Annotated in this window: 36 protein-coding genes; 10 read left to right on the top strand and 26 right to left on the bottom strand. The window is 60.5% G+C overall.

The features are described 5' to 3' along the window. On the bottom strand, nt 1-423 hold a 423-nt coding region (locus JQ845_RS22450), incomplete at its 3' end, for an electron transfer flavoprotein subunit beta/FixA family protein (RefSeq protein ID WP_203009481.1). A gap of 85 nt (nt 424-508) precedes the next feature. Continuing rightward, the gene (locus tag JQ845_RS22445; RefSeq protein ID WP_165439689.1) at nt 509-1,213 is read right to left on the bottom strand and encodes a YoaK family protein; all 705 of its coding nucleotides are present in this window, start codon (nt 1,211-1,213) and stop codon (nt 509-511) included. Nucleotides 1,214-1,420: 207 nt separating this feature from the next. On the opposite strand from JQ845_RS22445, the gene JQ845_RS22440 reads away from it, so the two are divergent. From JQ845_RS22440 to JQ845_RS22420, 5 genes are all read left to right on the top strand, one after another. Next, complete coding sequence (locus JQ845_RS22440; protein ID WP_003446489.1) at nt 1,421-2,095, top strand: histidine phosphatase family protein; 675 nt, start codon at nt 1,421-1,423, stop codon at nt 2,093-2,095. Nucleotides 2,096-2,381: 286 nt separating this feature from the next. After that, entirely contained in the window at nt 2,382-2,603 is a 222-nt protein-coding gene (locus tag JQ845_RS22435; protein ID WP_161719726.1) for a YgdI/YgdR family lipoprotein, read from the top strand. 100 nt (nt 2,604-2,703) lie between these two features. Then, nucleotides 2,704-3,759: a permease gene (locus JQ845_RS22430; protein WP_203009480.1), complete on the top strand. Its 1,056-nt coding sequence runs from the start codon at nt 2,704-2,706 to the stop codon at nt 3,757-3,759. Nucleotides 3,760-4,027: 268 nt separating this feature from the next. Next, a complete protein-coding gene (locus JQ845_RS22425) occupies nt 4,028-4,756 on the top strand; it encodes a carbonic anhydrase (RefSeq protein WP_127196762.1) in 729 nt (242 codons plus the stop codon). Between the two features lie 73 nt (nt 4,757-4,829). Next, on the top strand, nt 4,830-6,353 hold the full coding sequence (locus JQ845_RS22420; protein WP_003446481.1) for a SulP family inorganic anion transporter: 1,524 nt from the start codon (nt 4,830-4,832) through the stop codon (nt 6,351-6,353). 97 nt (nt 6,354-6,450) lie between these two features. Here the strand turns inward: JQ845_RS22420 and JQ845_RS22415 are convergent, their stop codons facing one another. From JQ845_RS22415 to JQ845_RS22335, 17 genes are all read right to left on the bottom strand, one after another. Further along, nucleotides 6,451-7,479, bottom strand: coding sequence for an AraC family transcriptional regulator (locus JQ845_RS22415; protein WP_127196671.1), 1,029 nt, complete (start codon nt 7,477-7,479; stop codon nt 6,451-6,453). A 75-nt stretch (nt 7,480-7,554) separates the two neighbouring features. Next, nucleotides 7,555-8,730 carry an MFS transporter gene (locus tag JQ845_RS22410; protein WP_203009479.1) on the bottom strand — a complete coding sequence of 392 codons (1,176 nt, stop codon included), beginning with the start codon at nt 8,728-8,730 and terminating at the stop codon, nt 7,555-7,557. Between the two features lie 28 nt (nt 8,731-8,758). Further along, nucleotides 8,759-9,796, bottom strand: coding sequence for a Rieske 2Fe-2S domain-containing protein (locus JQ845_RS22405; protein WP_003446476.1), 1,038 nt, complete (start codon nt 9,794-9,796; stop codon nt 8,759-8,761). A gap of 244 nt (nt 9,797-10,040) precedes the next feature. Next, nucleotides 10,041-10,874 (bottom strand): SDR family NAD(P)-dependent oxidoreductase, encoded by an 834-nt coding sequence (locus tag JQ845_RS22400; protein ID WP_010657366.1) that lies wholly within the window; start codon nt 10,872-10,874, stop codon nt 10,041-10,043. Nucleotides 10,875-10,890: 16 nt separating this feature from the next. After that, nucleotides 10,891-11,658: an SDR family oxidoreductase gene (locus tag JQ845_RS22395; protein ID WP_003446472.1), complete on the bottom strand. Its 768-nt coding sequence runs from the start codon at nt 11,656-11,658 to the stop codon at nt 10,891-10,893. A 52-nt stretch (nt 11,659-11,710) separates the two neighbouring features. Beyond that, nucleotides 11,711-12,955: a helix-turn-helix transcriptional regulator gene (locus JQ845_RS22390; RefSeq protein WP_369826381.1), complete on the bottom strand. Its 1,245-nt coding sequence runs from the start codon at nt 12,953-12,955 to the stop codon at nt 11,711-11,713. Nucleotides 12,956-13,121: 166 nt separating this feature from the next. Next, a complete protein-coding gene (locus JQ845_RS22385; protein WP_003446467.1) occupies nt 13,122-15,554 on the bottom strand; it encodes an efflux RND transporter permease subunit in 2,433 nt (810 codons plus the stop codon). Continuing rightward, a complete protein-coding gene (locus JQ845_RS22380) occupies nt 15,551-16,531 on the bottom strand; it encodes a WD40/YVTN/BNR-like repeat-containing protein (protein ID WP_161719719.1) in 981 nt (326 codons plus the stop codon). The genes JQ845_RS22385 and JQ845_RS22380 overlap by 4 nt, the downstream gene beginning before the upstream one ends. A 284-nt stretch (nt 16,532-16,815) precedes the next feature. Then, nucleotides 16,816-18,171, bottom strand: coding sequence for an MATE family efflux transporter (locus JQ845_RS22375; protein ID WP_003446464.1), 1,356 nt, complete (start codon nt 18,169-18,171; stop codon nt 16,816-16,818). Nucleotides 18,172-18,364: 193 nt separating this feature from the next. Then, on the bottom strand, nt 18,365-19,573 hold the full coding sequence (locus JQ845_RS22370) for an acetyl-CoA C-acyltransferase (protein ID WP_003446462.1): 1,209 nt from the start codon (nt 19,571-19,573) through the stop codon (nt 18,365-18,367). Between the two features lie 9 nt (nt 19,574-19,582). After that, entirely contained in the window at nt 19,583-20,053 is a 471-nt protein-coding gene (locus JQ845_RS22365; protein ID WP_203009478.1) for a MaoC family dehydratase, read from the bottom strand. Nucleotides 20,054-20,062: 9 nt separating this feature from the next. Beyond that, nucleotides 20,063-20,848, bottom strand: coding sequence for an SDR family oxidoreductase (locus tag JQ845_RS22360; RefSeq protein WP_003446457.1), 786 nt, complete (start codon nt 20,846-20,848; stop codon nt 20,063-20,065). 82 nt (nt 20,849-20,930) lie between these two features. After that, nucleotides 20,931-21,809 (bottom strand): SDR family oxidoreductase, encoded by an 879-nt coding sequence (locus tag JQ845_RS22355; RefSeq protein ID WP_003446455.1) that lies wholly within the window; start codon nt 21,807-21,809, stop codon nt 20,931-20,933. A gap of 10 nt (nt 21,810-21,819) precedes the next feature. Continuing rightward, nucleotides 21,820-22,971, bottom strand: coding sequence for an acetyl-CoA C-acetyltransferase (locus JQ845_RS22350; protein ID WP_161719715.1), 1,152 nt, complete (start codon nt 22,969-22,971; stop codon nt 21,820-21,822). Between the two features lie 3 nt (nt 22,972-22,974). Then, nucleotides 22,975-24,033: an acyl-CoA dehydrogenase family protein gene (locus JQ845_RS22345; RefSeq protein ID WP_203009477.1), complete on the bottom strand. Its 1,059-nt coding sequence runs from the start codon at nt 24,031-24,033 to the stop codon at nt 22,975-22,977. Nucleotides 24,034-24,041: 8 nt separating this feature from the next. Further along, nucleotides 24,042-25,196, bottom strand: a complete 1,155-nt coding sequence (locus JQ845_RS22340) for an acyl-CoA dehydrogenase family protein (RefSeq protein WP_010657371.1) — start codon at nt 25,194-25,196, stop codon at nt 24,042-24,044. A gap of 10 nt (nt 25,197-25,206) precedes the next feature. After that, on the bottom strand, nt 25,207-25,983 hold the full coding sequence (locus tag JQ845_RS22335; protein WP_203009476.1) for an enoyl-CoA hydratase family protein: 777 nt from the start codon (nt 25,981-25,983) through the stop codon (nt 25,207-25,209). A 198-nt stretch (nt 25,984-26,181) separates the two neighbouring features. Here JQ845_RS22335 and JQ845_RS22330 point away from each other — a divergent pair, with 198 nt between their 5' ends. From JQ845_RS22330 to JQ845_RS22320, 3 genes are all read left to right on the top strand, one after another. Next, the gene (locus JQ845_RS22330) at nt 26,182-27,354 is read left to right on the top strand and encodes an acyl-CoA dehydrogenase family protein (protein ID WP_127196676.1); all 1,173 of its coding nucleotides are present in this window, start codon (nt 26,182-26,184) and stop codon (nt 27,352-27,354) included. Then, the gene (locus tag JQ845_RS22325; protein ID WP_010657372.1) at nt 27,351-28,535 is read left to right on the top strand and encodes an acyl-CoA dehydrogenase family protein; all 1,185 of its coding nucleotides are present in this window, start codon (nt 27,351-27,353) and stop codon (nt 28,533-28,535) included. The genes JQ845_RS22330 and JQ845_RS22325 overlap by 4 nt, the downstream gene beginning before the upstream one ends. 551 nt (nt 28,536-29,086) lie before the next feature. Next, nucleotides 29,087-29,545: an REP-associated tyrosine transposase gene (locus tag JQ845_RS22320; RefSeq protein ID WP_003446441.1), complete on the top strand. Its 459-nt coding sequence runs from the start codon at nt 29,087-29,089 to the stop codon at nt 29,543-29,545. 710 nt (nt 29,546-30,255) lie between these two features. Here JQ845_RS22320 and JQ845_RS22315 read toward each other — a convergent pair. From JQ845_RS22315 to JQ845_RS22300, 4 genes are all read right to left on the bottom strand, one after another. After that, entirely contained in the window at nt 30,256-31,869 is a 1,614-nt protein-coding gene (locus JQ845_RS22315; RefSeq protein WP_003446423.1) for a DUF1302 domain-containing protein, read from the bottom strand. Nucleotides 31,870-31,962: 93 nt separating this feature from the next. Next, entirely contained in the window at nt 31,963-33,345 is a 1,383-nt protein-coding gene (locus JQ845_RS22310) for a DUF1329 domain-containing protein (RefSeq protein WP_003446421.1), read from the bottom strand. A 119-nt stretch (nt 33,346-33,464) separates the two neighbouring features. After that, a complete protein-coding gene (locus JQ845_RS22305) occupies nt 33,465-35,843 on the bottom strand; it encodes an efflux RND transporter permease subunit (RefSeq protein WP_203009475.1) in 2,379 nt (792 codons plus the stop codon). 422 nt (nt 35,844-36,265) lie between these two features. Continuing rightward, complete coding sequence (locus JQ845_RS22300) at nt 36,266-36,736, bottom strand: hypothetical protein (RefSeq protein WP_029612994.1); 471 nt, start codon at nt 36,734-36,736, stop codon at nt 36,266-36,268. A 453-nt stretch (nt 36,737-37,189) separates the two neighbouring features. Between JQ845_RS22300 and JQ845_RS22295 the strand changes: the two genes are divergently transcribed. Then, nucleotides 37,190-37,420 (top strand): hypothetical protein, encoded by a 231-nt coding sequence (locus JQ845_RS22295; RefSeq protein ID WP_003446415.1) that lies wholly within the window; start codon nt 37,190-37,192, stop codon nt 37,418-37,420. Nucleotides 37,421-37,439: 19 nt separating this feature from the next. Here JQ845_RS22295 and JQ845_RS22290 read toward each other — a convergent pair whose 3' ends face one another. The 3 genes from JQ845_RS22290 to JQ845_RS22280 all read right to left on the bottom strand — a co-directional run bounded on the left by JQ845_RS22290 (nt 37,440) and on the right by JQ845_RS22280 (nt 39,719). Further along, on the bottom strand, nt 37,440-37,658 hold the full coding sequence (locus tag JQ845_RS22290; RefSeq protein WP_003446414.1) for a hypothetical protein: 219 nt from the start codon (nt 37,656-37,658) through the stop codon (nt 37,440-37,442). Between the two features lie 125 nt (nt 37,659-37,783). Continuing rightward, on the bottom strand, nt 37,784-39,127 hold the full coding sequence (locus JQ845_RS22285) for a phospholipase effector Tle1 domain-containing protein (RefSeq protein ID WP_003446413.1): 1,344 nt from the start codon (nt 39,125-39,127) through the stop codon (nt 37,784-37,786). Between the two features lie 187 nt (nt 39,128-39,314). Continuing rightward, the gene (locus JQ845_RS22280) at nt 39,315-39,719 is read right to left on the bottom strand and encodes a TraR/DksA family transcriptional regulator (RefSeq protein ID WP_003446412.1); all 405 of its coding nucleotides are present in this window, start codon (nt 39,717-39,719) and stop codon (nt 39,315-39,317) included. Nucleotides 39,720-40,097: 378 nt separating this feature from the next. Between JQ845_RS22280 and JQ845_RS22275 the strand changes: the two genes are divergently transcribed. Further along, the coding region (locus JQ845_RS22275; RefSeq protein ID WP_203009474.1) for an RHS repeat domain-containing protein at nt 40,098-43,425 on the top strand (3,328 nt) is incomplete at its 3' end.

Below are 43,425 nucleotides of genomic sequence, written 5' to 3'. Positions count from 1 at the left end.
GGTGCCCTGACCGTAGCCGGTCAACGCAGCCAGCATCTGGCCGGTCTGGTTGTTGTCGCTGTCGATGGCCTGTTTGCCCAGGATCACCAGTTGCGGCTGTTCCTTGTCGACCACGGCCTTGAGCAACCTGGCCACGGCCAACGAGGTCAGGTCTTCGGCAGATTCGACGAGGATGGCGCGATCGGCACCCAGAGCCAGCGCGGTACGCAGCTGTTCCTGAGCCGTGGTCGGGCCGATGGAGACGACGACGATTTCAGTCGCAACACCTTTCTCTTTCAGGCGCACGGCTTCTTCCACAGCGATTTCGCAGAAGGGGTTCATCGACATCTTGACGTTGGCGAGGTCAACGCCGGAGTTGTCCGCTTTGACGCGAACCTTGACGTTGTAATCGACCACTCGCTTGATACAGGCCAGCACCTTCATTATTTCTCCCCCGATGGCTATTGGTGCCCCAGCTTATCCTGCAGGCACTGACCCGCGTATCGACCATTCGGGTTAGACAAGCCGCCTAGCGCGGCATGTAATCTCGCTGCCAGCGCCGCGGAATCTTCAGCGACACCAGCCCCAGTACGGTGGCAAAACCGGCACTGAACAGCATGGCCCGAAGCCCGAAGTGCGCCTCCAGCAATGCCCCCAGTACAGCTCCCAGCAACATCCCGGTCCAGGGCACCAGTTGCACCCGCCAGCCGCTGTGCCGTTCCCCCAGCATCCAGCGCCCCAGCCCCCGGCCAAAACGCGACAACGCGCCGGTCACATACGTCAGCCCCACCGGCAGGCCGTTAACCTGCTCCACAGCGGCATTGAGCATGCCCATGGCCACAATTGCCGCCAGCAATGCCGGAACCCGGGTATCGAACGGCAACAGCGCCGCCGTGCACAACAGACCGGCAATCACCAGCATCAAGGGTAACGCCCGGCGACCGCTCAAACGCCCCAGCAAAACACCCACGGCGTTGCCCGTAATAAACGCCAGCACGGCAAAGATCAGGCGTAGCGCCATGGACCCATCACCCTCGCCAATCGCCACTGCCATTCGGGTCGTGTTACCACTCATGAACGAGACGAAATCGCCGGTGGCCAGAAAGCCGATGGCATCGGTCATGCCCGCCAGTACCGACAAACTTGCGACCAACCCCAGCCCCACCCGGCCGCGCCAGGCACGCACACGCTGATGAAGGGGGTTGCTGGACCTTCTAAGTGGCACAGGAAGCATCGATCGGGCCCTCAGGCTTAAATTGTAAGAAAATCCCCATATTGCACAGGTATAACCGAACCAATATCGAAAAAGGCGTCTAATAGACACTTTGACTCAAGGAGGAGAATCATAGGACGTTTACACACGACAGGGATCAACGCCCGAGAACCCCCACTCGCCGCGTCCAGGCAGGTCAGCCTTAATGGACCTAACCAGAAGAGCCCCATGACCAAAGCTGTTTGGAACACCCCCCGACTCAAGCCTTATCTGCTCGGCGTCATCCCCGCGCTACTCGTCGCCGGTGCGATCACGCTGGCAGTGCATGCCGATAAAGTTTTTGCCCAACCCATAGACGGTGTGCAGACACTGGTTTTCATGCGCCATGCGGAAAAACCTGCCGACGGTCTTGGACAACTCAATTGCCAGGGACTGAACCGTGCCATAGATTTGGCGACCCTGCTGCCACAACGCTATGGCAAGGCCGATTACGTATTTGCCGCCGACCCTTCGCGCCAGGTTGAAGAAGGCGCCGACGATGACGCCTACAGTTATGTCCGGCCGCTGATGACCATCAATCCCAGCGCCATCAAACTGGGTTTGCCGATCAATCTGGAGTACTCGGCCAACGATACCCGGGCCCTGGCCAACGAGTTGACTGACGACAAGTATCACAATGCAACCATCTACACCGCATGGTCCCATGGCTATCTGCCCGAGTTGATCAACGGCGTCGCCAGCAAAGCCCTGGGCAAAAAGACCACGCTGACTGACGACTGGTCCGGCGGTGACTTTGATTCCCTGTATGTGCTGACCCTGACCTGGAAAGACGGCAAGGCCAGCCTCCTTAGCCGGGTGGACAAGCAGGGCCTGAACAATGGCGCCAAAGGTTGCCCGACCTGACGGATCTGCTCCTGATCGAGCCCGGGGCCATGCTCGCCGCCGCCCTGCAATCGCTGTAAAACCAGTGACGTACCACAGTTTCTGGCTTTTCCCGGGCCTGCTGGCGTTTAATACGGCCCACGCTGCGGGCCCGGTCGCGATGCACCGGCCGTTTAAAATTTATCTCTGCCCATGACGCACTCCCGACGTAAAAAGCGGTCACATGCGGCAACCACTTTCAACGCTGGCCATTGCATCAGGCCCGGCACGACCAACTGCTTATTTGCGAACGAACCAAGGTACTTGCATGAAGATCAACGTTATCGGTTTGCCTTTACTCCTGGCTGCTGTCTTGGGCCTGGCGGGCTGTGCAGCACCTACGGTCGTGACCCTGCAAAACGGCACGCAATACCTGACCAAAGACCAGCCAAAAACCACCGGCAAGGATGGCTTTTACGAATTCGTCGACATTGCCGGCAAGCACATCAAAATCAAGGCCGCTGACGTCGCCACCGTTAAATCGGACTGACCCCCGGTCACTGGCAAGTTGCTCCTGGGCAAGCAGCCACCCCCCGGACTGTGCGCTCAGGTATGATGCCGCGCTATTTCCCAGCGTTCGGTAATTCTTTATGTCCAGTCTCTCCTCACCCAGACCCGCCCGGGGCTGGTCATTCTGGTGGAAGCCTTTGCTGTTCCTGCTGGTCGCGGGGATCGGTCTGTACTACGTCAAATGGTCGCCCTACTACTTCAAGGCGTTTGTCGCCGCCGATAACCACAGCATCGGTGCGTCGATCCTCAACGACAATCAGGGCGAACCCGTTGCCGCTGCACTGGCCTATGCCAAGGTGTATTTCCTGGCGATCTGGAAAGCAGCCGTCCTGGCGGTCATTCTCGGCTCACTGATTCAGGTCCTGATTCCCCGCGACTGGCTACTGCGCCTGTTTGGCAAGGCCGGGCTGGGTTCGACCCTGCGCGGCGGCCTGTTCGCCCTGCCTGGCATGATGTGCACCTGCTGCGCCGCACCTGTGGCCGCCGGCATGCGCCGGCAAAAAGTCTCGGTCGGTGCGGCACTGGCATTCTGGATCGCCAACCCGGTCCTCAACCCGGCCACCCTGGTGTTCATGGGCTTTGTACTGGGCTGGGGCTTTACCGCGCTGCGTCTGGTCGCAGGGGTGATACTGGTGATCGGCGTGTCCCTGATTGCGCAGCGCATCTCGCGTCCCGAGAGCATCCCTGAAGCAGCCCTGGATGCCGTATCGGAAGCCAGCGTGATCGATCAGCAGAATTTCTTCAGCCGCTGGGGCCGCACGCTGTGGCAACTGTTCTGGAACACCATCCCGGTCTACCTGCTGGCAGTCCTGCTGCTGGGCGCGGCGCGGGTGTGGCTGTTCCCCCATGTGGACGGTGCCATGAGCGACAGCCTGATATGGCTGGTACCGCTGGCCATTATCGGCACCCTGTTCGTGATCCCGACGGCAGCTGAAATCCCGATTGTGCAAACCATGATGGCACTGGGCATGGGCACCGCCCCTGCCGTAGCGCTGCTGATGACCTTGCCGAGCGTGAGCCTGCCGTCATTGTTGATGCTGCGCAAAGACTTCGACGCCCGGGTCCTGATCAGCGTGGCGCTGATGACCATGCTGGTGGGCGTGCTCAGCGGTCTGGCGGGGATGTGGTTGCTCTGAACCCTGCACCGGGGGCTGCTATTGCCCCCTACCCTGTAGGAGCGAGCTTGCTCGCGAGCTCTGTGTCATAAAAAGCCTGCTCGCGACCCAGGCACCACGGTCGCCCTACCCCCTCTCACACCGCCACTGTAGTTGCCTTTTAACATCATCAAACCCTTGTTCTAGAGCGGCCCATTAAGGTTTAGTTAAGTTTCGCGCGCTAGTGTGACCGGCGAGTCACAAATGACTCGCATTAACTATTAACCCGCTCTGCCACAGAGGTTGAATGATGGATAATAAAGTCACACAGTCATCGGCTGCAGCATGTTCCCCTCCCGAAACGGAACATGCCGACGCAGCGCTTCACCTTATTGTCGAAGGTTTTTTACATTTTCATCGGGAGGTCTTTCCGCAACAGAAAGACCTGTTCAAAAAACTGGCCACGGCCCAACGACCAAGGGCAATGTTCATTGCCTGCGCAGATTCACGCATCGTCCCCGAATTAATCACCCAGAGTGCCCCCGGAGATTTGTTTGTGACCCGTAACGTCGGCAATGTCGTGCCACCTTACGGCGAGATGAACGGCGGCGTATCAACGGCCATCGAATACGCCAACCTGGCACTGGGCGTGCAGCACATCATCGTTTGCGGGCACTCCGACTGTGGCGCGATGCGTGCTGTGCTCAACCCCCGCAGCCTGGACAAAATGCCCACGGTCAAAGCCTGGTTGCGCCATGCCGAAGTTGCCAAAACCATGGTCCAGGAGAACTGTGCCTGTGCCAATGAAGCCGAAGGCATGCACGCCCTCACCGAAGAAAACGTGATTGCCCAGTTGCAGCACCTGCGCACTCACCCGTCCGTGGCCTCGCGCATGGCCAACGGACAATTGTTCATCCATGGCTGGGTCTACAACATCGAAACCAGTCAGATCAAAGCCTACGACGCCGAGCGCGGCTGTTTTCTGCCTTTGGACAACCTGCAAGACATCCCTTGCGCGACCCCCAGAGCGCGCTTCTGACCCCTCCTTGCCACCGCATTACACAGTTCAGACAAGCCTGGATGCGCCTCAATAAACCTCAGGGAGAATCATCATGCGTGCTGCACAATTAAAAGCTGTACTGCCACGGGAGCTGCTGGCCTCGGTGGTGGTGTTTCTGGTCGCCCTGCCCTTGTGCATGGGCATTGCCATCGCCTCCGGGATGCCGCCGGCCAAAGGCCTGATCACCGGGATCATCGGCGGCCTGGTCGTCGGCTGGTTGGCCGGCTCACCGCTGCAAGTCAGTGGTCCGGCCGCCGGGTTGGCAGTCCTGGTCTTCGAGTTGGTGCGCCAGCACGGCATGGCCATGCTGGGGCCGATCCTGCTACTGGCCGGCTTTCTGCAACTGGTGGCCGGGCGTCTGCGCCTGGGATGCTGGTTCCGCGTTACGGCCCCGGCCGTGGTCTACGGCATGCTCGCCGGGATCGGGGTACTGATCGTACTGTCACAAGTGCATGTGATGCTCGACGGCGTCCCCCAACCGTCGGGGCTGGACAACCTGACAGGCTTCCCGGCCGCCGTGGCCGAGGCCATTCCCGGTCTTGGCTGGCAAGCCGGCCTGCTTGGCCTGACCACCATGCTGGTGATGTGGGCCTGGGATAAATTACGCCCGCATAAATTGCGTTTTGTCCCCGGCGCCTTGCTGGGCGTGGGCCTGACCACGGGTGCCAGCCTGCTGTTGGCCTTGCAGGTCAAGCGCGTGCAAGTCCCGGAAAACCTGGCAGACGCCATCGACTGGCTACGCCCTGCCGACCTGCTCAACCTGGCCGATCCCAGCCTGCTGGTTGCGGCGTTCGCCGTGGCGTTTATCGCCAGTGCCGAAACCCTGCTCTCGGCGGCAGCCGTTGACCGCATGCACAATGGCCAGCGCTCCGACTTCGATAAAGAACTGTCGGCGCAGGGTGTCGGCAACATGCTGTGTGGCCTGGTCGGAGCCTTGCCGATGACCGGCGTCATAGTGCGCAGTTCGGCCAATGTACAGGCAGGTGCCACGACGCGGCTTTCGGCGATGTTCCATGGCGTCTGGCTTTTGGCTTTTGTATTGCTGCTGTCCAGTGTGCTGCAAAGCATTCCGGTGGCGAGCCTGGCGGGTGTACTGGTCTATACCGGGATCAAGCTGGTGGATCTCAAGGCGTTTCGTGGTCTTGGGCGCTATGGGCGGATGCCGATGTTTACTTACGCGGCAACAGCGCTGGCGATCATCTTCAGCGACTTGCTGACCGGGGTACTGGTGGGCTTTGGTCTGACCCTGGCGAAACTGGCGTGGAAGGCATCGAGGCTCAAGATCAGCCTGATTGAACTGCCCGTGGCGGGTGAAATGGAGTTACGCCTGACCGGCGCGGCAACCTTCCTCAAGGTTCCGGCCTTGACCCAGATACTGTCGCGGGTGCCTGCCGGTAGCAGCGTGCATGTACCACTCAACAACCTGAGCTATATCGACCACTCGTGCCTGGAACTGTTTGAGGAATGGGGCCGGGCCAATGCGGCCAAGGGATCCAGACTGATGATCGAACCACGGGGCCTCAAGCGTCGCCTGGAAGGCAGGATACGCACGACTACAGGGCTAGGCTCGGCTTAACGACAACCGCGTCGCCGATCGCAACCTGCGTAGTCGCTGACGAGCTGCGCAAGGCTGCGATCGATCGATTGCACAGCGATCGATTATCCATCCGTGCCTACGCCGTCGGGGACTCCGCCCCCTGCAAAATCAAACTCCGATAATGCCCCGGATTGGTCCCCGACCATTTGCGGAACGCCTTGTAAAACGAGCTGGTTTCGGCAAAGCCCAGGCGCAGCGCAATATCGGCAAAGCTCAGTTGCGGCTCTGCCAGCCAGCCAATAGCCAGCTCCTTGCGCACACTGTCCTTTATTCCTTGCCAGGTCTGCCCTTCCTCCGCCAGACGCCGACGCAAGGTTGAAGCCGACATGCACAACCGCTGGGCCATGCCCCCGGTTTCCGGCCACTGATGCGCAGGCAATTGCCGCAAATCCTGCTTGATCTGACTGCCCAGACTTTGCGGATCACGGTACTTGACCAGGATATTGGCCGGCGCCTGGGCCAGAAAGCTCTGTAACTCCTCGGGGCTGCGCTTGATCGGGGCTGCCAGACAATCAGCGGCAAAGATCATCCGCGTACGCGGGCGGTCAAAACGCAGGTTGGCGGAGAACATCACTTCATAATCTTCGCAGTAATCAGGCGCCGCGCAGCGCAGCTCGATGGCCATGATCGGAATCCGTCGGCCCGCCAGCCAGCAGGCAACGCCGTGCACGATCATCCAGTAGGTGAAGTAGGTAAAAGCGCGGCCCGACCCGGCGTCAGATTCATGCAAGACAATTTCCGCCAGGCTCTGCTGGCGTACCAGACGCGCAGGCATGCGTTCGAGCATCAACGACAGAAACCCCAGTACCAGCTCCAGCCCCTGGGCCAGGGTGGGCTGGACCATGGCCGCGCGCGACATGAACGCCAGGCTGCCATACCTGAGCTTGCGCGGGTCCATGCCAAAGAACTCATCATCCAGGCGTCGCGCCAGCAGTCGCCACAGGCGCGCATAAACAACCGCAGGCACCCGGGCCTGCGGCTGACCGAGCAACTGCGGGTCGATCCCGACCTTATGCAGCACTTCGTCCATGGCCTTGCCCGGCGCGCAGCTCTGCAGCAGCGCCTCACGCACCAGATGAATAGAGATGGTGTCTTTGTTCAGCATTGGCCCTGATCCAAGCCCGGTGACCTTGAGATGTCAGACATCTTAAGCAGCACGGATCAAAAAGCCAGTAGTACCTTAGCCTTGTGCGGGTAGCGCCAACGGCCGCAGCGTCAGGCGACTGGCCAGTAATCCGGCAAAGGCCAGCACTGGCACCACGGCCGTGCCCAGTGCCAGCCACAACAACCCGTCAAACCCGCCGGCGACCAATTGCCCGGCAAGGGCCGGTCCGACCATCGAGCTCAGGGCGAACGCTGCCGGTACCAACATGATCGCGCGCCCGCTCGGATCCAGCCTGGCGACAGCGGCGCTCTGGTAAATACAGCCCCAGCAAAAACCCACTTCCCAGATCCAGGCCCCCAGGGCGTACATCACAAAGCCCTGGGCATAGGCCAACAACAGCAAGCCGGCACCAATCACGGCCAACACCAGCAAATGCGGCCAGCGCGACCCCAGGCGGTCGCCGATCAGGGCCAGCGCCAGGGCAGCCGCGCCGCCCAGCAACTTGAGCACCGCAAACACCACCCCCATCTGCGCCGGTGCCACATCCAGCCCATGCCCCAGGCGTTCAAGAAACGCCCACAGGCCAATCTGACCGGCGCCAAACACGAAGAAAAAGCCCAGGGCCCAATATGCCGGCACCGGGAAGCGAAAACGGCCTTGAAGGGAACTGTCTTTCGCTTGATCAACCGCGAAATCACTGCGCCCGGGCAATGCAAATGCGCTCAGGCTCAGTAACAGAATCATTGCCGCCAACACCAGCGCAGCCCCTGCGTAGTGAAAATGGGCAATCACCAGCGAGGGCAGGACAAACAGCACCAGTGCCACCAGACCGAGTTCAATGCCCTGGCGCATACCCAAGGCCCGCTCCTTGTCAGGCATTTCGGCCATGATGCGTAACCCGAGACAGGTCATGAGCGCTGCGAAAAAACCGATCAGGGCCCACAAGGGCAACTGCGCAGCCGCAGGTAACTGCGAGGAGGCGAGCAACGCCAGCGCCGCGCCCAGCGCACAGCCGAAGGTCAGTGCGCGCCAGTTACAACGGTCAATAAAGCCCACGGCCACCAGGGTACCCAGCAGATAACCGGTAAAGCACACAGACCCCAGCAAGCCGATCTGGCTCGCTGCAAAGCCAAAACTATCCGCCAGTGAACCCAGCAAAATAGGCAGCGTATTGAAAGGCAAACCGCCAATGGTCGATGCCAGACTCGCGGCCAGCATAAACACCAGCGTTTTGCGTTGATTCAACATCATTGGCAGTGCCCTTCCCTGAGCTGATCAATCAGCGTTGATCAACGGTCGTGATTTCACGGCGTTCGGCCATGCTCGCCGGCACGCCGGCCTCATCGGTGAAGAACTGCTGATACCACTCGCGCAGCTGATACACAGGGCCGTCGCCCTCGGCCAGAACCGGATTATTGACCCGGACTTTGTGGGTCCAGATATCAACGTCCTGATAGAACGAATCGCGGTTACGCTGCACATAATCCAGCGCCAGCGCTTCGTTTTGCGCATCGCTCCAGCCCGGGACTTTTTTCACCATGCAGCCAAAACGCAGTTCAAAACTGTTGGGGCCGATCGGCACGTGGCAGTTGAGCAGAATGGACTTGATTTCCTGACCATCGAACATGGCGCGCATGCGGGTCAGGTGAGTGGCCGGGCCGTAATAGGCCGACTCCGCCACCAGATCCCCGCCCAGGCGCTCGGAGTCGCCATGGAAAATCTGCTCGGCAATATGCCCCTGGAAAACGTTGTGGAAATACTTGGTCGGCGTGCCGTGCACCGGGCCGAAATGCTGGGCATCCACCAGGTTGTCGACCAACTCGCGAGGATTGGTGTCGATGATCATCTTGTCCAGATGCCAGCTGTGCAGCCACTCATCGCTGTCCATTTCCGGCAGGTGCGGAATCACCACATCTTCAGCGGGCGGCTTGCCTTCCGGGTTGTTCCAGACAAACAGCAGCTTGTTCACTTCACAGGTCAGCCAGGCGCGGGTTTTGGCCTTGGGCGGGATACGCTTGCAATACGGGATCTCGACACATTTCCCGCTGGCTTCGTACTGCCAATGGTGAAAAGGACAGACCACACGGTCGTTCTCGATAGTGCCCTGGGACAGGTCGGCACCCATGTGCGGGCAATGGGCGTCGAGCACACTGATCTCGCCCTTGGAGGTGGCGTAGGCCAGCAGGCGGGAGCCGAAGATGTTCAGGGTATGTAATTTTCCATCACGGTATTCATCCGCCTCGCCCAGGCAATGCCATCCCCGGCCAAAGCGCGGAGCTAACGCATTCTCGACGTGGATTTCAGCGAGTTTAGTCATTTTTATTATTCCTCAGGTTAGGGACCAGGACGCGTGCCTGATTGATCTTCACCGAGGCGGAAGGCGGGCTCATCGTTCAGATGGACTAGAGACAGGACTTGCACAAATCCTCTGGGAGCCCGGCTTGCCGGCGATGCAGGCAACCGGCCAAGGCACAGACAGCCCGCCGATCCTGTGGCGGGGCAAGCCCGCTCCTGCAGAGTGCAGCCATGAAAATGCATAACCCCTGCAGGAGCCCGGCGTATCAGCGCCAGTCGGCAACTATCCCGTGCTCACGGGCAAACGGCTGGCAGTGAATGGTTTGACGCTGGTAATCGCGCGCGGCTTCGTCAGTCGCCAACCACAGCATCACCGCCGCCGGAACCTCTGGCGGCGCAGAGCCGGCGCGCAGGGCAATCACGCCTTTATCGCCAATGGTTGCACGCAGCGCCTCAGTGGTCACAACCCCGGGGTTGAGGGTATAAGCCCGTATCCCCTGCTCACCCAGTTCCACCGACAAAATACCCGACAACCTCGACACCGCAGCCTTGCCTGCACCATAGGCATAGCCCCAGCCACCCTTGCCGGCAGCCACTGGAGGGTCGGTTTCTCCGGCCCCGGAGGTGACGTTGATCACCACCCCGCCACCCTGCTCCAGCATTTTCCCGACCACCGCCCGGGTCAGCAAAAACGGGGTCAGCACATAGCCCTGAAACACCCGCTGCAAGGTCTCGGGCTGCAACTCCATAAAGGGCGAGTTGAGGTCGCTGCCCTGGTAAATCGCATTGTTGACCAGCACATCCACCCGGCCATATTCGGCAAACACCGCCTCACTGGCGGCCAGTACCGAGTCACTGTCGAGCAGATCCATGGGCACCACCAGAACCTTGCACCCCAGTTCGCGAATCTCTGCCGCGGTGCCGTTCAGACTGCCGGGCAGTGCCGTGCCGTCCGGGTTGCGCAAGCCGTGCACATGACTTTCACCTTCATCCAGACTGCGCGCGCTAATGGCCAGATCAAAACCTGCACGGGCGAATGCCAGAGCTGTTTCACGCCCGATGCCACGGCTGGCGCCGGTAATAAATGCCACTTTGTTCATAGGGGTTCCTCAAAAATCAGAAGCGTTGCGCACGCACCATCGCGTCCATACCACCATCGACAAAGATCACGCTGCCGGTGACAAAGCTGGCCTGCTGCGACTGCAAAAACGCCACCACCCGGGCGATTTCCTCGGGATGACCGGCGCGCCCCAATGGCGCAACAAAATCACTCACCGCCTTGCCAAACCGCGGGTCATCCTTGGCGGCCTGATGCAGCGGAGTCTCGACGGCTCCAGGGGCAACCACATTCAAACGGATTCCCTGCCTGGCCCATTGCACCGATTTGCGCCGGGCCTCACAGGTCACCGCGTACTTGGAGCTGGCATAGGCCACATGCGGCTGGCCGAGGGCATCGGCCAGTTGCAGGGCCTGCGCTTCGTCAGCGGCGAGCAGCGCAGCAACCATTGGCTGCTGATCGGCACCGGGCTGGGTGGCCGCCACTGAACCTATCACCAGCGCCGCCGGGTTCTCGCCCTTGGCCAACGCATCGGCCAGGCCGTCAAGCAATTCACTGACGCCAAAATAGTTCACCGCCAGCACCAGGCTGCTGGAAGACGCGGTAACGCCCAGTCCGGCACAGCACACCAGCCCGTCAAGCACACCGCCAGACTGTTCAAGCACCTGGGCCACTGCCGCCCGGCGCCCGTCACGGGTGGACAGGTCGGCGACCACCTCGGCATTGGCCCGGTCAATTCCGATGATGCGGTGCCCCGCAGCCCGCAATTGCGCACACACGGCGGCGCCGATCCCGGAAGCGGAACCGCTGACAGCTGTAACTGGCATAAGACTTTCCTTGATAATGCAGGCTCACCGCGAGCCTGACTGACGTGAGTGCTTAAGCGCTTTTACGAACGGGCCGCGCCAACTGCGGCGCCGGTACAATCACCGACTCATCCCCCCGCAAGGCGCACTTGGGCTTTCCCAGCGCGACCACGCTGTTCAGCAGAATCCTTACCAGCTCGGTCTGACGGCGCACACCGGTTTTGGAAAAGATCGAGCGCAAGTGTGCCCGCGCCGTGTTGCGCCGGATGTTCAGGTTCTCGGCCGCTTCTTCCAGGGACAAGCCGTTCGCCAGCTCCATGGCCAGCGCGGTTTCGGCCTTGGTCAGGTTGAACAACTGCTTGGTCACCACTTCGCTGGCCAGGGACTTGCCCACCGAATCGCGGATATAGATCACTGCCGCCGGCTTGCTCTTGCCCTCAGCCCATTCCAGCGACGGAATCGCCTCCACCACCAGGCCCAGGCTGACCTGACCCGAAGGCCGGGTCACGGACATGGCATCGGCGGTCAACCCGCCCTCGCGTACTTCGGGGCTGAACGCGTGTTTGACCAGACGCTGCAATTCGCGGTTGTCGCTGGGATAGGTGGCCTCCAGTCGGCCGCCCACCAGTTTCAGGCCATCGGCGCTTTTAAGGATTTCTTCGGCCACCGGGTTAAGGCGCAGTACCTTGCCGGTCTCGTCGAGCACAATGGTCGCCACCGACAGCCGGCTGATGGCCTGGGCATAAAGCTCGCTCATGGACTCACTGCGGTCCAGCAGATTGTGCAGGTGCAGGGCGCGGCGCAAATGGGGCAAAAACATGCCGCACAGGGCACGTTCCGCAGTGGAAAATCTGGGCGAGGTTTTAGGCCGGGTGATCCGGAAACGCAGCTTGCCGCCGTCCGGGGTGGAGATGTCGGCGCCCATCACGTGATACACGTTTTGCGGCCCGCAATAGGCTTTGAAATAGGCAGAGTGGGTCCAGTCCGACTCACTCATCAGGTCCTCGACGGTGAAGACCTGATCCAGGGCCTGGCCGGCAAAAGGCGTGTTGGTCTGGGGGTACGTCTGGTAGGTCAGCTCACCCTCGCCTTCGATGTCACCCGCCACAATCATCAACCCCAGGTCCGGTTGATCCGGCACCCGCAGAATCAGCGTCGCATAGTTGGCAGCAAACATTTCACGCACGGCGCACAGGGTACGGCCCATGACCTTAGGGTCCAGCGCTCCATCATAAAACCTGCCGATCATTTGATCGTAATCGGACAAATCCAGTCCCAGACTGGTCAGGGTTTGGTGATTCAGGGTCACTGTATCCACGGACATTTCCTCGCATTGGGCCAGATTCAAAGACCTGCCCTCATTATTGTTTTTATGACTAGCGACTTGCCTTTGCGCAGAAGCGGGATGCTCCGTCAACCCTGCGCAAAAGCGACTCAGTATTTCTTTATGTTGACCGGCATACAAGCCCGGCCAACCCTCTATTTCAACGGTTTGACTGATCCTTGGCAGACACGCTCTGCTTGAGCGGGTAATGCCCGGCATGGGCCTGTGGTTCAACCACAGTCCTGACCTTGACCAGCGGCCGTCCCAGGTTGAACCAGGCAGCCAGGGCCGGCAGCAGGAAGATCGCCCCCAGCACGTTGACCAAGAACATAAAGGACAGCAGCACGCCCATGTCAGCCTGGAACTTGAGCGGCGCAAAAGCCCAGGTACACACACCGATGGACATGGTCAGTGCGGTAAATACCGCTGCCGTACCACGCTGGCACATGGCCTGGTAAAACGCATTGCGCAGATCTTTGCCGTCAGCCATTTCATGGGCTATGCGCTCGTACAGATAAATTCCGTAATCGACCCCCACCCCGACTCCCAGCGCCATTACCGGCAGGGTCGCGACTTTCAGGCCTATGCCCAGGGTCGCCATCAGGGCGTTGCACAGAATGGCCACGATCGCCAACGGCACCAGAATGCACAGCACCGCACGAAACGAGCCGAAGGTCAGCCAGCAAAACAGCGCCACCGAACCGAACAGGGCGGCGAGCATCACCACTTCGGCCTGTTTCACCGCCTCGTTGGAAGCCGCCATCACCCCCACATTGCCGCCGGCCATCAGGAACTGCACTTCAGGGGTTTGCAGGCCGGCAATGATGCGCTGGGTTTCCTTGACCACATGACTGACGGTCGCCCCCTCATGATCGGTCAGGAACACCAGAATCTGCATGCGCTGACAACCTTCGGTCACCAGTCCGTCGTCCGGCATATAGGCCCGTGCGCCCTGGCTCAAACCGCGCTCGGAGCCCGGAATGGCCGACCAGCGCGGGTTGCCTTCGTTGTTGCCGGCAATCACGTTCTTGCCCATGCCGGCCACGCTCTGCACCGACTGCACGCCGGGCACGCTGCGCATCTGGAAGTCGAACGACTCGATCGCGCGCATCACCTGCGGCGCCAGACAGCCTTCTTCAATGCCTTTGACCTGAACAAACACCGACATCACATCCAGGCCGATGGAGTAACTGTTAATGATTTTCTGGTTGTCCTGGTTGTAGCGTGAATCGGCGCGCAACTCCGGAGCCCCGACGCCGATATCGCCCACGGCCAGATCCCGCGCCTTGTAGGCACCCACACCCAGCAGCAACAGGCTGATGACAAACACCGCCAGCGCCGGTTTGGGCTCGGCCAGTGCCGACAGCCGCCACCACAGTGCATGCTTGCCCCCGGCAGCCTTGAGCCCCTGGGCCAGAGCGCGGGGTTCGAGCTTCAGATAAGAAAGGATGATCGGCAGCATCAACTTGTTGGTGATGATCATCAGCATCACGCCGATACAGGCAGTCACCCCCAACTCATGGACGATGGGAATATCGATCAGCATGATCACGCCAAAGCCCAGTGCGTTCATCAGCAACGCCAGCGAGCCGGGAATGAAAATCTTGCAAAATGCACTGTGGGCCGCCTGTACCGAAGGGCTGCCGGCCAGCACGTCCTGCTTCCAGGCATTGGTCATCTGCACCGCGTGGGACACGCCAATGGAGAAAATCAGGAACGGCACCAGAATCGACATCGGATCGATCCCCAGCCCCAGCAAAGGCAGCAGGCCCAGCAGCCACACCACCGGCAGCAAAGCCACCACCAACGCCACCAGCGTCAGGCGCCAGGAGCGGGAATACAGCCACAGCATCAAGCCGGTGATCACAAAGGCAATCACGAAGAAGCTGATTACCGTGGTCAAACCTTCAATCACATCCCCCACCAGCTTGGCGAAGCCGACAATATTGATCTCGATATCATCGTTGCTGTATTTGGCGCGAATGTCCTCCAGCCGCTTGGCGACCTCGGCATAGGACACCGGCTTGCCGGTTTGCGGGTCCAGGTCCTGCAAGTCGGCACGTACCATCGATGACTTCAGGTCATTGGCCACCAGCCGCCCGATCTGCCCCGAGCGGGCAATATTGCTGCGAACCTGGGCCAGGTCTTCGCCAGACCCGGTAAAACGCGGCGGCACCACCACATCCCCGAAAAAGCCTTCTTCGGTGATTTCGATATAGCGCACATTGGCGGTAAACAAGGAGGTAACACTGGCGCGGCTGACGCCGTTGATAAAGAACACGTCGCCGGTGACTTTGTTGAGGGTGTCGAGGTACTCGCGATTATAGATATCGCCCTCACCTTTCCACTTCACGCTGACCAGAAAACGGTTGGCACCGGTGAAGTACTGACTGAAATTGAGGAAATTGACCATGAACTCGTTGCGCACCGGGATTTGCTTGTTAAAGCCCGGATCGAGCTGAGTGTGGGTGGCGCTGTAGCCCAGGGCCAGGGTCAGCAACACAAACAGTGCCAGCAACCCCTTGCGCCAGGCGATCAACAGGTCGGCGGTACGCTCGACGACGCGGTCAACTGCAGATTTAGCCGTGCTCATTTGGCATCTCCCAACGCAGCAACGCTGCCATCAGTGCCCTGGAATACCCCGCGCTCACCGCCCACCAGCAACCGCTGTGAGCCCACCAGCACCGCCGAGGTCAAGGTGCCCAGACCGGGCAAGCGGCTGGCACTGACTAAATGGCCATTGCCATCCAGACGCACCACGGAACTGCCCGCGCCAACTATCAACAGCCCGCCGCCGTTGGGCAACAGGGCATGGCCATAGAGCGGCAACTGATTGCCCACCGCTACCGGATCCCAGCTCTGACCAAAGTTCTGGCTGACAAAGACATGCCCGCGCATGCCGTAGGTTACCCAGCGGTCGGGGCTCAAACGCACCACGCCAAACAGTGACCCGTTATAGAACGCGGGCAGTTTCTGCCAATTGCGCCCGCCATCGTCGCTGCGCATCACCAGACCCTGCTCGCCCACCAGCATCCGCCGGCCATCCGCGCCGCCGTCCATGCCGTTCAGGTGGGCACTGTCGACTTCCAGCGGCTGGGCTTGCCAGGTACGGCCGTCATCATCGGACTGGTAAAACTTGCCAAAACTGCCGAACGCCAGCACGTGCTTGCCTCCGGCATTCCAGATTCCCAGCAAAGGCTCGGCGACTTCATCGTCGTGACGCACTTCAGTCCAGTTCGCGCCCCCGTCTGCGGAACGCAAAATCCAGCCATCATGGCCGACAGCCAACAGCGTCTTGTCCGACAGCTGCACCAGCGCGGTGAGGGTCAAGTCACGTTGCGGCTTGACCACGGCAGACTGCCAGGACAAACCCTGGTCGTCGCTGAGCAGAATATTGCCGCGCTCACCCACAGCCACCACGCGCTGATCGAGGTACAGCATGCCGTTGATCTGCAGACGATCGGGACGCAACTGAGCAGAGGCGACAACGGGTGCAGGATGGGGAGTGAAGGTGAAAACGACGGTTGCCGCGACAATCAGGCAAACCAGATAGCCGATCATTGCACGCATGGTCGAAGCCTCGCTGCACGATTCAGTTGCTGGGCAGAGTTCATGCAGCCAGTCCTCTTTTTATTATCGTGGATGCTCTGGCTACCTCGGCGGCGAGGTGCCTAGAACCTGCCTTCGATCTTCGGACTGGTGGGTCACGGGCACATCGTCCAAATGGCCTAGCCCGGACGGCCTGACTTGCCTCTCTATGTATCTGCATATGTACATATCTGCAGGAGCGGGCTTTAAAATGGCCAACAGCTCGCGAGGCAAGCTCGCTCCTACAGGGTTTCAGGGGTACGGGTTCAGACCAAACGCTGTATCTGCTTGTGCCGCCATACCAGACGGTAATACGCCGTCTGCAATCCCAGCATCGCCAGGTAGGTGACCGGGAACGCCATCCACACCCCTTCCAGGCCGAAGTGGGCATTGAGGGCATAGGCCACCGGCAGTTCGATGCACAACACGCAGAAAATCGTGATGCCCATGGGCACCAGCACCACGCCGCTGGCACGCATGATGCCGCCAATCACCGCCTGGAAACCGAACACCAGAATGCTCCAGAGCATGATGTGCAACAGGTGCTCGGCCCGAATCCGCGCATCGACATCGGTAATGAACAGCCCCAGCAGCCAGTCCGACAACACATAGCCCAGCACGATCAGAGCGCCGGTCAGGCACAGGTTGATCAGCATGCCGGTACGCAGGATCGGCCCGATACGCTCGTTGCGCCCTGCCCCGATTGCCTGGGCCCCGAGAATCGACGCCGTGATGGCAATCGACAGCGCCGGAAACTGCACGTAATTGACGATCTGGGTCACCGCGCCATAGGCGGCTGTGGCCTGGGAGCCGTGGCTGTTGACCAGCGCCAGAATCACCAGCTCCGAGAGCGACAACACCACCATCTGTACCCCGGTGGGCAAACCGATGCGCAGCACCTTGCCGAGAATTTCCCGGTTCAGGCGCAGCGCAGCCCACAGCTCGCGGTCCGGTGCCATCACACTGTTTTTATGACGCAGGCGATAGCCCAGAAACAGCATGGCCAACAGGTTGCCCACCAGACCGGCCAGTGCAGCGCTCTGAATACCCATGGGCGCCAGCCCGACCCAGCCCTTGATCAAGGCCGGGGTCAGCAGCAGGCCCACCGCGGTGGATACCATCAGCGCCAGCAACGGCGACAGGGTATCGCTCACCCCGCGCAGCAGTTGGGTGAACAGAATGAACACCATCAGCAAGGGCAGGATCAGCATCATTACCTGGGCATAACCGACGGCTTCATCCAGCACATCGGCCGGAGTGCCCAACGCCTGCATGGCAGGTCGTGCAAACACGCTGCCGAGCACTGCAGCGATCAGCCCGACCAGCGCACCGAGGGTCAATGTGGCCCCGGTGATCTGCTTCACCATGGACGTCTCGCCGGCCCCCCAGGCCTGACCGATGAGCACCGAAGCCCCGGCGCCCAGACCAATCACCAGAGCAATAAAGAAAAACAGCACGGGAAACATTCCCGACACCGCTGCCAGTGCGTGAGTGCCCAGCATCTGCCCGATATAGATTCCGTTAAGGGTGCCGGAAAACCCCTGCAGGAAGTTGGACAGCACCATAGGCGCCAGGAAGATCAGATAGATCTGCCACAGCGGCCTTTGTGAAGGGGTTTGCATAACGGATTGTCCTTATTGAAAAGCCATAAGGCGTTATACCCCACAGGTCGCAAAAAGCGTTACCAAACATGTCCCCCATCACAGCCTGCGTTCTCTGTAGGAGCGAGCTTGCTCGCGAGCTCTGTGTCGCTCCGTGGAAAAGCTCGCGAGGCAAGCTCGCTCCTACAGGTCCAGGTCCAGGTCTAGTTCCAGATCAGTTCAATTCAAACAGCCCCGCCGCGCCCATGCCGCCGCCGATACACATGGCGACCACCACAAACCTGGCGCCACGGCGACGGCCTTCCAGCAGGCTGTGGCCCACCATCCGCGCACCCGACATGCCAAACGGATGACCAATGGAAATCGCCCCGCCATTCACATTCAGGCGGTCATTGGGGATCTCCAGAAAATCACGGCAGTACACCACCTGGCAGGCGAACGCTTCGTTGATCTCCCACAGGTCGATGTCGGATACGGTCAGGCCAAAGCGCTTGAGCAATTTGGGAATCGCAAACACCGGACCAATGCCCATCTCTTCCGGCGCACAACCACTCACCGCAATCCCGCGGTAGGTGCCCAGCGCTTCGATCCCGCGCTGTTTCGCCTCGGCACGGCTCATCAGCAGCACCGCCGCGGCACCATCAGAAAATTGCGAGGCGTTGCCCGCAGTGATGAACTCGCCCTGTTGCACCCACTTGCCGTCTTTCCAGACCGGTTTCAGGGCGGCCAGGTCTTGCAGTGTGGTGGAGGGGCGATTGCACTCGTCGCGGTCGGCAATCACGTCCTGATAACCGCTGGGCTTGCCTTCCTTGTCGAACAGCAGCTTGCGCGCAGCCAAAGGCACGATTTCATCGGCGAACAGCCCGGCGGCCTGTGCGGCTGCGGTGCGCTGCTGGCTTTGCAGGGAGTACTGGTCCTGCACTTCGCGGCTGATGCTGTAGCGTCGGGCCACGATTTCGGCCGTTTCAAGCATCGGAATGTAGGCCGTCGGCATGCACTCCAGCACCGCTTCGGACTGGGCCCGGTAGGTGTTCTTGTACTTGTTCTGGGTCAGGGACAGCGACTCGACCCCCCCGGCAACGGCAATCGACATTTCGCCGGTCATGATCCCTTTGGCGGCCACGCCGATGCTCATCAGGCCCGAGGCGCACATGCGATCAATAGCCATGCCCGGCACGGTGTCGGGCAAGCCCCCGGTATTGGCGCACAGGCGGCCGATGTTGTAGCCCTGGGTGCCCTGTTGTGCGGCGGCGCCCATGATCACGTCTTCGACCGAGCCCGGCTCAATACCGGCACGCTCTACCACCGCCCGTACCACATGGCCACCGAGCACCGGTGCTTCAGTGTCGTTGAACGAACCGCGGAAGGATTTGCTCAGCGCGGTGCGGGCCGTGGATACGATCACAACGTCATTTAAATTCATGTTCAAGGCTCACTGTTCAATAGGGTTGAAGGTGTAGCGGCTGATGGTGTCCACCACGCAGCCGGGGCGCTCGCTGCCCTCGATTTCGACGCTGATGCGCACCACCGCCTGCAACGCATCGCCCAAGGCCTCGACCCGCAGGATCTGGCCATGCCCGCGTACCCGCGAACCCACCTTGACCGCTGCCGGAAAACGCAGCCGGTCGCTGCCGTAATTGACGCCCATGGCCAGATTGGCGAACTGCATCAACTGCGGCATAAACAGATTGGCCAGCGCCAGGGTCAGATAACCGTGGGCAATGCAGGCACCAAACGGGCCGCTGGCGGCGCGCACCGGGTCAACATGAATCCACTGGTGATCCCCCGTTGCCTCGGCAAACAGGTCGATCCGCTCCTGGTTCAGCAGCAGCCAGTCGGTGCGCCCCAGATCCAGCCCCTGTGCGGCGAGTAACTGCCCGGCGCTGCTAAAAAGCGTACTCATTGCCTCACCTCAAGCCTGTTGTGAACTGACGGGCAGCACTTCGCCGACCATGTACGAGGCGTAGTCACTGGCCAAAAACACCATGACGTTGGCCACTTCCCAGACTTCGGCGGCGCGGCCAAAGGCTTCACGGCTGGTGAGCTGCTCCAGCAATTCGCTGCTGGAGGCTTTTTTCAGGAAGTCGTGCAAAGCGATCGACGGCGCCACGGCGTTGATCCGCACCCCGCTCTCCGCGGCTTCCAGGGCGCTGCAACGGGTCAGGGCCATGACCCCGGCCTTGGCCGCGGCGTAGTGGGCCTGTTCCTTTTGCGCACGCCAGCCCAGCACCGAGGCGTTGTTGACGATGGCACCGGCGCCACGGCGTTCCATATGCGGCAGCATGGCGCGGGTCATGCGCATGGTGCCGGTCAGGGTGATATCGAGTACCGACGACCATTGTTGATCGGTCATTTCCGTGAGGCGTACCTGACCGCCAAGGCCGGCGTTATTGATCAGTACGTCGACCCCGCCCAGCGCCTCTTCGGCAGCGGCCACCAGCGCCTGAACATCGGCTTCGACAGTGACGTTGCACAGTTGCCCGTACACCGCCTGCAACCCGGTTTCGGCCTTGAGGCGCTCAACCGCTTCTTCGAGGCGGCGCGGGTGGATATCAGAAATCATCAAGGCGCGGCAGCCTTCTTCGGCGCAACGCTTGGCAGCGGCATAACCGATACCGGCACCGGCGGCAGCGGTAATCAAAATCGACTTGCCGGCCAGCAACTGGTGACCAGGCACATAGGGAGGAGCTTGTCTCATGGCAGAAATTCTCTTGTTCTAACGAAACAACATGCGCAACCTTGTGGGAGCTGGCTTGCCAGCTCCCACAGGGGCATTCGTGTCAGCTGCCCCAGACCCGCTGCGGGGCGGGGGCTTCAGCGAGGATCTGGGCCATGGCCACGCCCACTTCTTCGGGCTGCCATTGCGCGCCCTTGTCCCGGGTTACACCGGTGCGCCAGCCATCCCCCAGGGACAGTCTGCCGCCCTGGCTTTCGATGATTTGCCCGGTCACATGGCCCGACAGACTGCTGCCCAGCCACACCACCAGCGGCGCAACGTTTTCCGGGGCCCAGGCATCAAAGCCGCCGTCGTCAGGCTTCTTCACCACGTCCGGCATCGCGCTTTCGGTCATAGAGGTACGGGCCGCCGGGGCCAGGGCATTGGCGGTCACTCCGTAGCGCGCCAGTTCCGCGGCCTGTACCAGGGTCAAGGCGGCAATCCCGCCTTTGGCGGCGCTGTAGTTGGACTGTCCCACCGAGCCCTGCAAGCCGGCCCCCGAGCTGGTATTGATGATGCGTGCGGCCACCGGTTGACCGGCCTTGGCCAGGTCACGCCAGCGCTTGCCGAGGATGTTGGCGAGGCAGAAGTGGCCTTTGAGATGGACCCGCATCACCGCGTCCCAGTCGTCTTCACCCAGGCTGATAAACATCCGGTCGCGCAAAATCCCCGCGTTATTGACCAGCACATGCACTTCGCCAAACGCCGCCAGTGCGGCATCGACGATGTTTTGCGCGGTGGCGGTGGTGGTGATGTCATCGGCGTTGGCGATGGCCTGGCCGCCTGCCTGGCGAATTTCGGCGACCACTTCTTCAGCGGCTTCGCGACGAATGTCGTTGACCACCACATTGGCCCCCTCCCCGGCGAAAGCCAGGGCATAGGCGCGGCCCAGGCCGCCGCCAGCGCCGGTGATGATCACGGTACGGTTTGCACAAATTGCCATGTCAATGCTCCTAGAGACGCTCAATAATGGTCACGTTGGCTTGCCCGCCGCCTTCGCACATGGTCTGCAGACCATAGCGCCCGCCACTGCGCTCAAGCTGGTTGAGCAGGCTGGTCATCAACCGCGCGCCGCTGGCCCCCAGTGGATGGCCAAGGGCAATCGCGCCGCCATTGGCGTTGGTTTTGGCCGGGTCGAAATCCAGTTCCTTGGCCCAGGCCATGACCACCGAGGCAAAGGCTTCGTTGATTTCCACCAGGTCGATGTCGTGGATGTTCATGCCGGCTTTTTTCAGCGCGGCACGGGTCGCGGCAATCGGCGCCGTGAGGTGCCAGATCGGGTCGTCGCCCAGCACCGAGAGGTGATGAATCCGCGCCCGGGGTGTCAGGTTGTAGCGCTTGAGCGCAGCTTCCGAGACCACCAGCAAGGCTGCCGAGGCATCGCAGGTCTGGCTGGAAACCGCTGCAGTAATCGAAGGGAACTCGGCAGACACCGGCTCCAGCTCGGCCATTTTGGCGAGGCTGGTGTGGCGCGGCGTTTCGTCGTCCCACACCCCTTCGCAGGGCACGATTTCATTGACAAAACGGCGCCCGGCGATGGCATCCAGTGCCCGACGGTGGCTTTCCAGGGCGTAGGCTTCCATCTGCTGGCGGCTGATATCCCAGTGGTCGGCAATCCGCTGCGCCGCATAAAACTGGTTGACCGGCTGATTGCCAAAACGTGCCTGCCAGCCTTTGCTGCCGGAAAACGGGTCGCTGAAACCCAGGGGCTGCCCGGCCAGCATCGCCGAAGAAATCGGGATCTGGGTCATGGTTTGCACACCGCCCACCGCGATCACATCCTGGGTGCCGCTCATCACTGCCTGCGCGGCGAAGTGCAGCGCCTGCTGCGACGAGCCGCACTGGCGGTCAATGGTGGTGCCGGGCACATTGAGCGGCAGACCGGCGGCCAGCCAGCTGGTGCGGGCGATATCCCCCGCTTGCGAACCGATGGTGTCAACGCAGCCAAAAATCACGTCGTCGTATTCGTCGGCCGGAATCTGGTTGCGCTCAACCAGTGCCTTGAGTACATGGGCGCCCAGATCAATCGCGTGAACATGGGCCAGACCGCCCTTGCGCTTGCCGGTCGGGCTGCGCAAGGCGTCAACAATATAGGCTTGGGGCATCAATCAATCCTCGAAGGTATGGCCGGGGCCCAAAGGCGCCGCGCCGCTCAGTACATGCTCGGCCACCCGGGTTTTATGCAGGGCGCGATCACCCCAGGCGTTGTCCAGCGCCCAGGCCCGCTTCATGAACATTTGCAGGTCGACTTCCCAGGTGTACCCCATGGCACCGTGTACCTGAATGCCGTGACGGGCCGCCAGCCAGCTGGCTTCACAGCACGCCAGACGTGCCTGGGACACCCACACCGAGGCGTTTTTCTCGCCGTGGGCCAGGGCGTAAGCGGCGCGATACAGCACCGGCTTGGCAAATTCGAGCTGGGTGGCAACATCCGCCAGGTGATGCTTGACCGCCTGGAAACTGCCAATCGGCTTGCCGAACTGTTTGCGCTGGGCGGCGTAATCCACTGACAAATCGAGCATGCGCTGGGCCAGGCCCACCAGTTGCCCGGCCACCAGCAAGGCGCCACGGTCGAGGGTCTGTGCCCAAAGCTCGCGGCCATGCTCGCCCTCGGCCACCAGGGTGGCTGGGCCCGGTTGCCAGCTGACCTGCGCCAGACGCCGGGATGCATCGATGCTGCTGTGGGGTTGCACGTCAACCTGGCTGCGGGGCACGGCATGCACTTCATCGCCATGGGCCAGCAGCAGCAGGTCGGCATGGGCGGCATCGGCCACCAGCGGGTTGACCGGGTGGCCGATGGCAACCCGCAGGCTGCCTTCAGCAATGCGCTGCAGCCATTCGCCACGCTGCGGGGTCTGGGCTGGCAACTGTGCAATCAGTGCGCTGGCGACATAAGCGGTGTCGCCCAGAGAGTCGGGAATGGCGTAGTAACCCAGTTCCTGGGTCATCAAGGCCCAGGCCACATCGTCCATGCCCAGGCCGCCGAAGGCTTCGGGAACCGACAGCGCGGTCAGGCCCTGCTCGGCAATTTTGTTGCGTAAATCCGGTGAGCGACCGACGTCGGTTTCCCAGATTTCGCGAAGCATTTCCGGTGCCGCTTCGGTCATCAAAAAACGACTGATGGCTTCGCGGAAGACTTGCTGGTCATCGGTAAAGGTAAAGTCCATACCCGGCCTCACTTCGGCAGGCCGAGCATGCGCTCGGCAATGATGTTGCGCTGAATCTCGTTGGTCCCGGCGTAGATCGGCCCGGCCTGGGCAAACAGGAAGCCCTCCAGCCAGTCGTGGCCGTCTGCCGATTTACCGGTCAGCTCGCCATTGGCACCCAGAATCCGCATCGCGGTTTCGTGCATGCGCAAATCCAGTTCCGACCAGATGATTTTGTTGGTGCTCGATTCGGCGCCAATCTGCGCGCCGCGGCTCAGCCGGCCTACGGTGTGATAGGCCGACAAGGCATAGGCCTGGGCGTCCGACCAGGCCTTGCAGACGGCTTCGCCAAGGCTCGGATCACGGTCGGCGCTGGCGCGATTGGCCTGGTACAGCTCCACCAGCTTGCGGGCGGTGTACTGAAAGCGGGCCGGCGAACGCAACAGCAATCCGCGTTCAAAACCGGCAGTGGCCATCGCCACATGCCAGCCCTGCCCTTCTTCGCCGATGCGGTTTTCCAGCGGGATGCGCACGTCATCGAAGAACACTTCGGCAAACGCGTCCTTGCCGTTCAGGGCCTTGATGGCACGGACGGTGACGCCCGGTGCATCGAGCGGCACCATCACAAATGACAAGCCGTGGTGGCGGCTGGACGCGGGGTCGCTGCGAAACAGTCCGAACAGCCAGTCGGCAAAGATGGCCCGGGTCGACCAGGTTTTCTGGCCGTTGAGCACATAGCTGTCACCGTCGCGGGTGGCCTTGCTGGTGATCGCCGCCATGTCGGAACCGGCATTGGGCTCCGACCAGCCCTGGGCCCACATGTCGGCACTGGCCGCCATGCGCGGCAGAAAGCGCTTCTTTTGCGCCTCGGTGCCGAATTCCATCAGGGTCGGGCCCAGTAACAGCTGGCCATTCTGGTTGACCCGCATCGGTGCACCGGCGCCGTAATATTCTTCTTCGAAAATCAGCCATTCGATCAGGTCGCAGCCGCGCCCGCCCAGGGCGGTGGGCCACATCACCATTGAAAAGCGGCTGTCGAACAACTTGGCTTCCCACTGGCGGTGCTGCTCGAACCCTTCACGGGTGTCATAACTGGCCAATGGCTCGGCCGGCAGGTTGGCCGCCAGCCAGTGGCGCACCTCCTGGCGAAAGGCCTTTTGCTTGGGGGAGTAAGTCAGGTCCATCGTCAGCTCCTCAGAACGTGGCGTCGCGTTTTTCAACAAAGGCGCGCCGGGTTTCGGCAGAGTCCGCGCTGTTGTATGCCTGGAGTGTGAAGCCCTGCTCCCAGCGGTATTTGTCTTCCAGGTTGCCGTCTTCAATACCGTTCAACGCCTCTTTGGCGATGCGGATCATGTCCGGGCTTTTGCTGGCGATCTTGCGGGCGATCTGCAAAGCGGTTTCGCGCAGTTGCTCGCGGGATACGACACGTTCGATAAAGCCGTACTGCTGGGCCTCCACCGCACCGATCTTGTCGCCGGTGAAAAACAGATAACGGACCTTTTGCACCGGGAACAGGCGTTGTAAATGCGCGCCGCCGCCCATGGCGCCACGGTCAACTTCCGGCAGCGCAAACGTCGCGCAATCGGATGCCACCACGATATCGGCAGCCCCGGTAATGCCAATCCCGCCACCCAGTACATAGCCATGAACCGCCACGATCACCGGCACCGGGTTGCGATGCACGGCCTTGAAAGTGGCGTAGTTGCCCGCATTGACGGCCACGATGCGTTCGGGGTGGGCGTCCAGTTCCTTGATATCGACACCGGCACAAAAACCGCGGCCCTCGGCACGAATCACGATGACCCGCACTTGCGGGTCCTGCCCCAGGGCTTCGAGGGTGCGGGCCAGGTCCAGCCACTCCTGGCTATTGAGGGCATTGACCGGTGGCCGGTCGATCACCAGCTCGGCGATCCCCGCCTCAATACGGGTGTGAAAGGCGGTATGGGTTGCGGTGGGGGCTGCACTGTTCACAGGTGCTCCTCAATTGGCGAAAGGCATGCGGGCAGTATGGGAATGCGCAGGGGGTGGCTCATCGTCCGTTGAGACTAAACACCTGCGGGGCCGTGCCGGGGATCCGACCGCCAAATGGACTAGTCCGGCTCAGGGATTACGCGCCTGTGCTGCCCTTCCATGCTCAAGACTTGATCCACTTATAGAGTGAGGAGTCCTATGGAGCTTGCCCTGACCGAAGAGCAGCGAATGATTCAAGAGTCTGCCGAACGCTTTTTGGCGCAGGTGGCCAGCTCCGGAGCGGTGCGCACGGCAATGGCCGCCGAGTCCGGTCTCGACCACACGGCCTGGGCCCGCATTGCCCGCGAGCTGTATTGGCCGGCACTGGCGATTCCCGAAGAATATGGCGGGCTGGGCCTGGGCTTTGTCGAGGTGTGCCTGTTGCAGGAACAGCTGGGCCGCTGCTTGTTGCCGACGCCGTTTTTTGCCACCTGCTGCATGGGGATTCCGGCGCTGCTGCTGAGCCGCAATCAGGGGCTCAAGAACCTCTGGCTGCCCCGGCTGGCGGCCGGCGAAATCAGCGCCAGCCTGGCCTGGACCAGCGCCCCGCGCTGGGACGACAGCGGCGTGCAGGTCTATGCACAGAGCTGTGCCGGTGGTTATCGCCTCAACGGTCAGTACCTGTATGTAATCGACGGTGCCGAGTGCGATTTGCTGATCATTGCCGCCCGCACCCCGGGCAGTATCGGCGAGGCCGGGATCCGCCTGTTTGCCGTGTCTGCCCTGACACCCGGCATCAGCCGCCAGCAGCAACCGACGCTGGATCAGACCCGACGTTTTTCCACCATCACCCTTAATGACGTGGTGCTCAACGATGAGCACCTGCTCAGCGAGCCCGGCCTCGGCTGGCCGCTGTTGCGCGATGTGCTGCACATGGCCTGTATCGGGCTCGCCGCCGAGCAGACCGGCGGCGCGCAAAAGGTACTGGATCTGACCCTGACCTATATCGGCGGCCGCGAACAGTTTGGTCGCAGCATCGCCAGTTTTCAGGCGGTCAAGCACCGCTGCGCAGACCTGATGCTGGCCGTTGAGTGTGCACGGTCCGCCAGTTACTACGGCGCCTGCATTGCCGACCAGTGCCTGAATATCGATGGCGACCCCAGTGCCCAGCTGCAACTGGCGGAAGCCGCGGCCACGGCAAAAATCCATGCCAGCGAAGGCTTTTTCAACTGCGCCGCCGAGTCGATCCAGCTGCATGGCGGGGTTGGCTTCACCTGGGAGTACGACCCGCATCTGTACTTCAAGCGGGCACGGGCCAGCGAGCAGTTATTGGGCACGCCGGCCTTTCATCGTGAGCAATTGGCCAGGCATATTTTCGGAGAGCGCCCATGAACATTGGTTTCAGCGCGGCAGATGAGCATTTTCGCCAACAGGTGGCGCAGTGGATGCAGGAGCACCTGAGCGGGCAATACAACGAACTGCGCTTTCGTGGCGGGCCGGGAGACGAAGACTTCGCCCCCGGATTGCGCAAGCAGTGGGAGCGCGAACTGGCCGCGGGCCGCTGGGTGGGTGCGGGCTGGGCCATCGAGCATGGTGGTCGTGGTTTGAGCATCAACCAGCAAGTGATCTTTTATGAGGAATACGCCCGCGCGGGTGGCCCGGGGCGCATGGGGCACATCGGCGAAGGACTGGTCGGTCCGACGTTGGCGGCCTTTGGTACACCCGGGCAACAACAGCGGTTTCTGCCAGCCATTCTGAGCGGGCAGCACTTTTGGTGCCAGGGCTACTCCGAACCCGGTGCCGGCTCCGATCTGGCCAATATCAAGACCCGCGCCAGCCTCGACAGTGAGAGTGGCCAGTGGCTGATCAGCGGGCAGAAAATCTGGACGTCCCTGGCCCATGAATCGGACTGGTGTTTTGTCCTGGCGCGTACCGAGCCGGGCAGTGTCGGGCATCGCGGCTTGTCATTCCTGCTGGTGCCGATGGCTCAGGCGCAGATTCGCGTGCAGCCGATCCGGCAACTGACCGGCACCAGCGAATTCAATGAAGTATTTTTCGACCAGGCGCGCACTGCGGCCGACAACCTGATTGGCCAGCCCGGTGACGGCTGGAAAATCGCCATGGCCCTGCTGGGTTTCGAGCGCGGGGTATCGACCCTTGGCCAGCAGATGCAATTTCAGAACGAACTGGACGAAGTGGTGCGCATCGCCAAGGCCAATGGTGCGGCGCAAGACCCGATCATGCGGCAACGCATCGCCCAGGCCTGGAGCGGCTTGCGGGTACTGCGCTACAACTCGTTGCGCATGCTCTCGGGGGTACAGGATGGCAGCCTGCGACCTGAGGCGACCATTTATAAACTGGCGTGGTCGACCTGGCACCTGGAGCTGGGGAAACTGGCGATGGATGTACTGGGGCCGGAGGCAGAGTTGCTGGCGGCAGCGCCTTATGAACTGACGCGGTTACAGGCATTGTTCCTGTTTACCCGGGCGGACACCATCTACGGCGGCAGCAACGAAATACAGCGCAACATCATCGCCGAACGGGCCCTTGGAATGCCCCGCGAGGCCAGATAGATCGTGGCGCACCTATCGCCGGCAAGCCAGCTCCCACAAGGTCAGACGCGACCCTACCATTGTAGGAGCCGGCTTGCCGGCCATAGGCTCTCAAAGCCAGACAGCATCCCACATTGACTGTGTTGCCTCTGATCCTGTGGGAGCCGGCTTGCCGGCGATAGACTCTCAAAGCCAGACAGCACCCCACAATGACTGTGTTACCTCTGACCCTGTGGGAGCCGGTTTGCCGGCCATAGGCTTTCAAAGCCAGACAGCATCCCACAATGACTGTGTTGCCTCTGACCCTGTGGGAGCCGGCTTGCCGGCCATAGGCTCTCAAAGCCAGACAGCATCCCACAATGACTGTGTTACCTCTGACCCTGTGGGAGCCGGTTTGCCGGCCATAGGCTTTCAAAGCCAGACAGCACCCCACAATGACTGTGCTGCTTCTGACCTTGTGGGAGCCGGCTTGCCGGCGATGCATCAGGCCATGAAATATTTGGTCCAGAGACTCTCGGAAGTCGCTTGCCTCAGAAACTAGTCTTTGCAGCTCTGACTTATGAGTAGAGCTCATGACCCAACGACCTGCTTCCAGCCGTTTAAGGTATGGCCGATTTTCCCAGGCCAATGGCATCTACCTGTTGACCGCCAATACGCTGGACCGGGAACCTCTGTTCTCTGACTGGCGCGTTGGCAGGTTAGTGGTTGCTCAATTTCGTCATGAGCACACACAAGGTTCGGTCAATTCACTCGCATGGGTTGTAATGCCCGATCATTTTCATTGGCTGGTAGAGCTGCAAAGCGCTTCACTTGACAAGCTCATGGGGCGTACCAAGTCATTGAGTGCTCGCGCCATCAATCGCATGACAGACAGAACCGGCAGGCGCTGGCAAAAAGGGTTTCACGATCATGCATTGCGTCGCGAAGAAGATCTGAAAAATCTGGCGCGCTATGTGGTAGCCAATCCTTTACGGGCAGGTCTGGTGAAGCGGGTTGGGGATTACCCTTTGTGGGATGCTGTCTGGCTTTGAAACCCCATCGCCGGCAAGCCGGCTCCCACAATGACTGTGCTGTTTCTGACCTTGTGGCAGCCGGCTGTCTGGCTTTGAAACCCCATCGCCGGCAAGCCAGCTCCCACAATGACTGTGCTGCTTCTGACCTTGTGGCAGCCAGCTGTCTGACTTTGAAGCCCCATCGCCGGCAAGCCGGCTCCCACAATGACAGTGCTGTATCTGACCTTGTGGCAGCTGGCTGTCTGGCTTTGAAACCTTATCGCCGGCAAACCAGTTCCCACAATGGCTGTGCTGCTTCTGACCTTGTGGCAGCCGGCTGTCTGGCTTTGAAACCCCATCGCCGGCAAGCCAGCTCCCACAATGACTGTGCTGCTTCTGACCTTGTGGCAGCCAGCTGTCTGAATTTGAAGCCCCATCGCCGGCAAGCCGGCTCCCACAATGACAGTGCTGTATCTGACCTTGTGGCAGCTGGCTGTCTGGCTTTGAAACCTTATCGCCGGCAAGCAAGCTCCCACAATGACAGTGCTGTATCTGACCTTGTGGCAGCCAGCTGTCTGACTTTGAAGCCCCATCGCCGGCAAGCCGGCTCCCACAATGACTGTGCTGCTTCTGACCTTGTGGCAGCTGGCTGTCTGGCTTTGAAACCCCATCGCCGGCAAGCCGGCTCCCACAATGACTGTGCTGCTTCTGACCTTGTGGGAGCCGGCTTGCCGGCGATGGGGGCAGGACTAGAAGGTGTACTTGCCGTTGAACGACAGGTAGTCCCTGTCGGCCATGGTCCGGCCCTGGGCCAGGTCTGCCGAGCTCAGGTAGGCCACGTAGGTCAGCCCCAGCTGGAAGTTGCCCAGGTATTTGAAATCCCCGCCCAGGGTCAGGCGCTTTTCCGCACGGCCCAAACCGGAGTAGGCGCTGCCATCAATGTTCTGGGTCCAGGTGGCCTTGGTGGTCAGGTCCCAGCCATTGAATATGTTCGGATGATCGAAGTACGTGCCAATCCCCAGCAGGCTGGAACCCCGGGTCTGGCCGTCGTACACGTATTTGTTGAACGTGCCGTCGGTACCCGCCCCGCCGCCGGTAACGGTCAGGTCATCAACCCCCTGAATCCGCTGGTGCACCACTTCGGCCATGAGGGTGGTTTGCTGCGCCATGAACGTCGGCCCGATCATGTACACCGCGTTGAGGTTGCCTTGCCACAGCTGGCCCCGGGCCGGTGCACCATTGCTCAAATAGACCGCCGCACCGTCGCGGTAGCTCAGGTCGCCGGCAAACTGTACCGAGTCCCCCGCTTTGGTGGTGAAGCTGATGCCTGTCAGCTTGATGTTGTCGAAGTAACCCAACTGGTAACTCGGACCGTAGCCACTGCCCCCGACCTTGTTCAGTGAGGAGTAATGGGTCTGCCCGGTAAAGTCGAAAAACAGCGCCGGTACGCGATCGTGGTAGCGATAGTGGAACAGGCCGATTTCGGTGTTTTGGGTGATCCGGTAGCGGGTACCTATACCCCACTCGCCGCTGTTGCCCGGCTTGACCGAGCCGCCATAACCCACCGCAGCTGAATCGGGCAGGCTGCTGACAATGCCGGGAGCCAGACGATAAAACTCGGCCCCCGGACCAAAGGTGTCGCTGCCGAAGTAATCACCCACCGGGTTGAGCTGGGTTTCTTCCCATTTGTATTGGTAAAAGCCGAGCAAGGCCAAATCTTCATTGATCGACCACGAGCCCGACACCTGCCCCACAGGCAGGTAGGCGTCCTTGGCCTCGGTTCCCGGCACGTTGAATTTGGTCGCATCCACGGGCGCCTGGCCCTGGCTGATGTTGGGCCAGAACAGGCTCTCGCCCCAGGCCACCAGGTGCCGGCCGGCCTTGAGTGACACGTACTGATCGTCGTTGACGGTAAAGTCGCCATACACATAGGCGTCCAGCAGTCGGGCCTTGCTGCCGCTGAGTTTGCGCGTGTCCCGGCTGAAGTCGTTGTAGCGCCCGGTTTTGTTGACCGTGTCCGGCGAGTCGTTGTCGTTGCGCTGGTGGTACACCTCGTCATAGAAGTGGCTGCCTCGCATCACGGCACCGAGGTTGTCGTGCTTGAGCATCAACTCGCCAAATACGCTGACCCGGTTGTTGATCAAGGAACCCCGCTTGAAGTTGCGGGTGGCATCGTCGTTGTTGATGCTGTTGAGGTATTCGTGATCAGGCTTTTCTGTACGCATGGAGGCGGTGTAGTTGACCGTAAGCGACGAGTCGAGGGTGGTGTTTTCTCCCAGCTCGATGGTCGGCGCCGCCAGTACCAGGGTGCTCAAACCCGACAGTAAACCGGTCCCCACAAAACGTGTGCAGTGCTTAAGCATGCCGTGCTCCTTGTTTCTTATTGTTGTGCATCACCCGCCCGCCCGCGCACAGTCAACCTGTGGCAGACGGGTAAAGTCAGGGGGGTTGACCGTTTATTTGCCAGCCCGGCGAGCGGCTTCCGGGCCAAAGTCTCCGGGGGCTAGACCGCCCTTGTTCAGGACATAGCCGTTGCGCTGCTCATTGATCAAGTTGAAGGCCAGGTAACTGCCGGCGTTCAAGTCGTGGTACAGGCCGACACCTGCCTGCCAGGTCTGGGTTTCCGGGGCGTAGAAGTAGTTGACCATCGAGGTACGCCACAGCTCGCCACGGTTGTCATAGTTGTCGCCCATGACCGGAAACCAGCTGTCCTCGTCGATGTACATCGTGCGCTTGCCGTACAGATGACGGTTGCCGGGCTTGAGCACACCTTCGAGGACCCAGACGCGGTGCAGTTCATAACGCATGTTGTCGGGGTTGATGTGGCCCGGGGTCAGCATCCCGGCGTATTTGAGATCGCTGGCGTGCAGACGCGCGGTGTTGTAAGGGATATACAGCTCTTTTTTGCCAACGATATTCCAGTTATAGCGCTGGGCCGAACCGTTGAAGATCCGTACTTCGTCGACCGTGATCGAACCGCCGGAGCCCGGGAAGGCCATGTCAAAACCGTAGCCCGGCGACTGCCGCACGCGCCGGGTGCCCGGGTCGTAGCGCCAGCTCTGGCGCGGCTCGGTCTTGTCGTTCCAGTACTCGGTACCGGTGTTGATTTCGCCCTTGTCGCGCTGTGGCAGCAGGGTTTCGTTGAGGTAGAACGAGGAGTTGCCGGTGGTATCACCGATCTTGCCCGGCTCCAGCCCCGGCGCCATGTTGCGCGAGTGCACGCGGCCCCAGTTGATATTGCCGTCCTTGAGCACATAGGCGTTGTCCGAGGTGTATTCCTCAGTCCAGGCCCTGACCGTGAACAGCGAGGCATTTTTCAGCAATTCAATGCCGTTCTGCGGGATCGGAAACGCGACCCCGCCGGTACGGGCCACCACGCCTTCGCCATCATCCACCAGCTTGGCGACCGAGGCGTTTTCCAGAGTGGCCTTGCACACCGTGTCGGAAAAACGGAAATCGCGGTGGGACGGGTACACCGGCATGCGGAAGGTTTGCGGGTAGAGCTTGAACAGGGCTTTCTGGCCCTCGGACAGGTGCGCACCGTACTGACTCAGGTTTTGCGCGGTAATCACGAACAACGGCTTCTCGTTGGGGTAAGGGTCGATCGGATGTTTACCTGTGCCTTCGAACTTCATGCCGGGAGCCGCCCCCAGCCATTGGCCGCCGAACGGCGGGATAGTGCCCTCGGCGTTGCCCGCCTGCTGGGCGCCGACACAGGTCAGATCCTTGCCCAGCCGGGCAATCTGGTCGGCTGGGGCCTGGGCCTGAAGCGGCCCGCTGTAACTGTGCAAAACCAGAGCGACTGACAGCCAGCCGCCCACCTGAGAAAGACGTCGCATGGGGGTGTTCTCCTTGTTATTAGACGTACATGCCGATCTGCAGGAGCACCCTTGCTCGCGATGCAGACACTGCAATTCTTCAATGGGTAGCGGCGATGCCATCGCGAGCAAGCTCGCTCCTACAGATTGACAAGCGGTTGATCGCAGGAAGCGCGTACGCTGGAAGGTCTTTTGTTCACCAGCGGCTTGCCCAGGTTGAACCACGCAGCCAGCGCCGGGAGCAGAAAGATCGCGCCCAGTACGTTGACCAGAAACATGAAGGCCAGGAGCACGCCCATATCGGCCTGGAACTTGAGGGGTGCAAACACCCAGGTACAGACCCCAAGGGACATGGTGACGGCGGTAAATACGGCCGCCGTGCCGCGCTGGCACATGGCCCGGTAGAACGCTTCGCGCAGGTCTTGCCCGGCCGCCATCTCGTGCTCGATGCGCTCGTAGAGGTAGATCCCGTAATCCACACCCACCCCCACCCCCAGCGCCATGACCGGCAGGGTCGCGACCTTGAGGCCGATGCCCAGCAGAGCCATCAGGGCATTGCACAGCACCGCCACAATCGCCAGCGGCACCAGAATGCACAGCACCGCGCGCAATGAACGGAAGGTCAGCAGGCAAAACAGCGCCACGGAGAAGAACAACGCCGCCAGCATCACCACCTCGGCCTGCTTGACCGCTTCATTGGAAGCGGCCATGACCCCGATGTTGCCGCCCGCCAGATGGAAGGTCACACCCGGCACCTGGATGGCGCCAATGATGCGCTTGGCCTCCCCCAGTACATGGGCCACGCTGGCCCCTTCGTGATCGGTCAGAAACACCAGAATCTGCATTTTCTGACAACTGTCGGTGACCAGCCCCGAGTCCGGCGAATAGGCATAGGCGCCCTGCTGCAAGCCCTGGGCGGAACCCGGAATCGCGGCCCAGCGCGGGTTGCCTTCGTTGTTGCCGGCAATCACTTGCTTGCCCATGCCGGCCACGCTTTGCACCGATTGCACACCTGGCACTTCGCGCATCTTGAAATCGAAGGTTTCGACCGCGCGCATGACTGCCGGGTCGAGGCAGGCTTCACTGCGCCCGCCAATGGTCAGAAACACCGAGAGCACATCCAGGCCGATGGAGTAGTTGCTGATGATTTTCTGGTTGTCCTGGTTATAGCGCGAATCGGCCCGCAGCTCCGGAGCCCCGGAACCAATGTCACCAATCTGCAGTTCACGGGCCTTGTACGCCCCCGCTGCCAGCAGCACCAGGCTGATGGCGAAGACCCACAGTGCCGGGCCCGGCGTGGCCAGCGCCGACAGCCGCCACCACAGCGGATGGCGCCGGGTCGAACCGGGGCTGCGGGCATTGAGCAGACGCGGCTCAAGTTGCAGATGGGCGATGATCAGCGGCAACATGATTTTGTTGGTGATGATCATCAGCATCACGCCGATGCACGCGGTAATCCCCAGTTCGTGAACGATGGGAATATCGATCAACATGATCACCCCGAAGCCCAGGGCATTCATCAGCAAGGCCAGGGCCCCCGGGATGAATATCTTGCTGAAGGCAGCCTTGGCCGCACTGACCGAATCGCTGCCCGCCAGCACTTCCTGCTTCCAGGCATTGGTCATTTGTACCGCGTGGGACACGCCAATGGAGAAGATCAGAAACGGCACCAGAATCGACATCGGATCGATCCCCAGGCCCAGTAACGGCAATAAGCCCAGGAGCCAGATCACCGGCAACAAGGCCACCAGCAGCGCGACCATGGTCAGGCGCAACGACCGGGAATAGACCCACAGCAGCAGGCCAGTAATCAGGAATGCGATGGCGAAAAAACCCATCACCGTGTTCAGCCCCTCGACCACATCGCCCACCAGCTTGGCGAAACCGACGATGTTGATTTCGATGTCGGCATTACTGTATTTGGCGCGAATGTCTTCGAGGCTGCGGGCGATTTGCACATAGCTCACCGGCTGCCCGGTTTTCGGATCGGTGTCTTGCAGGTCGGCCCGCACCATGGCCGATTTCAGGTCGTTGGCCAGCAGCCGGCCAATCTGCCCGGAGCGTGCGGCATTGCTGCGTACTTGCTGCAGGTCTGCGGGGGTTGCCGCATATTGCGGCGGCACCACCAGATCACCGACGTAGCCTTCTTCGGTGATTTCGATATAGCGCACGTTGGGTGTGAACAACGAGGTGACGCTGGGCCGGCTGACCCCGGAGATATAGAACACGTCGTCCGTGACCTGTTGCAGGGTCTGCAGGAACTCGGGGTTGTAGATATCGCCCTGGCCCTTCCAGTGCACGCTCACCAGCAGCCGGTTGGCCCCGGTGAAGATGCGGCTGAAATCCAGAAAGTTGAGCATGTAGGCATGGCGCACCGGGATCTGCTTGTTGAAACCCGGGTCCAGCCGTACGTGGGTGGCGCTGTAACCCAGGCCCAGGGTGATCAGCAGAAAAAAACCCAGCAGGGATTTTCGGTGCGTCATTAACCGGTCGGCGCAACGGTTCACAAAACGCTGCATGGGAGGGACTTTATGAGCGTCGGCCATTTCGACCTCGCACAGCTAATGAAAAGACGATGGCGCTCATGCTCACGATCCCTCGCACATTCTTATTATTTTTTTGGGTTCCGGCCTGTTCAGCCAGTGGGATCGATAATCAAGCTGGCCCGAAACCCGGACATCGTCCATAAGGCCTAGGCTGTTTGAGGGGAAGATGGATAGCGTGCGGGCGCTGCCCGTTAACAGCCGTTGCAGAGCAGTTGGCGAAGGCTACGTCCGCTTGCGAAGCAATCGTAATTCGCAGGGCCGGGGTTATCTGAAGAACCGCGGGGCATGACTTTACGACGGTTTCGCAACCGGACTCAGCCTCGATTCTCTCGTCAGCTGCTACAGGTACAGGGCAATTGCCGAAAGGGGCTACAGGTTTGCGGAGCGCGTCAGCGTCACTCTTTGCTGGCCTTGAAGGTCAACTCGCCCTTGGGCCATTTGGCGGCTTTGGCAGTGACGGCTTTCAATGTTTTGCTCAAGCCTTCGGTAAGTTGCTCTTTGGCAGCAAAGATCAACATCACGGTCTGGCCTTCTTTGAATACCACGCCTTCACCCAGAGGTGAGGCGACATAGGCGTAATCACCGATGCCGTAAATGGTGGTCTTGATATCACGGAATTTTATTTCGAACTTGCCACCTTCACGGCTGGGCAACACTGCTGCGCGAAAATGATCGCCGACCTTGAGTTCAAGACCCGGTTTGTCATCTACCACCAACGCTGTTTCGGTATCAATTTCAGCGATGTAAATACCTTCGGCGTTTTGTTCAGTTACGTATACAAAGCGCGAGTGGAACAGCTTGACCAAACGTGCCCGCAAGTCACCCAAAACGAACAACGCATGCATTTCCAAATTACTGACTGCCAACGCAAAACCCTCGAAAACCTGAAATGGAACTGTCCGGGCAAACCACCGACAGCAAAAATTAATTGAAAACCCGAGTACGACAAGTGCTCCTGACTGCTCGAATCAGGAGTGGCATGTAACATCTGGACTAAATAGAGCAACGCCATGATTACCCCGGCGAACAGGCACAACAGAGTGAAGCAGCGCCTGCATCAGCGAAAACTGGCTGAAAAAAATAGCCGGGGGGCACCATTCTACCGGGTCATGCCCGAAGATGGGTATATACATCCTCTTCTCTATCAAGCAATCAATCAATTTTTTTGCCGGATTGAGTCTGTGCCCGGCAGGGCTTTCGTCGCGTGAATGAGTTAACTGCGCCACTGAGAGTCAACTACTGCCATACTCGCGTAAAAATCGACCTGGCCCATGCCGCCGGGTCATGCAGGCTTCATTACCTCCAAGGGAAAGCGACACGTGACGGAATTTGATATTGGCGAATTTTTTATCCGCGGTGAGTCCAAAGACGTCGACGGCGAATTTCAGGCAGTGATCATCATGCGCGCCAAGCCACCACTAACGACTGTCACCTTCCATCAGGTCGAAAAGGATCGCTGGTTCAAGACAGCCGAACTGGCAGCAGATGCCGCCAAACAATCGGCAAAAGAATTAAAGGCTGCAGTGGACGCCGGCGCCCTCAACTCCTAGTGCCAACCTGTGTATTGCATCAAGCGCGCTGAGCATGCCCCCTGTTGCACAGTTGGCCGGCATTCAGCTGCGCCAGCCATGCCGCGCGGCACTCTTCGGCTTCCGGGCGACTGGAAAAAGCCGTCCCGCGCTGCTCACCATTGACCAGCACCACCCAGCAGGCCTTCTGCCCGGTATCGCGCAAACTCTTGGGCACACCACTCCCGATCATTACGGCAACATCAACTTGATTGGACATGATGGTTTCTCCAGCTATTAGTTAGGCACCTAACGATGTCGGCTATATTAGTGGCTAACCGTCGCCGGAAAAAGCTATCTACGGCATAGATCAATTGCATAAGCCGTAACAATCTTCTGCTTTGCCTAGGCGTAATCCGGTGCTTTCTGATCGAAGACCCAGCGCCCGCCTTCCTCGGGGATATTGAAGAATGCCCTTTGCACCACGGCCTCGCCCGCCCCCACGCCGGGGTTCCAGTTGGCCGACTGGTGGATATAGCGCTGGCGCAGCAAACGTTCTTCATCGGCGCTCAGCTTGATCGTCCCCTGGCGCACCTGGGCCTCAAGTGTGGCCATTATGGGTTTCAGCTCATCGGGCAACGCGGCCTGGGCATCGGTCAATGCGTTGAAGGGCACACCGTGCTCAACCGCCAGGCCATGCATGATCCGCAAATGCACCCGGGCAAGACGGCCATCGATCCTGCGCTGCATGAACACTGCAGCCTGTACCCGTTTCATCGGGTCTTCACGGCTACCTTCCTTGCGTTCAAGAGTGCGGATCTGCAGGAAATTCTCCGCAGCGCGGGGATCAATCAGGTCTTCGGCCTGCCATGCCAGCAACTGAGACTGGGTCAACTTCCAGGCCCGGGTCTGTTCAATGGCTGTGGACGGCTGCACAAGATTGCTCTGCCAGCGGCTCAAAAAAACCTGTTCCAGCATATCCAGCGGATAACCGCCGCCGACGTCGGCATGCGCCCCCGGCACCGCAATATCCAGCGGCCACTGTGGCGCGATGCGACTCAAGGAAAAATTTCGCCGTTGTTCATCCCGCGCGCTCAACTGGACCACCTGTTGCGCGCAGTCCGGGCCCAGGTACAGGTTGAGTCCGGGATTGATGTCATCGGCCACATCCCCCCAATCCTCCAGCCCGCCCATGGCGGCGACTGTGTCAAACAGACCAATAAAGTGGATGGAGCATGCAAAGTCGGCGGCCAGGGCAAACTGGGCGGTAAATGCGCTGGCGTTGATCTGGTTCACAAAATGCCGGGCCGCCGCGGCGCCGCGACTGAAACCAAACAGGTCCAGCTGCAAACGGCTCAGGGTATTGGGGGGTAGCTGCGCGACAAAGTGTTGCAAGCACTCCGTCAACCGGGTCCGGGCCAGTTCAGCCTTGCCCAGCACCCCCGTATGGCCACGACCATAGGTCTGGCCCGGAAACTGAGTATCGGCCGCGCCGGTGGTGGTGCCGATACCGCTGATATACAGCGAAGTCACGGCATGGCCAGCAGGGTCAAACCCTGACTGGGCCGGGTAGCACTGGTGCAGCTTGGCAATATTGGTCACAGCAGAGCCATAGCTGCTGCCAGGATCAATCAGCAGCCCCTGTTCCTGACGCTGCTGTCCCTGCAGGCTATTGAACTGGTTATTGGCCGTCCCATCGAAAAAGATGCCGACCCGCAACACTGCTCCCGCGTTGCTTGAATTGCTCATCAATCCTGCCCTCGATTATTTCTACTGCGCGCAATAATGCCGCGCCCAATATAAGACGCAAGAAGCACGGCCAGCTCAAGATTCGGAAATTGTTTTGGAGGGAGTTACAACAATGGCTGCAATACGAACGACTGCAGGACCCGACTGATGCCGGAACCGCGTGGCGCGGCTCCGGCAAAGCAAACAGTCAGGCTTGACGCTGATGCTTGTCGATTTGCTCATGGCGCTCTTGAGCTTCGATGCAGTACTTGGTGGTCGGGCTGATCAGCAGGCGCTTAAGGCCAATTGCCTCGCCGCTGTCATCACACCAGCCGAAGCTGTCATCTTTGATGCGTTCCAGTGCTTGTTCCAGTTGAGGCAGCATGCGCTGGTCGCGATCGATAGAGTTCACCAACCAGGTACGCTCTTCTTCAACCGAAGCGGCGTCCGCAGGGTCAGCTGGAGTGTCCAGGCTTTCGATCGCGATGCGGTTCTGCTCAATACGCTCGTGGGTTTCAACCTTCATGTTTTGCAACAGCTCGCTGAAAAAAGCATGTTGCTCGGCATTCATGTAGTCATCCGCCGGCATGGCCAGCAACTTATCCTTTGTCATTGATTTCTCTATAAAAAATACGTGCATTAAGGCGAATTAGGGAGCGTCCTGACCGTTCTTCATCCCAACCAGTTAGGTGCCATCTATTTCAAGCGCCACCCGGCACTCAATTTACGAGGGGCGGCAGTCTAAGGCCGACTTATCGAGTCAGCAACTGAAATGACAGCTATTTGTCCAGCAAAACATGGAAAACGACGAAAAACCTGTTACGCAGGGGCTAATGGAGTGCGTTTATCGCAAGAAATTCAATTGTTGCCCTGAAAATGCCCCCAGTGCGGACTTCTGTCCCGCTCCCACCTACAAACCTCGCTCATTGCTGGCCTCAAGCAAGGGTTCCTATTGTGCGGCTCCTCTCCAGATAGCCAAGGAATAGTCATCATGACTGCCCCGACTGACCACACGACGCCCTCCCCCGAGATCAAATCCGCCCCCAGCCTGCTCAACAGCGGTGACCTGTATTCCGGAGCCTACAACTTTATGAGCAGCATCAGTGCCGGGGTCGATCCGCGCACCGGTGCGTTCTCGGCCTCGGTGAGCCTGCCCACCGGCGCCGCCAATGATTTGCGCGGGCCCATCAGCCAGTTGCATCTGAGCCATAGCCCGCTGATGGCCGAAGATCAGGGCTTCGGTCAGGGCTGGATGCTCGGCACCACCTCCTGGGACGGGGCCAGCCAACAACTGCAACTCAATTCCGGCGAGCGCTTTCGCGGTGAAATTGTCGGCCAGAGCATGCGTTTCCCGGATGTGCGTTTGCCGGTAGTCGCAGTGACCGTTCAGCGTCAGGAAATGTGGGTCAGGCATAACGACGGCACTTGTGAACGACTCGCGCCGTTGCCGGGGCATGCCAGCCTGTGGGTGGTCAGCACCCTGGTGGGGGCCGATGGCAGCGCCCTGAATTTTGACTGGCGTTCGGTTGGCAACGCGGCTTACCTGCAAAAGGTCAGCGATGCCCGTGGCCGCACTGTGCTGGCACTGACCTACGAGGGCGTGACAACCCGTCTGACGTTGCAGCCGGATACCACCGCACAGGTGGTGATGTCTTTTCATCGGGTCTCCGGGCAGTTGCGCCGGGTAACGGTGGACGGCCTTCCCGACAGTGGCTGGCAGTTTGAGTACAGCACTGCGACTTCCGGATTACTGCTGCTGAGCAAATGTACCCAGCCCACCGGCAGCACCGAGGAAGTGACCTACAGCGAAGCCAACGGCCTCAACCTGCCTGCAGGGGCGCCGTTTGCGCGGATGCCGGTGGTCAGTCAGACCCGCAAGGACCCGGGGGACGGCCAGCCGGTGCAACTGGTTCGTTATGACTACGGTCTGTATGGCAGCAACAACTATTTTGGCTGGCCGGCAGTGCGCCAGTGGCGCAACCGCGAGGACAATCTCTATCACCTGACCGGTGCCGGCGATTTTCTTTACGGCTCCACCGAAACCCTGATGGATGCCCGGGGCACCCCCCTACAAACCATCAGCCGCACCTTTAACCGCTTCCACCTGCTGACCCGGGAACGCACGCAACAGGGCCAGACCCTGCAGGAAACCGAGACCACCTATTACGACGAGCCCTGGTTGCCCATTGCCCGGCAGGTGCCTTACTTCCAGTTCCCGCGCAAAGTCATTACCCGCAAGGCGCAGCTGGATGGCCAACGGGTGCTGCGAGAGCTTGTTACCGAGGAAGAAACCCGCTACGACGAGCTGGGTAACCCGGTGTGGCATCGCAATGCCCTGGGCGCAATTGAAGAGTCCGAGTACTACCCGGTGAGCGGCGAGACCGACAACTGCCCGGCCGACCCACTGGGCCGCATCACCCGTCTGAAAAGTCGTACGGTCAGCCCGCCACCCGGCACCGAAGGCCCGGTCAAGCAGACCCTATATCGCTATCAATCCCTGCCCGTGCGTGGGGATGCTCCCGGGTTTGCATTGCCGACATTTGTCCAGAGCAGTGAAGAGCGGTTGCTGCTGGTTGAGGGCAATCAGTCCACCGAGCTGGGCCGCTCGACGCAAAATTTCATTAACGATCCGACCTCGCCCCATCACGCTCGCATGCTTAGCGAAACCAGAACCGTAGAGGGTAAAGGCACCACCCGGGCCTACAGCTACACCCTGAATCTGGCCCGCAACGCTCGATCAAAGGAGCGGGCGGTGCTGCAGGAAAACGTCACGATCACCAGCCACGACGGACATAAATCCAGCTCCCAATCCTCCCAGGACCTGTACTCGGGGCTAATGGTCACCGAGCAGACCGACGAGCAGCTGCGCATGGCCTTTGCCCACGATGCCCTGGGCCGTGTGACTCAGGAAGTCGCGGCCCCGGATTCGGCGTTCGAGGCTGAGGTCAACTGGGCCTATTCCTTGTCAGCGAACCAGCGCTGCCAGACCCGAATCGGCGCTTCCGGGCGTAAGGAAACTGTCTGGCTCGATGGCATGGCCCGGGAAATCCGCCGTGAAAAACAAACCGACAGCGGTGAGACCTATACCGCCTGGACCGCAGAATATGACGTGCTGGGCCGGGTGTTCCGTGAAACGACTTACGATCCCGGTAACGAAGACGTCCCGGCCCTGAGCCTGACCACCGAACGCACCTTTGATGACTGGGGCAATGTGCTGACCGAAACCGGCGCAGACGGTGTCACTCAACATACCCTGGCCGACCCGGTAGCCCTGACCGGCAGCAGCTGGCAGACCGATGCCAAGGGTGTGGCCGGGGCCAGAACCGTGACCACCCATACTCTGGATGGCAAGCCGCTGACTGAGCAATTATTTTGCGCCCAAGGGGAGTTGCAACACACCTTGCGCTGGAGCTATGACGGCCTTGGCCGTTGCGTCAGCCAGTTCGATACCATGGGCCGGGAGACCCGCCAAGAATGGAATGTGCGGGATCGGCTGGTATCCACCACGCTGCCTGATGGGTCGCTTATTAAACGCACCTACGCCGAAGGCCATGACGGTGATTTACCGGCCACGGTCTCGATCACTCATCCGTCTTTGGGCAGTAATGAAGTCCTGCTGGGCGAGCGTAAATACGATGGTCTGGGCCGACTGGTGTGGGAAAAAGTCGGGCAGAATGTCTCTGAATGGGAATATGCCGAAGGCGAAATTCACGCCCATACCCAAACCTTGCCTGACGGCACTCAAGTCCATACCGAACGCCAACCGGAACTGGCCGGCGCGTTGCTGTCGCTGCAAGCGCCCGGGATCAGTGTGTTCAATCAATACGATCCGCTAAGCGGCCGTTTGCTGGAAGCCCAAGGCAATCTGGGTCTGCAAAAAGATCACTGGTCCCCGTCCGGCCAACTGAGCAAAGCCGACTACGCCTGGCAAGGTGATCAGCCGCGCTCGCAACAGCAAAGCACTACCCCGGCGGGCAAAGTCACGCGCCTGACCGATGCCGACGGCGCCGAACAGCGCTGCCAGTACGACGAATTGGGTCGCTTGATTCAACAGCAAGGCCCTGACGTCACTATTAGCGTCACTTACGATGCAGCCTCGCGGATTCACCAGCAGCGCACGCAATCTATAGACGGCTCGCGGGATATGACCGTAACCCTGGGCTATGACAGCCTGGGTCGCCCGGCCCGCCGAGAAACGGCTACCCGAACGCCGAATGCACAGCATGTAGAAGTGCAGACCCAGCAATGGCGCAAAGACGGCAAGCTGACCCGGCGCGAACTGACCCGTGACGGCACACTGGTGCGCGGTGAAAGCTTCG

This window comes from Pseudomonas paraversuta (assembly GCF_904063065.1).
Classification (GTDB): Bacteria; Pseudomonadota; Gammaproteobacteria; order Pseudomonadales; family Pseudomonadaceae; genus Aquipseudomonas; species Aquipseudomonas paraversuta.
The sequence above is the reverse complement of the archived record's forward strand: the minus strand, read 5'-3'. Positions and strand labels throughout refer to the sequence as shown.

Bases quoted from the DNA above. Each gene is read 5' to 3' on its own strand.
- JQ845_RS22435 (WP_161719726.1), top strand. From the start codon at position 2,382: ATGAAGATCAACGTTATCGGTTTGCCTTTACTCCTGGCTGCTGTCTTG.
- JQ845_RS22395 (WP_003446472.1), bottom strand. From the start codon at position 11,658: ATGCCAGTTACAGCTGTCAGCGGTTCCGCTTCCGGGATCGGCGCCGCC.
- JQ845_RS22310 (WP_003446421.1), bottom strand. From the start codon at position 33,345: ATGCGACGTCTTTCTCAGGTGGGCGGCTGGCTGTCAGTCGCTCTGGTT.
- JQ845_RS22405 (WP_003446476.1), bottom strand. From the start codon at position 9,796: ATGACTAAACTCGCTGAAATCCACGTCGAGAATGCGTTAGCTCCGCGC.
- JQ845_RS22350 (WP_161719715.1), bottom strand. From the start codon at position 22,971: ATGCCCCAAGCCTATATTGTTGACGCCTTGCGCAGCCCGACCGGCAAG.
- JQ845_RS22355 (WP_003446455.1), bottom strand. From the start codon at position 21,809: ATGGCAATTTGTGCAAACCGTACCGTGATCATCACCGGCGCTGGCGGC.
- JQ845_RS22375 (WP_003446464.1), bottom strand. From the start codon at position 18,171: ATGCAAACCCCTTCACAAAGGCCGCTGTGGCAGATCTATCTGATCTTC.
- JQ845_RS22400 (WP_010657366.1), bottom strand. From the start codon at position 10,874: ATGAACAAAGTGGCATTTATTACCGGCGCCAGCCGTGGCATCGGGCGT.
- JQ845_RS22325 (WP_010657372.1), top strand. From the start codon at position 27,351: ATGAACATTGGTTTCAGCGCGGCAGATGAGCATTTTCGCCAACAGGTG.
- JQ845_RS22385 (WP_003446467.1), bottom strand. From the start codon at position 15,554: ATGAGCACGGCTAAATCTGCAGTTGACCGCGTCGTCGAGCGTACCGCC.
- JQ845_RS22430 (WP_203009480.1), top strand. From the start codon at position 2,704: ATGTCCAGTCTCTCCTCACCCAGACCCGCCCGGGGCTGGTCATTCTGG.
- JQ845_RS22420 (WP_003446481.1), top strand. From the start codon at position 4,830: ATGCGTGCTGCACAATTAAAAGCTGTACTGCCACGGGAGCTGCTGGCC.
- JQ845_RS22340 (WP_010657371.1), bottom strand. From the start codon at position 25,196: ATGGACCTGACTTACTCCCCCAAGCAAAAGGCCTTTCGCCAGGAGGTG.
- JQ845_RS22445 (WP_165439689.1), bottom strand. From the start codon at position 1,213: ATGCTTCCTGTGCCACTTAGAAGGTCCAGCAACCCCCTTCATCAGCGT.
- JQ845_RS22410 (WP_203009479.1), bottom strand. From the start codon at position 8,730: ATGATGTTGAATCAACGCAAAACGCTGGTGTTTATGCTGGCCGCGAGT.
- JQ845_RS22370 (WP_003446462.1), bottom strand. From the start codon at position 19,573: ATGAATTTAAATGACGTTGTGATCGTATCCACGGCCCGCACCGCGCTG.
- JQ845_RS22320 (WP_003446441.1), top strand. From the start codon at position 29,087: ATGACCCAACGACCTGCTTCCAGCCGTTTAAGGTATGGCCGATTTTCC.
- JQ845_RS22360 (WP_003446457.1), bottom strand. From the start codon at position 20,848: ATGAGACAAGCTCCTCCCTATGTGCCTGGTCACCAGTTGCTGGCCGGC.
- JQ845_RS22425 (WP_127196762.1), top strand. From the start codon at position 4,028: ATGGATAATAAAGTCACACAGTCATCGGCTGCAGCATGTTCCCCTCCC.
- JQ845_RS22380 (WP_161719719.1), bottom strand. From the start codon at position 16,531: ATGCGTGCAATGATCGGCTATCTGGTTTGCCTGATTGTCGCGGCAACC.
- JQ845_RS22415 (WP_127196671.1), bottom strand. From the start codon at position 7,479: ATGCTGAACAAAGACACCATCTCTATTCATCTGGTGCGTGAGGCGCTG.
- JQ845_RS22305 (WP_203009475.1), bottom strand. From the start codon at position 35,843: ATGCAGCGTTTTGTGAACCGTTGCGCCGACCGGTTAATGACGCACCGA.
- JQ845_RS22290 (WP_003446414.1), bottom strand. From the start codon at position 37,658: ATGTCCAATCAAGTTGATGTTGCCGTAATGATCGGGAGTGGTGTGCCC.
- JQ845_RS22440 (WP_003446489.1), top strand. From the start codon at position 1,421: ATGACCAAAGCTGTTTGGAACACCCCCCGACTCAAGCCTTATCTGCTC.
- JQ845_RS22285 (WP_003446413.1), bottom strand. From the start codon at position 39,127: ATGAGCAATTCAAGCAACGCGGGAGCAGTGTTGCGGGTCGGCATCTTT.
- JQ845_RS22345 (WP_203009477.1), bottom strand. From the start codon at position 24,033: ATGGACTTTACCTTTACCGATGACCAGCAAGTCTTCCGCGAAGCCATC.
- JQ845_RS22365 (WP_203009478.1), bottom strand. From the start codon at position 20,053: ATGAGTACGCTTTTTAGCAGCGCCGGGCAGTTACTCGCCGCACAGGGG.
- JQ845_RS22280 (WP_003446412.1), bottom strand. From the start codon at position 39,719: ATGACAAAGGATAAGTTGCTGGCCATGCCGGCGGATGACTACATGAAT.
- JQ845_RS22330 (WP_127196676.1), top strand. From the start codon at position 26,182: ATGGAGCTTGCCCTGACCGAAGAGCAGCGAATGATTCAAGAGTCTGCC.
- JQ845_RS22315 (WP_003446423.1), bottom strand. From the start codon at position 31,869: ATGCTTAAGCACTGCACACGTTTTGTGGGGACCGGTTTACTGTCGGGT.